This window comes from Desulfolithobacter sp. (assembly GCF_054025815.1).
Window position 1 is genome coordinate 229,149 of record NZ_JBPMMS010000034.1, and the last position, 57,671, is coordinate 286,819.

A 57,671-nucleotide genomic window follows, 5' to 3' on the forward strand; every position below is an offset into this window, starting at 1 on the left:
CCCGTGCGAGGACGGTTGTTTCAGGTCCTGGACAATGACAAAGGACAGGGCGATATTTTTCAGAGTATTGAAGCCAATCAGAGCCGTGGCCTGGCTCAGAGATTTGACCGGGCTGGTAAAACCGTAGAGGGCTGAGTTGGCAATCTTGAGAATACGGGCTGTGAGGGCGGGGTCGGCCGAGATAATCCGGGCCAGGTCTTCAAAGGAGTTCTCATCCTTGCGCACTGCCTCCAGGATTTTCATGGCAATGGCTGGCGGAGAGGGTAGTTTTATCTTCTGCGCAAAAAAGTCCTGCAGGGTTGTCATGGCGAAGATCGAAGATTGTAGAGTTTGCTGTTCCAGGAAGCCGCACCCTGCAAAGAGGAGGTCGGCCGCATAAGACTCGGACGGTAGTTTCGATGGTACTAAATAACATAATTATAAAACAAGATGTTTCAGGATAGCAGGTATTGCTGTTCCTGTAAATGATGATTCTGCCAGAACCCTTGTGCTGCAGACCAGGCGAGCACTCATCCTTGAGTTGCGATCCCTCTTTGACTTAGCCCTTCAATTCGTTATAGTGTCCGGTCCGGTACAGTTCACGATTTTTGCAGATACTTTTTTCCAGTATCAGAAGGTTATGATCCTGCAGCATGTGCAGAGTCAGGGCCGGCCTGCAGTGGGGGTAATTCGAGAATATCCATGAACCGATCCACATGGTAGCTTGCCTTAAGGTCCGGATTCTTGAAGGCGATAAGCTCCATGCCCACACTTTGGCAGTGATCCCGGTCCACGGTCGAGTCACCGATATAGATCGCTTCGTTCACCCGGACGTCAAATCGGTCAAGGATCATGCGCAGGCCGTCTGGTGCCGGCTTGGGTCGACCGGCGGTCAAGGCCGTGACCACCATGTCGAACCAGGGCCTGAGTTTGAAAATATCGAGAATCAGATCCATGGTGGTCGTCCGGTTGGTAGAGATGGCGGTATGATAGCGAGGTTTGATTATCCGGAGAAAATCCATCAGGTCCGGTTCCATGATCATGTACTGCAAAAAGGGATCATAGCTCAGCTGCACCCGATAGCGGTCAACCTCTTTCATGTCAACCTGGGGATGGTTGCGGAAGATATGGAGAACCGATTCAAACACGTTGTGAATGTGGACATAGTCTACCTCCTCCTCGCTCATGGGCGGACAGCCGAAATGGGCCAGCAGGTGATTGTAATAGTGACGGTTGGCCTCCCGGGACTCAAAGAGAACCCCGTCGCAGTCAAAGATAATCAGTTTCAGCATGGGTAGGTCGTCCTGGTCTGGAAGCAGTTTCGTTGCCATGGATCTCCCTGTTCAGTTCGTCAAAGAAGATTTCCATGAATTCGTGCCGGCGGTGGGCAAGACGGCGGCCCGGCTCGGTGAGCATCTGGTCGCGCACCCGGGACATTTTGACCTGAAACTCTCGGTAGGCCGTGTCTTCGGTGGTATAGGATTTTGTTTCTTCCGGGGTCAACTCGGGGTTGTGCAGCCTGGCGCCAATCTGGCCGGCAAAAAGAAAGGCGCGGCCGATACCGATGGCACCGATGGAATCGAGCTTGTCGGCGTCAAAAAGGATGGCGGCTTCCAGCGAAACGGGTTTTACCCGTCCCCGATAGCGATGGGCCCGTATGCAGTGAACGATTTTTTTGATATCGGTCTCGGAAAAACATAGTCCCCGGAGAACCGGGACCGCCATCTCTGCACCGATTTCCGCATGACATATGGCTCCCCTGCTCTCTGATTCCCGGCGTCGGCCGATATCATGCAGCAGGGCAGCGGCCCCGAGAATATCCAGCCGGGCCGAGAGTTCCTGTCCAAGGTTCATGGCCATGCGAAAGACCCGTTCGCTGTGGTCAGGTCCGTGGGGGCCTCCTTCTTCCATGCAGTAACCGGCACTTATTTCACGAAGGATTTTCAGCCGGTCGGCATCAAGGATCGAACTCATCTATTCGCCGAAAAACTCCTGTTTGAGCCAGCGGATACCTAAAAGCAGCAACTGTTCGTCGTCACCGGCCAACCCCTTTAGTTCACCTGGTGACAGAGGTCTTTTCATGGTAATTCGTCCGTCGCTCAGTTCCTGACGGAACATGTCCAAATTGTAGAGGGCGAGGATAAAAAGATCAAGCTGGGCTCTGGTTGGCCTGAATCCCAGCCGGACCTGTTCATGCTGCAGCAGGCCGGCCACCTCGTCGTTGTAGCGGTTGTAGAGGGTCAGGCCCTGGTCTTTGAAATATTCAAGCGGAGTCTGTTCTCCGGCTTCGGCAAAGCCCTGACAATGATTTTCGCGCACCAGGACAAACTGTTCCTGGATGGTGCCGTCTGGTCCGCGGGAGACTCCGCGTCCCACCGGATAGGCCCGGCAGGCTCCGGGTCGGTCAGGATAGACCGAGCAGCCACACCTGGTGACAAAGACACAGCTGGCCCGCCCATCATCCACCATGGTCAGATAACATTGCGGAAAGACCATACCCTCTTCCCATTCGATGAGGACAAACTGTTCGAGAAAGTTTCCTGAATGCAGTTTACGGTTGTTTTTCAGCCGCAGTACATCATAGGGGCTCAGGGCCAGGTCGAGTTGCCGACAGCACTCGGTGAAACAGGGAACCCCTGGATGGCAGGCAAAACGGAAACGCTCCGCCTGCGTGACGGGTTGAAAGGAACTGGTCTCTGTCACGAATCAGTGTTCCCGTGATTTGATGGTCAGCAGCGGGCTGGCGATGAAGATCGAGGAATAGGTCCCGACGATGACACCGGTGAGCAGGGCAAACGAGAAGTCATGGATCGCGGAGCCGCCGAAGAAAAAGAGTGAGGCCAGAACCAGGACCGTGGTCAGGGAAGTGACGATTGTCCGCCCAAGGACCTCGTTGATGCTGCGGTTGATGATCGTCCCGAAATCCGTGCCCTGGAGTTTGGCCATGTTTTCCCTTATCCGGTCAAAGACCACCACCGAGTCATTCAGCGAGTACCCGGCCAGGGTCAGGAGCGCGGTGACCAGAAGCAGCGTTATCTCTTTGTCGAGCAGCCAGCAGATACCGAGCACCACCAGGACATCGTGAAAGGTTGCTGCCGCCGCTGCCAGGCCGAAGCTGAAGTCGAAACGGATGGCCAGGTAGAGAAGTACGCCGATAAGCGATATGGCAATTGCCTCGATGGCCTTGTTGCGGAGCACCGTGGAAATGGAAGAACCGATTTCAGACTGTCTTTCGAGAAGAAAGTTTTTGTCCGCTTGCTCGGTGGTCAGGATCCGGGTTATCTGCTCGCCAAGGTGGCCCACCGTATCCTCGGATTTCTTGATCTTGATGATGAGCCGGTTTTCACCGGTAACCTGCTGCAGGTCGATATTGGTAAAACCATGTTTCTTGAACGCGGCTCGGACCTCGTCAAGCTGAAAGGGTTTTTCAGCCTTGTACTGGAGCAGGGAGCCACCGGCAAAGTCCACCCCGAGGTTTGCCTGGCCGCGAAGGATTTCGACAAAGGAGAAGAGGCCCATGATGACCAGGATCGCCGAAACCACGAAGGCGATTTTCTTGACCCGCATGAAATTGAAATCAGGTTTCTTGATAAAACGCATGAAGTTGAGCTGTTTAAGCCTGCGGGTGGTATAGAGCACATCGTAGATCAGCCGGGTACAGAACAGGACCGCAAAGAGGTTGAAGATGATACCCAGAGACAGGGTGACGGCAAAACCCTTGATAGGGCCGGTGCCGAACAAAAACAGAGCCAGAGCAGTGATCAGGGTGGTGACCTGGGAATCGACAATACTCCAGAATGCCTTGTTGAAACCGCCGTCGATGCCCGACTTTACCGATTTGCCCAGTTCCCATTCCTCTCGCATTCGTTCGAAAATAAGGACGTTGGCATCGACCGCCATGCCGATGGACAGAATGATACCAGCAATACCCGGCAGGGTCAGGGTGGCCCCGAGCATGGCCAGACCAACAAAGAGAAAGAGGATGTTAAGGAGCAGGGCGAAGTCGGCGATCACGCCGGAGAGCCGGTAGTATATCACCATGAATGTCAGGACCATGAGGGCGCCGAACAGGCCGGACATCAGTCCTTTGTTGATGGAGTCATGGCCGAGGCTGGCGCCGACGGTGAGGTTCTGGATGATTTCCACCGGGGCCGGCAGGGCTCCGACCCTGAGGACAATGGCCAGATCGGTGGCCTCCTCATGGGTGAAGTCGCCGGATATCTGGGCGCTGCCACCGAGGATTTTTTCCCGGATCACCGGCGCGGAACGGACCACTCCGTCCAGGACAATAGCCAGGCGTTTGCCGACATTTTTTTCAGTGATGTTGGCAAATATCTTGCCGCCACGGCCGGTGAGATCCAGGCTGACATAGGGTTCGTTGAACGACCCACCGATGCGGACCTGGGCGTTTTTGACCATTTCGCCAGTCATCACGACCTGGCTTTTGAGGAGAATCGGGACCTTTCTTTCCCGACCGGTCTGGGGGTCAACGATTCGCTGAAAATAGACCTCGGTATCCGGAGGAATTCGACCCTGAAGGGCCAGGTTAAGTTTTTTGCGGCTTTCTCCCTCTTTCCACAGACCGGCCTGTTTCACCTCATCGATGAGGCGGGGGAGATCGATCCCGGCGTCGTCGGCCACCAGTTTGAATTCCAGCTGGGCTGTCTGCCCGATCAGGCCCATGGCCCTTCCGGGATCCTTGACGCCGGGCAGCTGAACCACGATTTCGTTTTCCCCCTGGCGGATGATGACCGGCTCGGCGACACCGAACTGGTCGATCCGGTTGCGGATGATCTCCAGGGACTGGGCCACCGCATTTTTGCGGATGAACTCTATCTCATCCTTTTTCAACTGCAGGGTGATGCGGGGAAAGGAGCCCTCTTCGGCCGCCACCTGGATATCAAGGTTTGGAAAATCCTCCTCGATTATCTTGCGGACCGTATCAACGGCACCGGTGTTGGGCAAGGTGAAGACGACTTTGTGTGGATCTCCGGAATCCATTCGGACAGCGGTGATGCCTTTCTCCGCCAACCCTTCCCTGAGATCAGATGCCGCCAGGTCGAGGGAGTTTTCCAGGGCCTTCTCCAGATCCACCCGCAGGACCAGGTGCATGCCGCCCTGCAGGTCAAGGCCGAGTTTGAGACCAGTGGGCGCCAGGTATTTTTTCCACCAGTCCGGGGTGCCGGGGTAGAAGGAAGGCACCAGAACCATGATCGAAAAGAGGATCAGGGAAACGAGCAGGCCGATTTTGAGCTTCAAGGTCGTGTTCATAGGGGTTGTCCGTATGCTACAAGTCTTTATATGAAAGTCTTGTCCTTCCCTCCAGGGGGGCAACAACAGCTTTCATCTTTCGTTGAGCAGGCTGTGGGAGCCTGCATAGGTGTTCGTTTGCAGGGGCCATTTGTTTGTGTTTTTTCCGGGAGCCCCCCAGGGCCAGCAACGGTTGCGATAATATGTTGTGGAAAAAACATTCGATTATACGCCGGCAACCGGTTTCCTGCAATGGCGGGTCAGTATTTTTTCATGATTTATTTTTCACCGGTAGATCTCAGGCCCGGAGGCGGGTCGGCGCAGGGTAGATTTGGCATGAAGCGGCAATCTGTCCTGATTTGCGTTCTGCGGGTAAACATGGATGGACACCACGGCCCTGGAGGCAGGTGATGGATCATTCTACCCGATTCAGTTTCTGCAAAGATTGATGGCTGCGGCCATGCAGGCGGCTCCGAAGCCGTTGTCGATATTGACCACCGCCAGTCCCGGAGCGCAGCTGTTGAGCATGCCGAGCAGGGCGGAGAACCCTCCGGCTCCAGTACCGTATCCTATGGAGCTGGGCACGCCGATGACCGGTGCTCTGACCATGCCTGCCACCACCGTGGGCAGGGCACCCTCCATGCCTGCCACCACGATGATCACCGAGGCCGAGGCGAGCCGTTGCGTGTGAGCGAGGATGCGATGGAGTCCGGCGACACCGGCGTCCAGGACAGTGTGGGTCCGGTGCCCGAAATATTCCAGCGATATCCTGGCCTCTTCGGCCACCGGCAGGTCCGAGGTCCCTGCAGTGACGATCACCACCTCGCCTCTGGTCCTGGCATGGGGGATATACTCTTTGTTGCCGGTCAGCATCCGGCCTTGAGCATGGTAGTCGAGCTGCGGCAACCGGGCCTGGACGGAGGATGCTTTGTTCGGGCTTATCCGGGTGGCAAGGACTACCTGTTTTCGGGCAAGCATGGCGCCGAGGATTTCTACCAGCTGGTCCACGGTTTTGTTCTCGCCAAAGACCGCTTCGGGGATACCGGTGCGCAGGCTGCGATGGGTGTCTATCCGGGCCGATGGCAGGGTCTCTGTCGGCAGGTGGCGCAGCCGGTCAAGGGCGGAATCAGGGTCACGGGTGCCAGCGGCCACTTCCTGGAGAATGATGCGGATGATATCTTCATGCATGGCAAAAATCTACCATGACCAGTCCGACAGGTAAACCATTTACGCTGTCTGCCCGATCTGGTAAGATGCCGGTCCTGAGTCAGTCCGTTGCCTGGTTGGCAACCATTTTTTTGAACCCGAGCACAATTATCACTCATGAGCAAACAAACCATGCCCCCGTTTATCCACGTCCTGCAGAAGCCCGAAATCTATGACCACGAGGTCGATGGCGTCGAGTTGGTTCAGACCCATATCTCCTATGTTCTGCTGGCCGGCGATTTTGTCTATAAGTTCAAAAAACCGGTGGATTTTGGTTTTCTTGATTTTTCCACTCTCGATAAACGCAAGTATTGCTGCGAGCAGGAGTTGGTTCTCAATCGCCGTCTCTGTCCTGATATCTATCTGGGCCTGGTTACCGTTACCATGGAAAGGGATACTTTTTCTCTGAATGGTCCGGGCGAGGTGGTCGAGTACGGGGTGAAAATGAAGCGGATGCCCGAGGAGAGGATGATGGGCAATCTCATACGGACCGGTGAACTGAACGAAAAGGAAATGGACCGGATCGTCGAGGTCCTGGTTCCCTTTTACGACAAGGCCGAGTGCAGCGAAGTGATCGACACCTTTGGCCGCGCCGATGCGGTGGCCGTGAATGTCCTGGAGAATTTCGAACAGACCGAAGGCTTCATCGGTGGCGGGGCCCTGACCAGGCAGCAGTTCGAGACGATATCGACCTATGCCCGTTCCATTCTGGCCCGGGAGGAACTCTTTCAGGCGCGGATCGATGCCGGCCGGATCCGCGACTGCCATGGCGATCTTTATTCCGCCAATATCTGCCTGGCCGACAAGGTGTACATTTACGACTGTATCGAATTCAACCAGCGGTTTCGTTACTGCGATGTTGCCAGTGACGTGGCCTTCCTGGCCATGGACCTGGATTTTCACTCTCAGGAGGAGCTTTCGGATTATTTCATGACCCGCTTTCAGGAGGCATCCGGTGACCGTGGGATCACGGACATGCTGCGGTTCTATAAATGTTACCGCGCGTACGTGCGGGGCAAGATAGGGCTGTTCACGGCCAGCGATCCGGCCGTGGACGACGAGGTGAAAAAGGCCAACCTGGCCGCGGCCGCAGCCTATTTTGAGCTCGCCACCCGCTACGCTTCCTGACGGATTCCGGTCATGGGGCAGCAACAGAAAATATACGTCTTCTTCGGGTTGATCGCCTCGGGAAAGTCCACCCTGGCCAGGGCCTGGGCCGAGCAACACGGTTTTTTGTACCTGAACACCGATCGGGTCCGCAAGGAACTTGCCGGCCTGCAACCCACCGAGCGGAGGTCGGATGGCCTGGGGCAGGGAATCTATACCCGGGAATTTACCCGCAGGACCTATGACGCCATGCTGGCCCGGGCCGACGAGGCCCTTGGATCCGGTGCCGGCGGCGTGGTCCTTGACGGCTCCTATTCGAACCGGAAGGAACGAGACCTGGTGCGGGATCTGGCCCGGCGCCACGGGACCGAGGTTTTGTTTGTCCTGTGTTACTGCAGTGATGAAGAGGTGGCGCGCCGACTGGCTCTCAGGGCCCTGGATCCTGAGGCCGTGTCCGACGGTCGTTGGGAAATCTACCTGAAGCAGAAAGAATTTTTTGCCATGCCCGGGGAGCTGGGGTCCGGCGAACTTCTCCATCTGGACACGGAGGCGGATATCTCCACCCTGCTCACCCGTCTGGAGCAGGCTGCCGGGGCGGGTGATTGACAGGAGCAAGGCAAAGAAGCATATTTATCTGACACCTGAAAACAAAGGGATTTTTTATGTACACACGAATTTATTTTCTACGCTATCCCAAAGAAACATCGGATCAGCCCATCATCTATCAACTGGTGAAACGCTATGATGTGGAGTTCAATATTCTCAAGGCAGATATCCGGCCCCAGCGGGACGGGATCATGATCCTGGAACTCAAGGGCAACAAGGAGAATGTCCGCGATGCTCTGTCCTATCTGAAGAGTCTTGGCGTACAGGCCGAACGGCTGGCTGGAAAGATACGTCGTGACGATGAGAGATGTTTTCAGTGCGGGGCCTGTACCGGCATTTGTCCTGTGGGTGCGCTCTATATCCAGCGGCCGGAGATGGCGGTGCTCTTTGATCCGGAAAAATGCACCGGCTGTGGCCAGTGTGTGACCGGTTGTCCGGTCAGGGCCATGGAAGTATCTTTTGAGCAGCTTTCCGGAGAAGAGGTGCGGGCCTGAGATCCTGCCGTCCTGCAACCAGGTTCAGGCCGGTGGTTTACTTCCTCTCCCTGTTTTCTTCCTTATCCGTATCTTCCCCGTAGAGCAGCCAGTCGGGCATGTTGAAGTCGGGCAGCCATTTGGCGATACCCATTTCAGGAGGATTACCCTCTTCCAGGCGCTGGAGAAGTTTCCCGGCCTTTGGGGCGATGGCTGCGTCCGGATAGGTGGCCAGCAGGTATTTCAGCCGGTGAATGGCCTGGTCATATTTTTTGGTCCGGACATAGAAAGTGGCGACAAAATATTCATGGTTGACCAGGAATTCCCTGGCGGCCTTGATCCGGGCCCTTGCTTCCCTTGAATAGGGTGAGTCGGGATAGGCCCGCAGCAGCCTGGAAAACGACTGGATGGCATCCTGGGCCCCGGAGATATCCCGGTCGATCCGGTCGGTACGCTTGAAATCACACATGCCGATCTGGAACAGAACATAGGGGATGGCCTCGTTGGTGGGATGACGTTCCTCGAACTCCTTGTAAAGCAGTTTGGCCTCTTCATATTCACCCATGTAATAGTGGCAGTCCGCAGCCTTCAGCTCGGCCAGCAGGGCCTGGGGGCTGAAAGGGTAGCGGTCCATGATCTGCTCGAAGGTTTTGAGGGCAGAACTGTAGCGGCCGCGGTTGAACTCGTCCATGCCCTGGATGGCCATGCTTTCCGGTGTTATCTGTTCTTCTTCTCCGGTATCGAAAAAGTTGAACATATCGCTTAGGTTGTTGTCCGCGCAGCCGCTCAGCAGGGTGGTGGACAGAATAACGAGAAGGCAGAGGAGGATTTTGGCGCATCGGCGGGGATGCAGGGCAGTTGATGTCATTGATTGGTTCCAGTGGCTGACAGAGTCTGCAATGATGAGTATTGGTTTAGACGGAAAGCGCTCAATTCAGGTTTCATTCAAGCGAGGCCAGGTACTGCTCGGCGGAAAGCTCGGCCGTGGCGCCGTCTCCTGCTGCATTGATGATCTGGCGGAAGTTCTTGCTGCGTATATCGCCGGCGGCGAAGACTCCCGGAAGGTTGGTCAGCATCTCGGTATCTGTTGGGACAAAGCCCTGCTTGTCCAGGCGCAGCTGATCCCGGGGCAGCATTTCGTTATTGGGCACCACCCCGATGAGAATGAAGATGCCGCTGACTTCGAGAAACGAGCTTGATCCGTCGGCATGGGCGAGACGGAGACGCTCCACCCCGCTGTCACCGCCCTCGATGGCTTCCACTGTGGTGTTCCAGATAAAGTCAATTTTATCGCTGGCAAAGGCCTTTTCCTGGAGAATCCTGGTCGCCCGCAGTGTGTCGCGGCGGTGGATGACTGTTACCCGGGATGCGAATTTCGTTAGATGTATGGCCTCCTGGATCGCTGTGTTGCCGCCGCCCACCACGGCAATCTGCTGGTTGCGGTAAAAAGGGCCGTCACAGGTGGCGCAGTAGGACACCCCGCGGCCGGCAAATTCCTTTTCTCCCGGAACGCCCAGTTTGTTGGGCCGGGCACCGGTGCAGAGTATGACAGACAGGGATGTCAGGGTCGAGCCGTCTTCAAGGTGGAGGGTCTTCACAGTGTCCTTGAGGTCCATGGACTGGACGGTGCCCAGTTTTTTTTCCACGCCAAACCGGTCGGCATGGGCGGTCATCTTTTCAATGAGGTCAAAGCCGCTGAGTCCATCGACAAAGCCGGGATAGTTGTCGACCCAGTCTGTCAGCAGTACCTGACCGCCCACGGCTCCTTTCTCGAGCAGCAATGTCTTCAGTCGTCCGCGGGCAGCGTAGAGCCCGGCGGTCAGTCCGGCGGGACCGCCACCGACGATGATGAGCTTGTAATCGGTTTGTAGCATGGGGAAATAATCTGGAAATTAGTCGTTGGTGAAAAATCAGCCTTAAGCAGGGCGGCCGGGGCTGTCTTTTCCGGCAAGAGACAGAAGCAGCCCGGGCCGGTTCGTCGTGCTTGCCTGGCGGAGATTGTCAGCAGCATCTGTGTCTGGCCGGCTCGCTTCCCTGTTCATCAGGTTGCCATGTTGCGGGCTGCCGGCCAGGGAGACGGTCATGCAGGACAGGTCAGCTGGCTTTGCCCAGCAGGTCGATGAGCTGGGCCTTGCCAACTGCACCGGTAATCTGATCCACCACTTCGCCACCTTTGAACAGGATCAGGGTGGGGATGGCCCGGATGCCATATTTTCCCGGCGTGGCCGGGTTGTCATCCACGTTCATCTTGGCGATCTGCACCTGACCTTCATATTCTGCGGCGAGTTCATCTATAACCGGACCGATGGCTTTGCACGGGCCGCACCAGGGAGCCCAGAAGTCCACCAGGGTGGGCAATTCATTCTGCAGCACCTTGCTGTCAAATTCACCATCAGACACATGCACTACCTTGTCGCTTGCCATTGTCGATTCTCCTTCTTGGTTTTATGACAACCTGTGAATGTCGAGGAAAGGTTTGTCTTTTTGCTTAGTTAATAGTTTGATTGCTATAAATTATCAATATAGAAAAGCATTCTACCTTGCATGGGTATCAGTGACAAGAAAAAATTAGCATGGTTTTCGGACGTGTCGAGGATCGCTGTGCGGGCTGTCAGGCCCTGAAATAGCCGATTGATTATTTATATCTCTTCAGGTAAATAATGCTGCCATGGAGCGTGGAGTTGCCAGGGCAGGCCTTCGGTGAGCGGGGGCTTGTCCGATACTCACATTATATATGGAGGCAGATGGTTCTATGAAGACTGATCTTTCCGTTTCGCTGTTCGAAAAGGCCTGCCAGGTGATTCCCGGCGGAGTTAATTCGCCGGTTCGGGCCTGTAAGTCGGTGGGTTGTGATCCGCTCTTTGTCCGGAAGGCAGAGGGAGCGATGGTTGTCGATGTCGATGGCAACGAATTTATAGATTTTGTCGGTTCCTGGGGGCCGATGATCCTGGGACACGCTCATCCCGAGGTTGTCGAGGCCATAGAGAGAACCGCAAAAGACGGTACCAGCTTCGGTGCCCCGACCCCGCTGGAGGTGGAGCTGGCCGAGATGGTCTGCGATTCGGTACCGTCGCTTGAAAAAGTCCGGTTCGTCAATTCAGGTACCGAGGCCACCATGAGCGCGGTCCGGCTGGCCCGGGGCTATACCGGACGTAACGTGGTGGTCAAGTTCGACGGCTGCTACCACGGCCATGCGGATTCCTTTCTGGTCAAGGCCGGCTCCGGGGTAATCACCCTTGGTATTCCCGGCAGCCCCGGTGTGCCGGAGGATATTGTCAAGAACACTCTCTCCATTCCCTATAACAACGTCGAGACCCTGGAAGAGACCCTGCGGGACGAAAAACTCGACATCGCCTGTGTCATCGTCGAGCCGGTGGCCGGCAATATGGGAGTGGTGGTGCCGGAGATGGCCTTTTTGCGGAAACTGCGGGAGCTGACCGCCGAACTAGGGATAGTCCTCATTTTCGACGAGGTGATCACCGGCTTTCGGCTGGCCCTGGGTGGGGCCCAGGAGCGATTCGGAATCATGCCGGACCTGACCTGCCTTGGCAAGATCATCGGTGGCGGTTTGCCGGTGGGGGCCTATGGCGGCAAACGAGAGATTATGGACCGGATCGCGCCGGACGGGCCGGTGTATCAGGCCGGGACACTGTCGGGCAATCCCCTGGCCATGGCTGCGGGACTGGCCATGCTCAAGGTGGTTCGCCGGGATGGTTTCTACCGGGAGCTGGAGGAAAAGAGCGACTGGTTTGCCGGGGAGCTGGCCGCGATCGCCGCCGGTTCCGCTGTCCCGACCACCCTCAACCGGATTGGTTCCATGATGACCTGTTTTTTTACTCCGGATCCGGTGACAGACTTTGAATCGGCCATGAAGGCGGACAGCGAAATGTATGGCCGCCACTTTCGTCAGATGCTGGCCGGCGGGATATGGCTGGCTCCGTCGCAGTTTGAGGCGGCATTTATCTCTGGTGCACATGGGCGGTCTCACTTGGAAAAAGCGCTGGAGGTGACTGAATGGTCATTCAAAAAATTGGCAGAACAGTAAAAAAATCATTGCGTTTGCAGGAGCCTCATGCTACCAGTATCTTCCATATGAGAGTCCCGTCCTGAGGTTGACAGTCGGGAAGACTTTCATCTTGCGCCGCGCAGGGGCTGCTGTCCTGCAGGGTGTTCATTATTGTCTCGCGGGGCGTCGGACAGGGGGCTGTATGTCGGAAGATCGAAGGGAGATGTTCAGGCTGCTGGCTGTGTACAGTCATGTCGGTCTGACCTTTGTATTCTCCATATTCATCGGGCTCGGGATCGGCTGGTACCTTGACAACAGGGTATTTGACGGTAAGACCTCGCCGTATCTGACATTTATATTTCTGGGGTTTGGAATCGCCGCCGGCTTCAAGAATCTCTGGGAGCTGACCCGGCAGATTCCGAAAGACAAAGAATGAGTGAGCACGAAGAAACCGGGATCGACCGGAAGACCGTGGAGCCCGGGGTTCTCCTGCTGCGTTACATACAGTTTTTCAGCTGGCTGGTGCTGCTTGTGTTTGTCGCTGGCGGCTGGTATCTGTTCGGTTGGCCCTTTGCCCGCTCCGTGCTGGTTGGCGGGGTTCTGGCCAATGGCAGTTTTTTCCTGCTGAAAAAGGATATTGAGCAGCTGATCCACCGGGTCGCTATGGCTGGTGGTGATATGAAAGCGGTCAAGCGTATTGAGAAAATCCGATTCTTTCTCAAGTTTTACGCCCGTCTCATCCTCTTGGGTCTTCTTCTTTTCGTGCTGGCCACCAAGCTCAGTATCAATATGATCGGCCTGGTGCTTGGTCTGTCCACCATCATGCTCAGCGTCATCATTGTCGTCCTGAGCAAGGGCAGGATGATATATTCCGTACAAAGAGTTAAGGGAGCGTAGGCTATGGAACATCCAATTCTGTTTATTAACGTTATCCTTCAGTATCTGGGATTACCGGTTCCGCATACGGTAACAGGCCATACCCTGCTGGAAAAGCTGTGTACGCCGTACATGACCTATACCTGGCTGGTTATGGCGTTCTGGATCATCGTGCCCCGGCTGACCATGGGTAAACTGGAGATCATCCCCGGCAAGGGGCAGAATTTCTGGGAAGTGCTCATCGGCGGCTTGATGGATTTTTTCGAGGAAAACCTGGGCCGGGACGGTGCACGGATGCTCTATCCCATGATGGCCACGTTCTTCCTCTATATCGTGGTGGCCAACATGATCGGGCTGATCCCCGGTTTCATGTCCCCGACTTCCAACCTGAACATCACCCTGGCCATGACCCTTATTGTCTGGGTGACCCATCATGTTCTGGGGTTCCGGTACCATGGAATCAAATATTACAAACATTTCATGGGGCCCATGCCTGTCCTGGCTCCGTTCATGTTCCTTCTCGAGGTGATCAGTAACTTCGCAAGGCTCCTTTCACTCTCCATGCGTCTTTTCGGAAATATCCTGGCCAAGGAGATTCTCCTGGCAGTGTTGTTCATGCTGGCCGGGGCCTATTTTGCGCCGCTGCCGATTCTGTGTCTCGGTGTCCTGGTCTCTCTGATCCAGGCCGTGGTTTTTACCCTGCTTTCTGTACTCTACTGTGCCCAGGCCATGGAACACGCCCACTGATCGAAAAAAGTTTATCAAGTTTTTTACAGTTCCGTTCATCGCGGAGAAGAAGGCCATCTTTGTCAAACGTAGTTAGGAGGAATTGAACAATGGATAAGATTCATCTCGCCCTGGTATGTATTGCCGCTGCTCATGCTGTAGGATTCGCCGGCCTTGGCGCTGGTATCGGTATGGGTTCCGGTGTTGAGGGTGCCTGTCTCGGTGTTGCCCGTAACCCCGAAGCAAAAGGTGCCATCACCACCACCATGATTCTTGGTATGGCTCTGGTTGAGTCCATCGCCATTTACGGTCTGGTTATTTCCTTTATCCTGCTGTACGCCAACCCGTTCAAGGCGGCTCTCGGCCTGTAAGCCGACAGGAACAGGAGAAGACCCGATGGGGCTGCAGCTTGCTGCAGCCCCATTTTTTTTTGCAGTATGTTATAGATAAAGTCATGAACCTGAGAGATGTAAGACAAAAGCAGGGTAACGGCGAGGGGCCGACAACCAGGGTGGGAGATGAATGTGTCGTGAACCCTGAGCGGCGAAAGGGGGAGCCGGAGCTCCCGCCGAGCGGCATACTGGCTGTCAATCCAACCGATGGACGGACTCTGGAACAGCTGGCTGTACAATTTGGCCTCAAGCGACGTTTTCTTTTTAATTCCCGGCTTTACTCCGGCCGGGAAGCCGGTTTCTTCCTGGCCGGACCTGCGGTCGGCGCACCCATGGCGGTGCTGTGCCTGGAAAAGCTCATCGGCCTTGGAGCCAGGAATATTATCCTCTATGGCTGGTGCGGGTCCCTGGTCCGGGAGATAGGGGTCGGTGATATCGTTGTGCCCACAAGCCATCTCAGTGAAGAGGGGACAAGTGCCCACTATCCGATTTCAGGAGAGAGCGGTCCGGATCACGGGTTGCGCCTCCAGTTGACCTCTCTGCTTGACCGTTGCGACGAATCCTGGCATGCTGGCAGATGCTGGACCACCGATGCACCCTACCGGGAGACCCGGGCCAAGGTACGCCGATATGGAGCCGATGGTATCAAGGTGGTCGACATGGAATATTCGGCTCTCTGCCGGGTGGCCCTTTTCCGTGGCGTACGGCTGGCTGCAGTCTTTCTTGTCTCAGACCTGCTCTGGCAGGATCCCTGGAAGCCCGGTTTCGTCTCCAGTGATTTCAAAAAGCGTTCCGCTGGACTGCTGACCCTGCTGGCCTCAGGATTTGGCCGCGCTTCAACCAAACCTTGAAAGAGTATAAAGCATGAAAAAACTGCACCTGGTCAGCCTCGGCTGTCCCAAAAATCTGGTCGACTCCGAGGTGATGCTCGGTCTTCTTGAAAAAGAGGGATTTTCCGTGGTCGAGGATCCGGCCCGGGCCGAACTCCTGCTGGTTAATACCTGCGGTTTTATCCGTCCGGCCGTTGAAGAGGCTGTGGACGAGATCCTTGAGCTTGCCAGGTACAGGAAAGATAATCCGGAGAAACGGCTGGTAGTGACCGGTTGCCTGGTCCAGCGGTATGGAGAGGAACTGGAGCGCGAGCTGCCGGAAGTGGATCTGTTTGTCGGGACGGACGGGTTCCAGCGCATTGGTGAACTGGTGTGCGGACTTTTCGAGGAGGGTCGGGAAAGGGAAATGGAGCTGCGACACCCGCCGAAGTATCTCATGGATGCCAGGGTGGAGCGGCGTCTCTCCACACCGGCCTTTCGTGCCTGGCTGAAAATAACCGAAGGATGTGACAATCGCTGTACTTACTGCATGATTCCCTCCATACGCGGAGGGCTCCGCAGTCGGAGCATCGAGGATCTGGTTGAGGAGGCAATCCGTCTGCAGGCTGGTGGCGTGCAGGAATTGACTCTGATCGGCCAGGATCTGACTGCCTATGGCAACGATCTTTCCGGCAGGGAGAATCTGGAAATGCTCCTTGGCGAGTTGCTCCACAGGACCACTATTCCATGGCTGCGGCTGCTCTATCTCTATCCCTCGACCATCACCCGTTCCCTGCTTGAACTCATGGCCGCTGAACCCAGGGTCGTCCCCTACCTCGATGTGCCGTTTCAGCATGTCAGCGACCGCATCCTCCGGGCCATGAATCGGCACCACAGCCGGGAAGATCTGGAGAGGCTGATCAATAATATCCGCACCATAGTACCAGAGTGCGCCATCCGTACCACACTGCTGGTCGGGTTTCCAGGCGAGACCGAGGAGGATGTGGAACAGGTGGTAGAATGTCTTACCCGCTGGCAGCTGGACCATGTCGGAGTTTTTCAGTACCAGGATGAAGAGGGAAGCGCAGCCTGTCTGTTGCCGGACAAGGTGGAGGATGAGGTCAAGGAGGAACGCTACAATCGGGTGATGTCAGTGCAGGCGGATATCAGTGCCCGACGTCAGGCGCAGTATGTGGGCCGGACGGAACCGGTTCTGCTTGAGGGGGTAAGCCGGGAGAGTGATCTGCTGCTGGAGGGGAGAACGCGGTTCCAGGCGCCGGATATCGATGGCTGCGTCTATATTACCGATGGCATGGCCGAGCCGGGATCTATTGTCCCGGTACGCATCATCGAGGCTCATACCTATGATCTGGTCGGTATCATTGTCGACGACGACCAGTGTTGATTCATCAAGCCGGGCGGATTACTTGTTGCGGTTCTGGTTGACCTTTTCGCGAAGATCCTTGCCCACCTTGAAAAAAGGGAGTTTTTTCGGCGCGACCTTGATTCTCTCGCCGGTTTTGGGGTTGCGGCCGGTATAGGAGCCGTACTCCTTGACCACAAAGCTGCCAAATCCCCTGATTTCAATGGATTCACCCCGGGCCAGAGCCTCACTCATCGTTTCGATGATGGTGTTGGTGATGGATGCTGCCTCGCGGATCGGCAGATTGATTTCTTCGGCGAGCGCCTCAATCAGCTCCGACTTGTTCATCGTGTACTCCCTTTCGCATCTCGTGCAATGAGTGGTTTGTCCTGGCCGTCTGCCGGGCTGTTGTCACATGGACCAGAGGGACCTGGTTTCCTGCCCATATAATTATCGATTTGGAACTATGGGAATTTAAGCAGGTAGGTTTCTGATTGTAAAGGGAATTTTTCCGGAAAATATTTTTTTCAGGTCTTTGGTGCCCAGATACCGGTATTTTCCCACTGCCAGGGAGCCAAGTTTGAGGTCGCCATAGGCTGTCCGTCTGAGGTGGAGCACTGGATGACCGATGGCCTGGAACATTTTTCGCACCTGGTGTTTTCGCCCCTCGTGAATAATGATCTCAATGATGGTCCTGTCGTGTTTGCGGGCAAGAATTCTTGTCCTGGCCGGCCAGGTTTTCCGGCCCTCGATGAGCAGGCCCTGTTCCAGGCGGTGCAGTTTTTCCCGGCCAGGGACCCCCCGGACAGTGGCCTCGTAGGTCTTTTTCACCTCAAAGCGGGGATGGAGGATATGGTTGGCAAGCCGGCCGTCGTTGGTAAGCAGCAGGGCCCCCTCGGTCTCCAGATCGAGCCTCCCCACCGGAAAGAGTCGCTGGGAAACACCATGCAGGAGATCGGTGACAATGGGACGGCCCTGAGGATCGGAGAGGGTGGTCACATAACCGCGGGGTTTGTTGAGCAGGATGTAGGCCGGCTTTTCCTCTGCCACCGGCCTCCCGTCGAAGGTGATCCGCACCCGGACCGGATCGAATTTTCGGCCCAGCTCGGTGACGGTTTTTCCGTCAACCTGAATACGTCCCTGTCGGATCAGCTCTTCGGCTTTCCGCCGGGAGGCCACTCCGGCCCGGGCGAGAATTTTTTGTAACCGTTCTTCAGTCACTGGTCCTGGTCGTCTGCGGGGAGGCTGGAGCGCCATGGATGTTTAACGCCAGCGGGCCGGAATCATGGAACCGATCTTGGCGTCGACCCGGGCCCTGGTTTCCGGATCCACTTCCAGCACCTCGGTGTACCAGGGTTTCATCCGGCAGTCGAAAACCACCGGTGATTCGAGGCCCACGTGAAAACGGCGTATCGACTGGCCTGCTCCATGGATATCGGCCGCTGGTTCAAAACGGGTAAAAAAGGTCCAGAGAAATTCCTGCAGGCTGCATGTAGCTTCGTCGGTGGAATCCACCAGGACGATTACCTCCATCTGATCAACTCCTTCCCAGGCAGCCAGCTGGCGGCCCAGCTCGGGCCGTTTTTCGTAGGACAACCCCTGGACGACCAGGGTGCCGGGGAGAAAAACTTTTGGCCTGGAGCATCCTTCCGGCAGGGTTCCAGAAAAATCCTGCTGCAGTTCCCGCCTTTTTTCCTTTCCCAGGCCCATCATCATGGCCTTTGAACCCTTGTTGACCGACGGGCCTGTGTAGTCCAGGGTATCCTGGGAAACATTGGCAAAGACAAAAAGATCCTGATCCCATTGAATCCTCTCCAGGATATGGGTCCAGAGTTTTGGAAAATCAGCCACGTCCAGGTCCCCGTCCGTGACCAGGAGAAATTTGGTCAGAGAGAGCTGGCCCTCGCCAAGGACCCGGAGGCCGGCAGCAAAAGCCTCCCGTGGATAGCGGTTGGCTACCCGGGCCGCAGCCAGGCAGTGGAATCCGGTCTCGCCAAAGGTTTTGAGCTGGCGGACTCCGTTCATGACCAGGGGAAACAGGGGGGAGAGCAGGTCCTGGAGGAAGTCGCCGATGAAGTAGTCCTCCTGGCGCGGACGGCCAACGACAGTGGCCGGATAGATGGCGTTGTTGCGGTGATAGAGATGGGTGGTCTGGAAGACGGGATAGTCGTGCTGAAGAGAGTTGTAGCCGTAATGGTCGCCAAAGGGTCCTTCCGGACGCCGAATTTTCGGCGGCACCACACCCTTGACCGCGAATTCCACCTCGGTCACCAGCCGGTGACCTCCACGGGGATCCGGAGTCAGGCGCAGTTTGTCACCCTGGAGGAGCGAGGCGAGCATCAGCTCCGGGATGTCCTCGGGCAGCGGAGCGATGGCAGCCAGCATGAGTGCGGGAGGACCGCCGATAAAAAGCGTCATGGGCAAGGGTTGGTTGCGCTGTTCAGCTTCAAAATAATGATACCCGCCTCCCTTGTGGATCTGCCAGTGGACACCGGTGGTGGTGTCGTCGTAGCGCTGGATCCGGTACATGCCGAGATTGTGGCCCCGTCCTTCAGGGTGTTCGGTGTAGACCAGCGGCAGGGTGACAAAGGCCCCGCCGTCCGAATGCCAGGATGTCAGCATGGGCAGGCTGGTCAGCCGGGCAGGCTTCTGGCAGTTTTCGAGGATGGGGCCCGAGCGGCAGTTTTTGAGCCCGATCTTCAGGGTCTGGCTGAAAAGTGGCCGCGCCTCCCACAGGGTGGAGAGTCTGGGCGGCATCAGTTTTTCCACCAGTTCCACCATTTCCTGGACAAATTCCAGCGGTCGGGAACCAAAGGCCAGTTCCAGGCGGTGCCTGGTACCAAAAAGGTTGGTGACCACTGGAAAGTCCGAGTTCACCACGTTGGTGAACAGCAGGGCCGGTCCGCCACGGGCGATGACCCGGCGATGGATTTCCGCGATCTCCAGGTGGGGATCGACCTCGGTGTCAATGACCAGGAGTTCGGATTCACGTTTGAGAATGTCCAGGAACTGGCGCAGGTTTCGAATTGGTTTCATGGAAAACTCGTTATCAGGGAGATACCAGGGGTCCGCTTGCCCGGTCGGCCGCCGGCCGGGTACCGTGGCGGAGGTGTGGTGACCGGGAAAAGGCGGTGGTGTGGCTGATCAATGGTGGTGATGTTTGCTGTCCCCCAGGAAAAGCTCGTGGTACTCTGCTTCCCTGAGATGGGTGCGCATGAGATCGGTCAGGGTGGCTACCAGCCGGTGGATTTCCTCTTCGCTCAGTCGTGGAATCAGGGCCTCTAACAGCTGCGGTCGGGAAAAGAGCTTTAAAAATGCAGCCAGAGACTCTTCGTCTGTTTGCCGGTCAAGCCCAAAACATATATTGTAAGGGTCCATGTCAGCCTGCCAGGATTTTCCAGCGCACCTTCCGATTGCGGGGGCCGTCGAATTCACAGAAAAAGATACGCTGCCACGTGCCCAGCTGCAACCGGCCCCTGTCAATGATTACTGACACTGATGAACCGGTCAGGGTCGCCATCATGTGGGAGGGTGAATTTCCTTCCAGGTGGCGGTAGGGGTAGTCCAGCGGCACCATTTGGCGCAACACTCCGATGATGTCATGGCGAACCGCCGGGTCCGCTCCTTCATTGATGGTCAACCCGGCGGTGGTATGTGGATTGTAGACCAGGCAGATTCCATCCTTTGTTCCGCTCCTGTCCACAGCCTCCTGCAGCTCCCGGGTGATATCGACAAATTCCATGTGGGAGCTGGTGTTTATCGGGAAACTTCCTGTCGCCATGATGTTTTTTTCTGCCTGTCGGTTATTTCTGCAGCTGCCATTGCCCGTTTTCGTCCCTGCAGGCAATGGTGTATGTCTTTTCCCGTTTGCCGTCGATCAAGGCCTCGATTTCCGCCTGACGGCATACCCGCTGGGTTTTGGGATCGGTGTAGGCCGGTTTGGGTACGACCCGGTACTGGTTGCCTGTATCCGGGTTGACCCAGGAGGTGGGTTGGTTGGATACGCCGCGCTCGTACACGTGGTTGAGTTGTTCGCGGTCGTATTTGTCCATTTCGTTACCAATGATATAGCCGAGCATGGTGCCGACAGCGGCTCCTATAAGGGTGGCCTGGGTGTTGTGGCCTATGGCCTGGCCGACCAGGGCTCCGGCCACGGCCCCGCCGCCGGCGCCGATTTGGGCTTTGTTCTGCTGGGCGCAGGACGCGAGGAAAAAGGCACAAAGTATCATGAGAATGGAAAAATATTTCATGGTGACCTCCTGTGGATTGAAATATGAAATCGGTTATTCCTGGACGGATGGCGTGTCCGGGTCGGCATTGGCCTCCCGGATCAGCTCGTCCGGCAGGTTTCTGGCTGTCTGGACTCCCAGGTCGCGCAGGGCCTCGGTTCTCTGGACCAGGTTGCCCCGGCCGCTGGTCAGTCGCTTCCGGGCCAGATCCCAGGATTGTCTGGTCTGCTCCAGCCGCAGGCCGATTTCTTCAAAAGCGGTTACGAAACCGACAAATTTATCATAAAGACTCCCGGCCTGTTTTGCAATGAGTAAACCGTTGCGGTGTTGTTCTTCAACCCTCCACATATGGTGGATGGTCCGCAGGAGTGCCAGGAGGGTGGATGGGCTCGCCAGCATGACATTGCGGCGCATGGCTCCGGACAACAGTTCCTGATCACTGGTAACTGCGGCCTGAAAGGCGCCTTCCACCGGGATGAACAGGATGACGAAATCCAGGGTCCGGACTCCTTTTAACCGCTGATACTTCTTGGCTGACAGGGAGCTGATATGTTTCTTGACAGAGGCCAGGTGTTCTTTGAGGTGCGGGGCGGCCTGCGTGGAAGAGTCCGCACTGGCGTAGCGTTCATAGGCGGTGAGCGAGACCTTGGCGTCGATGATGATATCCCGCGAGCCGGGCAGGTGGAGGACTACGTCTGGCAGTTGCCGCCGGCCGGGCTCACTGGTCATACAGACCTGGGTGTCGAATTCATGCCCTGGTCTCAGGCCGGATTCCTCCAGGAGACGTTCGAGGATCATTTCGCCCCACTGACCTTGAGCCTTGGACTGGCCCTTGAGGGCGCGGGTCAGGTTCACCGCGTCCTGGCTGAGGCGCTCGTTGAGATGGCGCAACTGTTCCACCGCAGCGGTCAGCGAAACCCGGTCCCTGGATTCCCGTTCATAGACATCCTCGATCTTTTGGCGAAAGAAGTCCAGCTGCTGGCGGACCGGGGCCAGAAGGCCGGTCAGTTCGCGCTGGTGCAGAGAGGTGAGCTGGCTCCCTTTTTCGGTGAAGATCCGGTCTGCCAGGAGCTGGAACTCCTGCTGGAGTTGCTTTTTCGCCGCTTCCAGCAGGTCTTGGCCGGCCCGGGCCTGTTGTCTGGTCTGGGTCAGCTCGGTGGTCAGGGAGGCCACCTTTGCTGCCAGTTCACTGTTTTCCCGTTGCAGCCGGGTATTGTCCCGCCGCAGCTCGTCGATGGCCCGGCCGAGGTTTTGCTGCTCGCGCCGGGCCTGCTCCTCGAGAATGGAGAATCGCAGAAGCTGGCGCCTTTTGCGGTCAAGGAGCAACAGGCATACGACAAGCCCGGCCCCGAGAAGGAGCACCAGTACCGGCAACAGGCCGGGACCTGGATTCCAGTTCACCACCGGCCTTTTGTTCAGCGCCGGTGCAGGCGGCGCAGTTCCTCGAGCTCTTCGAGAAGATCGAGAACCAGGGCACAGCCGGGAAGGTTGATTCTCAGATCGTGCTGGAGGCGGAGCGTAATCTGGATTCGCCTGATTTCAGTACCGCCGAAACGCCATTGCAGGGGGGTGCGTCCCTCGGGGGTGATCACCCCTTCCTCGATCATGTCGTGGATGAACTCGGCGCTGACGTTGCAGATCCGGCAGAGGTCCCCCAGGCTGCAGCGTATGTCCTCGTCAAGAAGTGTTCCGGTAAGTACGGTCAAGTCCTCTGTCATATGCTACACCCCCAATTCTGCCCTGGGATTAAACGGCATCAGTTTGGCCATTTCTTTATAGAGTTCTTTCTGTTCATCGGTTTCCGGTATCGGGACCATGATCTTGAGGGTGACGATCTGGTCGCCCTTCCTGGTCGCGGTGCACAGTCCTTTGTCCTTGAGGCGCAGCCTCTTGCCGCTCTGAGATCCGGGCGGGATTTTCATCTGGACCTTGCCCCCCAGGGTCGGCACAGTGACCGTGGCACCCAGGGCAGCCTCCCACGGGGTGATGGGCAGGGTTATGTGGATATCCCGTTTTTCTGCCCGGAAAACCGGGTCGTCGGCAAAGGCGATCTCCAGGTAGAGGTCACCCGGGGGGCTGCCTCCGATTCCGGGCATGCCCTGGCCTTCGAGGCGGATGCGCTGTCCTTCGATGATGCCCTTGGGGATGGTGACGTGGAGGGTGTGTGGCCTGGTGACCACGTGTCCGTTTTCATCCACCTCCGGTTTCTGCAGGGTGATGGTCTGTCTGGAGCCGTTGTAGGCGTCGGCCAGGCGGATGACGATTTTCGCGTGTTGATCCTCGCCCTTCATCCGGAAGCTGCGCTGGCGGCCACCGCTGGATGTGCGTCCGGCAAAGTGGCTGCGGCCGAAAAGTTCTTCGAAGAAATCACTGAACCCTTCGGCCCCAGCCCCATCGGTGTAGCTGGCACCACTGAACTCAAAGCCCGCATCCCAGTTGGGCGGCGGTTCGAAATCCTGGCCGTGCTGCCAGTTGGCGCCGAACTTGTCATAGGCGGCCCGCTTTTCCGGGTCCTTGAGGACTTCGTAGGCTTCACCCACATCCTTGAATTTTTTTTCAGCGTCCGGTTCCTTGCTCACGTCAGGATGATATTTGCGGGCCAGCCTGCGGTAGGCCTGTTTTATCTCGTCCTGGGTCGCGTCCCTGGAGACACCGAGAATTTCATAATAATCTTTATATTCCATGGTATGTTGCGTGTCGCTCTTCTTCTGTTTTAGCTGTTTGGATAGATAATCTCTGGAACAGGTGCAGAAGATCGGGTTGGTCAGCCTTTTCTGTCTGGCCGATACTGTAAGTACAGTGGCTTGAAAAGCAAAGGAAAAAAGTGAAGTCTTCCTGGTGCGCTTGAACGGGCGGGGAATGGTTTTTTATGGTACATTGGCTTTGGTTGTTCATCAGGCAGACAGGTGTATCGCATCATGGAAAATGAAGAGAATATGGAAGAGCCGGGCCGGCACCAGGCAGGGGACGAGGAGTTGTCCGGGGTGCATGCGACTACCCGGTGGCCCCGGCGCATCGTGCTCACCGGTTTTCGCGGAACAGGCAAGACCTCGGTAGGCCGGCGGTTGGCCAGGATACTTGGCTATGACTTTCTGGACACCGATCAGGTACTGGAAGAGCGGCTGGGAAGCACCATTGCCGCCTTTGTTCAGGAAAACGGCTGGGATGCCTTTCGCCGCGCGGAACGGGAGCTGCTGGAAGAGCTGGCCCGGGTCCGGAGGGTGGTTGTCGCCACCGGCGGCGGGGCCATTTCCCATCGGGATGCCTGGGAGCGGTTGCGCCAGGGAGGTTTTGTCGTCTGGCTCCAGGCCGACGGTACGGTCATTGGTCGCAGGTTGGCCGCCGATCCGGTTTCCGCGGCCCAGCGACCACCTCTTTCTTCCGAAGATCCGGAGCGGGAGATAGAGGAGCAGCTCGCCCTGCGGACCCCGCTTTACGCCGCAGGTTCCGACCTGGCCGTGGACAGTGCCTGTCTGACACCGGAGGCGATAGTGACTTTAATCCATGAACAGCTCGCGGGCAGGTCTGCGCGCTGTTCCCAACCATAGATAGCAGGGAAACAACAGTTATGCCGGGAAACAGTTTTGGCCAGATGTTCAGGGTGACCACCTGGGGTGAATCACACGGTACCGCCCTGGGCGCGGTGATCGACGGCTGTCCGCCGGGTATCGAGCTGACAGCAGAAATAATCCAGCGGGAACTGGACCGCCGTCGTCCGGGCAGGGGCGGGGCGACCTCGCCGCGCAAGGAACCGGACCGGGTGGAGATCATGTCGGGCGTCTTTCGTCCGGAAGGCGAGGAACGGGAACTGACCACCGGGACGCCGATTTCGCTGGTCATTTTCAACAAGGATGCCCACTCCAAATCCTACAGCCATCTTCGGGACGTGTACCGGCCCGGGCACGGCGACATGACCTACGATGCCAAGTACGGGATCCGCGATCATCGGGGCGGAGGCCGGGCTTCGGCCAGGGAAACCGCGGCCCGGGTGGCGGCCGGCGCGGTTGCGGCCCAGCTGCTGCGACGCCATGATATCGAGGTCACCGCCTATACCGTGGCCCTGGGTGGTATACATGCGGACAGGCGGGATCTTTCCGTCATTGGCAACAACCGGCTCTTCTGTCCGGACAGCGATGCCGCGGCCCGCATGGAGGAGCGAATCGCCAGGGTACGGGCCGAGGGCGACACTCTGGGTGGTATTGTCGAGATCCGGGCGCTGTGTCCGCCGGGGCTGGGTGAGCCGGTTTTTGACAAACTCGACGGGGAACTGGCCCGGGCTCTGATGTCCATCGGCGCGGTCAAGGGGGTCGAGATAGGGGCTGGTTTCCGGGTTGCGGACATGCTTGGCTCGGAGAACAACGATCCCCTGTCGCCGTCCGGTTTTCAGAGCAACAACGCCGGTGGCATCCTGGCCGGGATATCCAGCGGCGAGCCACTCGTCATTCGGGTGGCGGTCAAGCCCATTCCATCCATCCACAAGGAACAGCAAACCGTTACGAGCCGCAACGAGCCGGTGACCATCAAGGTGGGCGGCCGGCACGACATATCCGCCATCCCGCGGATCGTCCCGGTGTGCGAGGCCATGGTCCGGCTGACCCTGGCCGATCACCTGCTCCGGCAGCTCGCTCTCAGAGCTGCGCGGGGCTGAGCGTTTCATGGGGTCGGAACGATGACAGAAAGCACGAAAGAAAAGAAGGAAAAGAGCAGGCGCAGGGACAAGGTGTGGCCTCGGACCGTCTGGATGGTCACCCGGGAATATGACGGCCTGGCCGGTGCCGGCGGGGTCAAGGATGTGTGCCGGCAGCTGGCCCGGACCCTGGCCGGTGAGGCCGGGGTTCAGGTGCGGGTTATTCTCCCCTGCTACGGGTTCATGAAGCCGGGCCGGCTTGGCTTCAAGCCTCTGGAGTTGCCCCGGCGCGATATTCTGCCCTGCCGCGGTTCTTTTCGCAACCTCCTGGAAGTCGATATAAACTATACTGCCGAGGAGCGGCGGGAGACCGTCTCCTTCTGGCATCGCGAGCTCGAAAGCGTCCAGATCTATCTTGTCGAGTCAGAGCGCTACCGGGAAAAACTCGGGGTCTATACCTATACAGCCGAAGAAGAGAAACAGAGCGGGTGGAAGAAGCAGGGCACGGGGCATTATGACTATTTTGCCATGAATATCCTTCTGCAGAAAAGCGCCCTGGCCCTGATGATCGTCCAGGGTGAAGCGCCCGATGTGATTCACTGCCACGACGGTCATGCCGCCACCCTGGCCGCCATGATGCGCGAGCTCGAAGGCGTCCGGCATTTTTTTCGCCACAGCGGCGTGGTGGTGACCATCCACAATGGCGGGCTTGGCTATCATCAGGAAGTGGATGACCTGCCCTTTGCCCGGGCCGTCACCGGGTTGCCCGAGCATGTGGTGCTTGCTTCCCGGCTCGGTTCCAGTTTCGATCCCTTTATGGCCGCGGCCGATTACGCAGTGCTCAATACTGTGAGCGAAAACTATGCCCGTGAGCTGCAGGAGACCAGTGAAGATGCGAGGACCGGCTGGCTCGGTCATCGGCTGCTCCAGCGGGGCGTTCGCCTGGCCGGGGTGACCAACGGTATCGACCCGGAAGCCTTTTCACCCCGTGATCCCGATAAGCTCGGGCTGGCCGCAGGCTTTGATCCCCTCACCGGTGATCTGGCCGGCAAGCGGGCCTGCAAGGAGTATATCCTGGAGAGGCTGGCTCGGATCAGGAAACATGGCCGTGTGGCCCAGCACGGAACCCTCAAGCGTGATCCCGATATGCCGCTTTTCACTTTCATCGGCCGCCTGACCGAGCAAAAAGGGGTGGACGTACTGCTGGCGGCCGTGGGACCGCTCATGGAAAAGGATCCATCTTTTCAGTTGCTGCTGCTTGGCAGTGGAGATCCGGTCCTGGAGGAGGAGTTGCGCCGCCACACCACCTCCCGGGCCCTGGCAGGACGCATCTGTTTTCTTGAAGGGTATGATCCCGGCCTGGCCAACAAGATTTATGCGGCAGGGGATTTTTTCCTGATTCCGTCCCTGTACGAGCCCTGCGGGCTGACCGATTATATTGCCCAGCTCCTTGGCAACCTGCCTATTGTTCACCACGTGGGTGGTTTGGTCAAGGTGGTGGACGGCAAGACCGGTTTTGCCTACAGTGAACACTCCGCCACCTCTCTGGCCCGGACCATGAGGCGGGCGCTGGAACTGTATCGCGATAATCCCAAAAAAATCCGTACCATGCAGAAAAGTGCAGTCAAACGGATTTATGCCCGCCATACCTGGAGCCAGGTGATCCGAAAGTATCGGACCCTGTACGTGGAGTCCATGAAGCTGGCCTGTCGTCATTGACCGGCAGGCCAACGCCCAGCCTTTGAGGCAGGTTGTGCCATGCAATATATTCCCTCGCAGATCCATGCTGAAAATTCCTCCCGGGACTGGTTCGAGCAGCGCCGAGATCATTTTGTCCGCCAGGTGGTGGACGGGTTCTTCCACGTTTTTATTTCATTTCAGGGTATTTATCAGGTTTATGTATCCAGGTGCGCCAATACTGCCTCCTGTGCTGACATGCGTGACAAGGAGGTCGAGACTGTCCGCCGGGACATGTGGGAGCGTTTGACAAGCCTGGTGGGCAGCGAAACGGAGAAAGGGCCTTTGTGGCAGTTAAAGGATCTCTGCCATCGGGTATGGCCCGAGACAGAGGAGCAGGATGTTTCCGGCAGCCTCCTGGACTGGCTTGTCGGCTCGGTGTTCCACGAGGCCATGAAGCTTAAGGAAAATATTTACTTGCTCAACTCATATGGACCGGCTGCTTTCCGCATGCAGGAGAATCCCGAGGCCCAGCGGGGGGTTATCCATCGTTTATCCGTGCTACCTCCGACCCGGCTCGCCACGGTGGTGGATGCCCGGCGGCTGGTGGGTCGGATCGTCTCCGACGTGGCCGGCCAGTTGGAACAGATAGGGTTTCTCTTTGGCCAGGCCAACTATATACTCCGGATGATGATGCCGTCACTGGGCTCCAATATGCTGGTGGTGCGGCTGCTCGTTGAACAGGAAGACATTGTGCGGCGGCTGTGGGGTGAAGATATCCGGCAGCTTCTGGCGGACATGTTCTCTGGCGATGCGGCGGAAGGTTTCTGCGCCGCCGGCCGGAGCTATCTTGCCGGCCAGTGGTACAGTCAGGCCCTGACCATGTACCAGCGAGCGCTGGAGGAAGATTCGGCCTGTGACGAAGCGTTGGCGAAAGTCGCGCAGCTTGGTGTCATCGTCCGCGACCACAGTCGTCTTCTCGGATTGTGAGACGGCTGCCGGGATATTGCTGCACCGGTAGGCACCACAGGGATTGACTTTGTGCGAAGCGGTGCTGCCTTGTGTCTATAATGAGAAGGGGCTTTGGATGCTCAATTCAGAAAAAAACCAGGGAGGATATCATGGCTGTAAAGATCGGAATCAACGGGTTTGGCCGCATTGGCAGGAATATATTCCGGGCCCTGTTCAGGGACGAAGCGTTCCGGGATATCGAAGTGGTCGGCATCAATGACCTGACCGATATAAGGACCATGGCCCATCTGCTCAAGTACGATTCCATTATGGGGGTTTTCGAGCAGGAGGTTGTTGCGGGCGAAAACCATATCGCGGTGGGAGACAGGACGATCCGCTACACCAGTCATCGCGCTCCGGTCGATATTCCCTGGGCTGAGCTCGGTGCCGAGTATGTGCTGGAGTGCACAGGGTTGTTTCGGGATATGGAGGCTGCCAAGGCCCATATCGATACCGGGGCTTCCAAGGTGATCATTTCCGCCCCGGCAAAGGGGGATGTCAAGACCATTGTCATGGGGGTCAACGAGGATGAATACGATCCCACTGTCCATCATGTCGTCTCCAATGCCTCCTGCACCACCAACTGCCTGGCCCCGGTGGCCAGGGTTATTCAGGATTCCTTTGGTATAAAACGGGGACTGATGACCACGGTTCATGCCTATACCGGTGACCAGCGGCTGCTGGATTTTCCCCACAACGACCTGCGCCGGGCCCGGGCCGCGGCCATGTCCATGATCCCCACCAGGACCGGCGCCGCTGCGGCCGTGGCCCTGGTGATCCCGGAACTGAAAAACAAGTTCGACGGCCTTGCGGTGCGGGTTCCGACCCCGGACGTATCACTGGTCGATGTGGTGATGGAGGTTGAGCGGGAAACCACGGTGGAAGAGGTGAACAACGCTCTTCGCGAAGCAGCCGGCCGTTACCTGCGCTATACCGAGGAACCGCTGGTGTCCATTGATTTCCAGGGCGACCCCCATTCTTCCATTGTCGATGGTCTCTGTACCCGGGCTCTGGGTACCACGGTAAAGATCATGGCGTGGTATGACAACGAGTGGGGATATTCCAACAGAATGCTGGATCTTGTGCTGCACATGGAACAAAATAAACCCTTGTAAAACAAAGTATTGAGTGGTTATATGGCGGTGGGTGAAAAAATGAGTGTTCATTCATTTTTTCAGGTAAGGCAATATTTCTGACAAGGAGGAGAAAAATGAGAAAAATGCTTTACAGTTCCGTCGCTGTTTCAGCGTTCATCTTTGCCGCAACCTCGGCCCTGGCTTCGCCTCATGGGAGCAAAGGGCACTGGGGATATTCAGGAGAGGTCGGTCCGGAGCACTGGGCCTCTCTTGAGCCGGCCTACGAGATGTGCGGCAAAGGGGTCAATCAGTCTCCCATAGACCTCACCGGTTTTATCGAGGCCGAGCTTGAGCCCATCAGGTTTGATTATCGTGGTCTGGCGACCGAAATTGTCAATAACGGCCATGCGATCCAGGCCAATTATGCCGCCGGGTCCACCATTACTGTCGCCGGGAGAACCTTTGAGCTCAAGCAGTTTCATTTTCATGCCCCCAGCGAAAACACCATCGACGGAAAGTATTTTGCCATGGAGTCCCATTTCGTCCATGCGGATGAAAACGGCAAGCTTGCCGTTATCGCGGTGATGTATGTTCCGGGTGAGGCCAACGAGGGTATGGCCAAACTGTGGAAGCAGATGCCCAAACACCCCGGCGACAAGGAGGCGATGGCCTCCCAGGTCAAGGCGGAAGACTTGCTGCCGACCAACCGTGAGTACTACCGGTTCAATGGTTCTCTGACCACTCCTCCCTGTACCGAGGGTGTTCTCTGGCTGGTGATGAAGAATCCGGTCACTGTCTCCAAAGAGCAGGTGAAACAGTTCTCGGACACCATGGGATTTCCAAATAATCGTCCTGTTCAGCCCGTGGGTGCCCGTCCAGTGCTGAAGTAAGAAGCCGGCCCGGGCCGCCTGGAAATCGGCCACGATCCATATGCGCCCCGAATCAGGTTTTTCGGCGGCCCGTGCCGTATTCATCCTTCCTTGCAGGGTCCTGTTTGCACAAGGGACCTGTCCTCTTCCCTGTTCCGGGTCATTTCTTCTCCCGCCGGGCCTATATATCTTTCCTGTTCGTCTCCCCTGTTATTGTTCAGTAGTTTTTCAGTGTTTTTTCAGTATTGATATGCCAGGGCCGGTCAAGCATTATAATAAAAACGTTGTATGTCATGGGTTGGTCGCGGTTTCCTGTAATGGACAGGTGCGGGGATAATGATTATTCTTTTTGAAGATAGATGGAGTCCGGGTGTTTTTTCTCGATTTTCCGGTGAGCTTTTTTGCAAGACATTTTCACCATGGAGCGGAAAAGAATCGTGCCGAACATGAGGCCGGATGATGAGTCCCGCGGGCCTGCCCGCCGGGCTGGCTTTTCCCTGTTCAACTCCGTCGAGCCAAGGTTGGTCAGGCTGGCAGACAAGGTTGTCATGCCGGCTGAAATCAGCCGTCAGCACCTGATTCAGCTTCTGGCGCTGAGCTGTGACTGTATCTACGCCAGGGACCGGGCAGGACGATGGCTGCTGGCCAACCCCGCCTGTTGCGAGCTTCTTGGTCTTGAGCCTGGCAGCATTCTTGGCCGGGCGGATCTGGACCGGATCATTGCCCGCCGCGGTGATCTCCGGGTGGCCCAGGCTCTGCGTCTGGCCGATGAAAAGGCCTGGCAGGCCAAGAAACTCTGTCTTGAACAGCAGCGTTTTGTCCTTGAACAGGGCCGGGAAATTTCTTTTGATGTCGTGCGTCTGCCTGTATTCGACGAACAGGGCCGGGCTGTGCTTATCCTGGTCGTAGCCAGGGCAACAGGTGGTGGTTCAGCATCCGGGGCCGGGGAAGAGGTTGCCGGGTGCCGTTGTGCAGAACTCAGGCAGCTCCTGGGGCGGAGAGAGGAAGAGCTCGACCGCCAAAGTGACGCCCTTGATCTGATCCTGCAGCGGATCGAGAAGATAAAAAAAGAATTCGAGGGCCGGATGATGGATGAGCTCAGGGAGCGGATAACCCCGCTGGTCAATCGGCTGCGGCCCGTGCTGCCCCCCGGCGAGCAGGTTGTTCTTGAGCAGATTCTCGCCCAGCTCGAGGTGTCGAGAGTGCATTTGCCTTCCAGGATCCGCGCTGATCAGCTTGGTCTCACCCCACGGGAAATGGAGTTGGCAGAATTTGTGGTCCAGGGTCTGAGAAACAAGGAAATCGCCGAGCGGCTCGGTATCTCCCTGCGTTCGGTCGAGTCGCACCGCTACAATCTGCGCCGAAAGCTCGGCCTGATTCACAGCCGCAAAAATCTCCGCGCCTTCCTGCTCTCTGTCCTTTCCTCATGATATACCCTGGCCCGTTTCCCTCGGAGGACAGTAGTTTGCCGGTATTATTCCAGCATTGATCTGTCCAATGATATTTCGTATCGTGTCACAGTAAATATCGCATTGTAAGCCCACAAGATCGTTGTCTCCGGTTGGTTGGTTTCCCAAAGCCCTCTTCACTGGCTCCAGGTTTTTAATCTTTGGTCCTGCATGCGGTTCTGTTTTCCAACGGGTCTGGCCCGGGATCCAGGGCGGTTGAGTCCTGGTCAGTGGGATTGGTCTGCCCCGACGGAATGTTTTACGAAAAAAGGAGAACAAGATGGGAAACATCAAACTTGCCCATAAACTTGGGCTGGCGTTTTTGCTGCTGATTCTGGTCATGCTGGTTCAGGCGCTTGTCAGCGGGCGTTCCATGGGTGATCTGGAAAAGAATGCCATTAAGCAGAAACAGATGTATATCGCCATGGTGGCCGGTCTGAAAGAGATGCTGGCCGATTTCTCCATGGCTCGCACCTCCGGCTCTGGCAGCGGGACCAGTTCGGTCAACCAGGCCGGGGACCTGCTGGCTGAGGTCAAAGCAGGTGTAGCCGCTTTAAGAGACCTGGCCGGTAAGTATCCGGAGCTTGCCGGGATGGAGGAAGGATTGCAGGAGCTTGCGGACCGGGTGGCAAGGTACCTGTCTCTGTCCATGGCCAGGCCCGGTCAGGCCGATCCGGCCCTGGCCGGGAAGCTCGAAAAGGAGGCCGCCGCTGTCATCGACCAGGGGGACAGGTTGGCGGACTAGGCCATGGAGCTTTTGCAGGCCAAGGCCCAATCGAGTATCCTGGTTGCGGCCCGGGCCAAACGTCTGTTGGTCTTTACATCGGTTGCCGGGATGTTGCTGGCGATTGGGCTGGGGGTGGTTCTTACCCGCGACATCAAGAATCCGATCATCCGCTGCGCCGGATTTGCCGATAAGATGGCCGGGGGCGATTTCAGCCGTCAGCTTGATATCGAGCGCCGGGACGAGGCTGGTCAGCTTGCACTGTCCATGAACAGAATAGTCCGCAACACCGGGCAGATGATCCGGCAGATCGCCACAGGCATGGACACCCTGGCCTCGTCCTCCACCGAGTTGTCTGCCATCTCCGAGCAGGTTGCCTCGGGCGCGGCCCAGACCAGCAGCAGGGCCGAGACCGTGGCTGCCGCGGCCGAGGAAATGAGCGCAAACATGAATAATGTGGCGGCTGCGGTTGAGCAGGCAACCACCAATGTCTCAATAGTTGCCACTGCCACAGGTGAGTTGACCAAGGCCGTGGACGAGATCGCCCGGAGCACTGTCCGGGCCAGCGGCATTACTACTGCGGCGGTTGACGACGTGCGGACAGCCTCGGAAAAGGTCGGAGAACTTGGCAGCGCCGCGGACGAGATCGGCAAGGTGACCGAAACGATCACCGAGATATCGGACCAGACCAATCTGCTGGCACTGAACGCCACCATCGAGGCCGCCCGGGCCGGCGAGGCCGGCAAGGGTTTTGCCGTGGTTGCCAACGAAATCAAGGAACTGGCCAAGCAGACTGCCGAAGCCACAGGCGAAATCAGGGTCCGGATAGAGGGGATCCAGAGCTCCACCTCCGGGACCGTGGCCCAGATTCAGCAGATCTCTTCGGTGATCATGGAGGTCAACAATATCGTTGGCACCATTGCCGCCGCGGTGGAGCAGCAGTCCGCCACCTCAAGGGAGATTGCCGAGAACATGAACCAGGCCACCGAAGGATTGCAGGAGGTCGCCGAGAACACGGCCCAGAGCTCGGCAGTGGCCGGGGAAATAGCCCGGGATATCCTCACGGTCAACCAGTCATCCCTGGAAATGACCCAGGCCAGCGAGCAGGTGCGGGAGAGCGTGCTCGAGTTGTCTCGCCTGGCCGAAGACCTGCGGCTCCTGAGCTCGAAATTCCGGGTCTGACCAGACCTTGAGGATACAAGTTTTTGCTGGCTGAAGGCGATGGGTGATCAACAAAGGGTTCTGGTTTTCGGTTTTTGCTGTTTTTTGTTGTCTCTGGTTCTGTTTCTTTTTTGGAGCAGCAGTACGAAGAAACGGTTCGCCGCCGCGGAAAGACGCTCGGCAGAGGCCCTGGTTGATGCTGCCATGGAAACACTCGTTGGCCTGCCGGATTTTGATGTCAGGGGGCAGCTTGGGGCATTTCTCGAGCGCAGGCCGGAGGTCTCCGGGTTGCTCTCGGGTGGTGGGCGGGACCGGAGCGGAGCGTTTGACCGTGCAGTCCGTGAGGCCGGGCTTTTATCCATGGCCGGGGTTCGGGTTCACCTTTATGGGACCAGTGGGCGCCTTGTGGCCGGGAACGGCCCGAAAGCGCTGCCCAGGTCCCAGGTTGAACTTTTAGCCCGCCGTGACGGTCCTGTTTCCTGGTATGTCGTGGTCCCACATGGACTGGTGCATCGGATCCTGGTCCCGGTACAGGACAAGGGGCGATTTGTCGGCCTGCTGGGTGCTGAAAGGGCTGTTTTCGGGCCGGGCGCCCTTGCCGGGGGGGCGGGCCTGCAAACAGCGGCCCTGATTATCCGCTCTGATCTTGCCCGGATCCTGGACCCGGACATACCCCGGGCGGATCATGGTACTTATGCGCTGGTCGGCGATGCAGGACCACTTTTTGCCCGTTTGCCGTCCACGATTGCCCTTGACCGTGAGATTCCGGACCTGGAGATCGGTGATTATCCATACGCCCTCCATTCCCACCTTGTCTTTGCAGGATTCGATGGCCGCCCTGTGGCCGGTATCGTCCTGCTCCAGGATATGACCGAGATTGCAAGGCTTGAACAGGGGATTCTGGCCAGGTCAACACTGTTTTTCCTTGGGTGTGTCGCTCTCCTTGCCATCGGCCTGCTGGTCTGTAACAAGAGGATGTCCCGGTCGCTGTCCATCGAGACCGATGGCCGTCTCCAGGCCGAAGCCACCGCCAGGGCCGCGCGCAGGGAGTGGGCCGAGACCGTGGACGCGGTTCCGGAAATCATCATGATTCTTGATCCTTCCTACCGGGTGGTCAGGGCCAACAGGAGATTGCTGGAGACACTTTCCCTGCCAGAGGACAGGGTCTATGGATTGTTCTGCTATGATCTTCTCTGCGGAGCAGGCAAGGTGCCGTCCTGGTGCCCGGCCCGGCTGGCAAGGGAGGGGAGCGAGCTTGCGGTGCGGGAGGTCTATTATGAAAAGATCGACAGTTGTTTCGATGTGTCGATCACCATCATGCGGGACGAACAGGAAAGGATCAAGGGTATGGTTCTTGTGGCCCGGAGCATCCAGTTGCGCAAAAGGATGGAGCATCTGGCCCGCAGGAACAGGTTCTACCTGGAATCCGTCCTCGAAGGCTCGCTCAACACCGTCATCCTGGCCACAGACGAGTCGTTTCTGGTGGTCTATGCCAACCAGGAGGCCGCACGGCTGCTCGGGATTCCCTGGGATCAGATGGTTGGGTGTCATCTGAGAAAACTGCTCGCTCCGTTAGGTCCTGAGGCAGGAGAGATGTTTGACCAGGTTGCCGACGGCAGCCGGGATTTTTCCACCCTGACGCTTTCCGGTCTGGACAGAAGGATTGTGCTCGAGGGACAGTTTTCGGTTATGAAGGATCCCCTGAAAAATTTTTCCGGCATTCTGTTCATCGCCAGAGACGTGACCGCCCAGAGGGAGACCGAGGATAAGCTGCGTCGGGCCGAAAAACTGGAGGCCATGGGACTTCTTGCCGCCGGGGTGGCCCACGAGCTGAACAATATCCTGTCAGGCCTGGTTGTGTACCCGCAACTGCTCCGCAAGCAGCTCGCAGCCCTTGACTCAAGGTACAGGGATATGCTTGCCAGGATGGAAAGTGCAGGGGTGCGGGCGGCCAATGTGGTGTCAGACCTGCTGGCCATGTCCCGCGGGATACAGCTCGTCAGGGACAGGAAAGTCCTCAACGTACTGGTTGAAGAGTATCTGTCTTCTCCTGAATATATCGAGCTGAAAAACAGATTCCCTGGTTGTGCGGTCAAAACGGAGCTTGCGCCGGACTGTTGGCCTTGTCTGTGTTCGGAGACTCATATCGTCAAGGTTGTCACCAACCTGGTTGGTAACGCCATGGAGGCCATGGACGGCCGGGGAACAGTGTGGATAAGGACCTGGAATCATACCGGGCCTCCGCCGGAGGACGCTGAACGGGTCAGGGCCGATCGGCTGGTGGTTCTGGAGGTAAGGGATGACGGTCCTGGTATCGCAAAGGACAAACTGAACCATATCTTCGAGCCTTTTTTCTCAACCAAAAAGCTCGGCCGTTCCGGCTCGGGCCTGGGGTTGTTTGTGGTCTGGAATACGGTCCAGGAGCATGACGGAGTGGTGATCGTTGAAAGTGACCGCCGGGGGACAACTTTCAGGATTTATCTTCCGGCCGTGACAGCGGACCATCCCGATCCGGAGCGGCGGCCCGGGGAGGAGAGGTCTGCCCCTGCGGAGTCCAGGACGGAAAATGGCTCGGTTCTGGTGGTTGATGACATGGAAGATTTACGTTACCTGGCCACCAGTATCCTCTCCATGTCAGGCTATGAGGTCCTGGCGGTTCCTTCCGGAGAGGAAGCTGTGGAAAAGGTCAGGCAGGAGGAGTTTGATCTGATTGTGCTGGACATGGACCTGGGAGAGGGCATGAATGGCCGCGAGACCGGGCAGATGATACGCTCGATCCGTCCGGATCAGAAGATAGTCGTTGTGAGCGGCCTGGCCGGCAGCGCGGATATAGAACAGATGCTTGGCGAAGGTCTTTGCCTGTTTCTGCCCAAGCCATACACCCTGGACGATCTGGTCGAAGCTGTCGGCAAGCTGATGAGTGTTTCGTGAAAACCAGGCTGACTTGCGGCCTGTGAGCAGTTGGTTGACCGATGTATCTCTTCTGTCTCCTGCACGATTTCACCGGTTCATGGTCGCAAGGTGGCTGGTCGATAGATCTGTTGTCGGTCTGTTTGTGCCCATGTTTCCGGAAAAGATGCGGTACAGCTTCTTGACAGGCCCTGGTCAATATGTTTTTCTTATTTTGTACCAAACGGTTGGTAAAAAATGATCGAGAAACGAAAAGGCGAGGTTACTCGCGGGCATATTCTCAGACAGTGCAGGCAGCTTTTTACCCTGAACGGTTTTCGCAACACGAGCATCAATGCCGTCATAAAGGCCACAGGGGTCAAGAAGGGGAATCTCTATTACCATTTTTCCAGTAAGGAGGCCCTGGGGCTGGCGGTGCTCCTTGATGCGCGGGATGAGTTTTTTCAGATTCTGGAAGAATCCCTTCGGGGCGAAGATCCACACTCACGGGTGGTCAATTCCTGCAGGGTGATCATGGAGCTGATGCAGGAGGCGAATTTCGTCGGGGGCTGCCTGTTTGGCAATACGGCCCTGGAAATGGCGGATACGAACACTCGTTTCGCCGCCATAATCCGTGAGGTTTTTTCATTCTGGATCGCACTGCTGGAACAAGAAATAGAGCAGGCCTTAAGGGAGGGTCTTCCTGTCGGGTCGATGTCGCCCCGGTCCCTGGCCACTGCTGTGGTGGCCATCATGGAGGGGGGGATCATGATTTCCCGGGTTTATAAGAACCGGGCCGGACTGGAAGACTGTATCCACGCTGTCCGCGCCCTCCTGGGGCTTGAAATATGACTTGCCGCTGCCCGTTCATGGGTCCGGCGTAAAACAAATCCCGGAACGGGGTTTTGCAACGTACTGTATAGGAGTTTTTTTTATGAAACTGTATGTGATCCTTGCTGGGCTGGTTCTTGTATTCGCTGTGGCCGGCTGCGCCTCTGCACCGTCTTCGCAGGTGGTCGGGCTGTCCCTGCCCTCGGGCCAGCGTCTCAAAGACCTGGGCAATGGCGCCTGCGTCGATATCCGGAGCGGTAAAATGTGGCAGGTCGAAACAAGCAGAATCCTCGGGTCCCTGGAGCAGGCCCGGGATTATGTCGCGGGCCTGACCACGGCCGGTTACACGGACTGGCGCCTGCCCACAGTGACGGAGCTCTACGATCTTTACATGATTTTTGACCTGCACCAAAACGGCGATTGCGATTTCCAGGTTGACGGCACCTACTGGTCCGATGAGCCGGATATGGACGGTCGGGTGGGGACCTGGGAGCTGGATGATAACTGTGATCCGGAACGGCGTTATATTCCAAAGAAAAAAGGCCGGGTCCGGGCAATAAGGCCCTGAACAGTCCGGTCACGGATTGGATGCGGGCCTGAAGATGCGATTGCCCCGGAGGCGGAAAGTGTGATACACTTGGATAATTCGGCTGGCGTCTGTTTTTCTCCCTGCCTCCACATCCACGCTCAGGTTACGCATGAATACTCCGCTCGTTTCCGATCCCATAGAATCCGATGCCCTGAAGGCCAACCTGGCCGAAACCGCCGGTGAGGTCACCATTCGTCCGGAATACCAGGTCCTGCTCGACATTGTCGGCAGGTACCATGGAATATCGGGTAAGCTGGAAAATCTGCTTTACGAGATCAGCCATCCCTACCGTAACTGGACCCTGATCATCCCGGAACTGCGTGCCTTTGTCCTCAAAAACCTGGTCCATTACCAGAAACACGGGCAGGGGCCGCAGGCCTTTGCTCTCTTTACCTCCATCTTTCTCGAGGCCCTGGACGACAGCCGCCGCTACGGTACGCTGGCCGGGCAGATCATGGAGGCCATGCTCGCCTATACCGACAAACTGCTCGCCGCCATTGACCCGCCGGATCTGGCCCGTTACCAGGAAGAGCTCAACAGTTATTTTGAGAAACTGGAACAACTGGACCGGAGCCTGGGCACCGAGGTGATGATGTACATGGTCCAGGGACATCACCCGATGAAAAAGATGGCCCAGCGCCTGGTCTCGTTTGCCGGGCAGGAGGGCGTGGAATTTGACTATGAGCCCATGGCCCGGTTGATGAAAAAGGTGTTGCGGCTCAACTACCGCTATTGGCTCAGCGAAGAGGATCCGCAGCCATGGTTCATCAACCAGTGCGGCAGTTTCTGTGACAACTGGGAGGCGGGTTCCCTGCTGGAGGCCATATCCCACGACACCATGCGGTGCCATCTGGCCACCCTGGAAGAGATCGATGTCGGCTCTGATCCCCTGGCGGCCCTGCGGGCCATCCTCGAGCTGCCCAACCATATGGACATCGTCCGGCTCTACCGGGCCATTCCCGGGCGGCTGGCCGGCGAGCTGGTCGGTGATGAAAAAGGACGCGCCTTTATCGAGAATCGGAAACTGGTCTTTCTTTTTCGGATCATGGACACCGCCGGGCTCTACCTGATCCACGAGGAGACCCTGCGCGAGATAAACCGCTCCCTGGTCCAGCTCATCCGCAAGCAGTCGTTTGAGGAAATAGAACAGTTTTTTGTGACCACCTTTCAACTTCTCAAGGCCAATGTTCGCAGGTACCCGCACACCTCGCTCCAGTGCATCCAGGTTATCGGCGGCGAGGTCTTCAAACGCGGAAACTCGCGTCTGGTGGAGGCGTTTTTGTGGGAAGCGGTTCGTTTCGGGTTCCAGTATGCCAATGTCCGGGGAGTTGACGAGGACTGGCAGCCGATCACCAATCCGGCCCATCTGGCCAATATCCGGGTTTGGCTGAGCCTGATCATGCAGGAGCCCAAGTGGTGTTCCACCCTGTTTTCCGCCCTGATCATCAACATCAAGCTTTCCGGAACCTGCGTTAAGGATACCGATCTTTTCCAGCGTGATATCACGGAGCTGCTCAACCATCCAATCTCTCCCATTTACAACCTGGCCAAGCAGTTCGCCAAGCTGATGCCGGTATTTTTCAACGAGATCGGCGCCGAGGGGGAGTTGCGGGAGGTTTCCACCGAGCTCGACGAGGTTCACAAGCGGCGCGACCGGTTGATTCATTTTCTCCGCAAGCAGAGCCATGTGGAATCCTCCAACCTCATCGTCGACTTCATCAAGGCTATTTTCACCTTCTGGTCCACCCTGGACAAAAAAGTCCTGCGGCCTTTTCTGCCCGAAGAAGTACTTGGACAGGTGGAAACCAGCGGTCCTTTTGTCGATGACATGCACCGTCTGGCCCTGCGAATCCGCCGGGAGCTGCGCTTTGACTCCATGCAGGATATCCTTCTCTGGCAGGATCAGGAGCGGTGGGCGTGGCTGGAACAGCAGCAGGACATCGGAGCAATGGAGAGGCGCCGGTTTGAGCTTCTGGTCAGGATGTTCAAGCTCCTGCACCAGAAGTACAATCTTGGTATGCAGGAGCTGCGCAACCAGCTACGCCACGCCGCCCGTTCCGGTTTCCCCGAGATGGAGGATCTGCTGGAGACGCTGGACAACTGCGACGCCTACCATTGTCTCGACGCACTTTTGACCCAGCTGGAGAAGCTCAAGGAGATCATCCTCAGCCCGGAGCGGTTCGAGCCGCTTGAGGAGATATACTACAAACGTCATATCGCCGTGGACATCCCGTCGGTGTACGGCCGCTATTCCGAGCGCAAGTTCGATGCCATGGGGCTGACCTTCCGGCTGGAGAATCTGGCCAACATCTACCTGGAAAAACTGTCTCAAACCATCAACCTGGAGTTTATCACCCAGGCTACTTTCTTCCGCATTGTCCGCTGTCTGCGTCTCTATCTGCGGGCCCTCAAGGTGGATGGCATCACCAGCCGGAGGCTCGACACCTACGCCAGCCTTCTCTCGTCCTCCATAGGAATCAAACGGTTCACCTACACCCAGCATCTGGACATTGTCCGCGGTTTGTCCGAGGGGGTCAAGGACATCATCTACGCTTACTACACCAATGTTCACCAGAACAACCTCTCTATCGTCATCCCGCAGATAGGCAAGGAAAACCTCCTGACAAGGTACCGACCTCTGTGGGATGACGAGGATTTGGCCGCAAGCGTTCACCGGCTGTCCGAATCCTTTTTTCGCGATCTTATCGCCTCCACTTTCGGGCTCCAGCACCTGGACAATTTCATCCTTCGGATCATCCAGACCATGGAGGCCCAGAAGGATATCCTCGACGAGCAGTCCCTGGATCTGCTCATGACCTATAATCCGGAAAAAACCATCAGCTCGCTCTATAACGAAAACCTGCGGACCCATAACCTGATTCATCTTGGCAACAAGGGATTTAACCTGATGGTTCTGGCCAACGACCACAAACCGGTTCCGCCCGCCTTTATCATCACCACAGAAATTTTTCGCTGCTGGCCGGCGGTTCAGCGGTTTGGCCGGGCCCGGGACGAATTCATGCGCAGGGTACGTAACTCGATCAATGAACTCGAAGAACGTACAGGCAGGGTTTTCGGCGATCCCGATCAGCCCCTTCTGCTCTCGGTCCGTTCGGGTTCGGCCATGTCCATGCCCGGGATGATGACCACCATCCACAATGTGGGCTTCAACGAAGACCTGGTCGAAGAGTTTGTCAGTTTCCACCCTGACCAGGCTTATTTTATCTGGGATAATTACCGTCGTTTCGTCCAGTCATGGGGTATGGCCAAGGGGATGGGCCGGGATGTGTTTCAGGAGGTCATGAACGACCATAAACAAAAATACGGCGTCTTCCTGAAACGAGAGTTTACGGACGACCAGATGCGGGAGCTGGCTCTTTGCTACCGCGACCGGGTGGTGAGCAGCGGCTTTAAAGTTCCGGACGATCCCTGGCTGCAGCTTATCGAGGCCGTGGAGATGGTCCTGGACTCATGGAACACGGAAAAGGCCAGGGACTACCGGCGGATAATGGATGTGTCGGATGACTGGGGTACGGCGGTGATTGTCCAGACCATGGTTTATGGAAACCTGAGCCTCCAGGCGGGATCGGGAGTACTCTTTACCGCCCATCCGTACCGGAAAGTGCGGCGGGTGGCCCTGTGGGGTGATTATGCGCCAGGAGACCAGGGTGAGGATATTGTCTCCGGTCTGGTGACGAGCTATCCCGTGTCAGTGGAACAGGCCCGCCTGGACGGCCGCTCGGTGGGAAATTCCCTGGAGCGGCGTTTCCCCGAGATCTATGCCCGACTGCTGGAGATTGCCAGGGACCTGGTCTACACCAAGGAGTGGAATCCCCAGGAGATCGAGTTCACCTTTGAAAGTCCCTTGCCCGACGATCTCTATATTCTCCAGACCAGGGATATGATCACCCTCAAGAAAAAGGAACGGTTCAAGGTTTTCGAGGAGACGGAATCGCTGAAAAAGGCCCTGCTGGGAAAGGGAATCGGGGTTTCGGGATCAGCGCTTTCGGGGCGGGCGGTCTTTACCGAGGACAATATTCTCAAGCTTCGGGACCGGGACCCTCGAACCCCGCTCATTCTCATCCGCCAGGATACCGTTCCCGAGGATATCAGGGAGATTTCCCTGGCGGACGGGCTGCTCACGTCCCGCGGCGGTCAGACCTCTCATGCCTCGGTGGTGGCCACCCGGCTGGAAAAGACCTGTGTGGTCGGTTGTCGAGACCTCCAGGTCTATGAATCCAGGGAATATTGTGAGATCGGTGGCCACCGGATCAGTTTCGGCGATCCCATTTCCATCGACGGACGACAGGGACTGGTGATGGATGGAATGCATCCGGTGCGGGAAGAGGTTCATATCCTGCCAATTTAGGAAAATACCTGTTGAAAGGCCGGGAGCCAAGCCGATTATGGAACATATGGAAAAGACCAGGGAACCCGACATGCACCTGTTTTCAGTGGCAGACATGAGTTGCGACCACTGCAGGCAGGCCGTGGAAACAGCGGCAACGAGCGTGTCAGGTGTACGTAAGGCTGAGGTCGATCTGGAAAAAGGCACCCTCCTGGTCCTGGGCGGTGATCCGGAAGAGGTGGTCCGGGCCGTGGGTGAGGCCGGCTACGTGGCCCGTCTTCTGCAGGAAAAGGAGGCATCCGGGACCGGGAAGGATTCTCTCTCTGCTCCTTCTGGCCCTGCTGTCCGGGAATCAGAGGTTTTTGTTCCGGATATGACCTGTGCCTCCTGTGTGGCCAGGGTGGAGAAGGCGGTTCGCTCGATTCCGGGAGTTCGGGAGGTGGCGGTCAATCTGGTGGAAAAAAGGGTTTTTGTCAGGGGTGGTAAACTTGACGAGGTCCTCCAGGTCATTCGTGAACAGGGCTACAGAGCCGAACCGGACGGGGGAGAGCCGGATGAGGCCACCGCCGGGCGGGCAGGCCATGAAAGGAGCTATGAGATTGAGGTTTTGGATATAACCTGTGCCGCCTGCGTGGCCAAAGTGGAGGCGGCGGCCCGCTCGGTCCCCGGGGTGAGCGGGGCGAGCGCCAATCTGGTGGAAAAGCGGATCCGGGTAACCGGTGGTGATCCTGGTGCTGTGGTCCAGGCGATACGGGATCAGGGGTATGAGGCGACTCTGGTCGCCGGGTCCGGGCCAGGCTCGTTTCTTCTCCTTCCAGGAGATCCGGACCGGTTGGAGGCTGCCGGAAAACTGGTTAAGGACAATGATCCCGGGGCAGAAGTGGTGGTCGGCGAACAGGATCTTCAAGTTCGGACCGCCCTCCATCCGGCCGATCTTCTGATTCTGCTCGAGGACAATGGGATTCAGGCCACGATCGAGGAAGCGCTGGAAGATCCTTATCTTCGGGAGGCCAGGGAAACCCGGCTCGAGATCAGCCGTTCATGGCGGCGGGCCCTGGTGGCGGCGCTGGCAGGCTTTATTCTCATGGCCGGCAAGATGAGCGGGGTTTTTCCCCCGGTCAGGGAGAACAGGATGTTCTGGGCTGGCATGGCCCTGGTCTGCCTGGTCACCATGTATTTCAGTGGCCGCCGGTACTACGTGTCGGCCTGGAAACAGGCCCGCCACCGCAGTGCCAATATGGATACCCTGGTGGCCCTGGGTACTGCGGCAGCCTGGATCGCCTCTGTGATTGTCATTCTTAATCCGGATTTCATACCCGGCCGCGAAGGCCATCTTTATCTCGATGCCTCGGTGATGATACTGGCCTTTCTTCAGCTCGGGCATGCTCTGGAGATCCGGGCCAAGCGCACCACCAGCGAGACGATTCGTTCCCTGGTCGGCCTGCGGGCCAAAGATGCGGCCGTGGTCCGCGGTAAGCGGGAAAAGACCGTGCCTGTATCACTGCTCCGTCCAGGAGACCTGGTTCGGGTGCGGCCCGGAGAAAAGATACCCATTGACGGCGAGCTGGTGGAGGGGCGTTCTACGGTGGACGAGTCCATGCTTACCGGTGAGCCGCTGCCGGTCCAGAAGGGAGTCGGTGACCTGGTGACCGGCGGAACCATGAACAGGTCTGGTTCTTTTATCCTCCGGGTTACCCGGCCGGGAGATGAGACCACCCTGGCCCATATCATCGCCATGGTCCGGCGGGCGCAGATGTCCAAGCCGCCCATCGGCCGGCTGGCTGATCGCGTGTCGGCGGTGTTCGTGCCGGTGGTGATTGTTCTTGCGATCCTCACTTTCCTGACCTGGTTGTTCGTGGCCCCTGAATCCGGACTGGCCTATGCCCTGACTGCCGGGATCGCTGTACTGGTTATTGCCTGTCCCTGTGCTCTTGGTCTGGCCACGCCCATCGCCATCATGGTGGGAACCAGCCGGGCCGCCGAGCTGGGGGTGCTTATCCGCAACTCTGACGGGTTGCAGAGCGCAGCCACCCTGACCCACCTGGTGGTGGACAAGACCGGGACCCTGACCATGGGGAGGCCTGAGGTCACCGATGTTTTTCCAGGGCCCGGAGTAAGCAGGGAGACCATTCTGTCTCTGGCCGCCAGCCTGGAAAAGGGATCCGAACATCCTCTGGCCGAGGCGATTGTCCGGGCTGGAGAACGGGTGGAAAATGCGAATGTGATGGTGGAGGATTTTTCAGCTGTTGCCGGTCGGGGAGTGCGGGGCGAGATCAATGGAAAGCCCTGTCTTCTTGGTAATCATCTCTTCATGCGTGACCAGGGTCTTTCTCTGCCCGCAGATCTGGAGAAGATGGCCCGCAAAGAGGCTGCGGCAGGAGGGACCCCGGTATGGCTGGCCAAGAGCAATCGGGTTATTGGTCTGTTGATCCTGCGTGATCCTGTGCGGAAGGATTCAAGGGACGCTGTTCAGACGCTGCAGGAAAAGGGGGTCACTGTGGTGATGTGTACAGGAGACAACCGGGCCACTGCCGGGGCCGTCGCCCGGGAACTGGGGATTTCCGAGGTCCACAGCGAGGTGATGCCTGCTGATAAGCTGGCCGTGGTGGAGTCGCTCCAGAAACAGGGCTTCCGGGTGGGCATGGTGGGGGACGGGGTCAACGATGCCCCGGCACTGGCCCGGGCCGATACCGGGTTTGCCATCGGTTCTGGTACGGATGTGGCGATTGACAATGCCGACATAACCCTGGCCCGGGACTCCCTGGCCCAGGTATGGGTCGCCATCGCCATCTCCCGCGCCACCATTCGCAATATCAAGCAGAACCTTTTCGGGGCCTTTATCTACAACACCGTAGGAATTCCTCTGGCCGCCGGAGTCCTGTACCCTTACACCGGCTGGCTGCTCCAGCCCATGTTTGCCTCGGCCGCCATGGCCCTTTCTTCGGTGACCGTGGTTACCAATGCCAACCGTCTGCGGTTTTTCAGGCCTGAGCGGTAACAGTAAAAAGCCTGTCCGCTTTCCGGTCGGGTCGGGATCCGCTTATCCGTGTCCCCAGGAAACCACACCGAAGAGAAGATCGTCGATCTGGTCCTGGTCGTATCCGAGGTCGCGCAGGGTTTGCCGGTAATCGATGAGCAGTTCTTTGGCCTTGAGCATGTCCTTGTTGTCGATATAGAGCCTGTAAAGCAGGGCGATGAGCCGGTCGTCCATGGGGTCGTGGGTCAGGATCCGGGTCAGAATAGAGATGGCCTTGCGGTTGCGGTGCATGGTATCAAGAGATGAGGCCCAGGTCCGGCCGATCCGGGTCAGAAGGTTGACCAGGCCGTCGTGGTAGTTGCGTGGCATGGTGGCGGCGAAACAGTCCGTGGTGGTCGGCCAGTGGTCAAGGGCCTGTTCAAAGGCATTGCCGGCCTGCCACCAGCTCTCCGTGGAGACGAGATTCAGGCCGGTGGAGGCCTGCTGCATGAATTCCTCGGCGTCTACCCTGCAGTTTTCCAGGCTGAGAATACCCTTTTGCATGCTCAGATAATGTTTTACCGGTACGGTGAGGCGGGCGCCCAGGGCCCGCCGCAACCGCATGAGCAGGGTGTCAAACTTGGACCTGGCCTTGTCTGGCGGGCTGTCGGGCCACAGGTCAAGTTGGATGTGTTCCTGGCTTAGCTGGCGATGCGGGCTGGCGAGCAGCATGCCCAGCAGGGTACGCTGGGCCGGCGTGAAGGACTGGGCCGTATAAAGCACCCGGCCATGCTGACGTATTGTAAGGGCGGTAAGTATGGAAAAATGAAGCAGGGGGATGGGGTTACCCTGACTGTCAAAGCTGATGTCAAGCCGCTCCCGGGCAAGATGGACGGCAAACTCCTTTTCCAGGTTGTGGCGGACAGCGAACCGGAGCAGTCTTTTCATTGTCCGGGGGGTCCAGGTCCAGAAACAGGTGTATCCGTGGCGGCGCATAAGGACCAGGGCCTCCTGCAGCAGGGTCATTGCGCTGTCTTCCTGCTCTTGCTCAAGATGGATCCAGGAGAGGTGCACAAGCGATATGGTTTTCAGGTAGGGTGAGGGGATGGTGTCTGCCAGGCGGCGGCCCTTTTCAAGCAGCTCTATTGCCTGGTCATACTTCTCCAGCCTGGCATGGGCGGCGCCAAGGACAAGAAAGTTGAGAGCCTCGTAGAACGGCCCACCTGCAGTTTGGCGCATTTTTATCGATTCCCTGGCATATTCACGGGCCTGGGAGCGCTTGCCGAGCAGGGCATGGAGATAGGCCAGCCACTGAAGAAACTGGCTGCGCATATGGGGAATCTGGGCCGCGTTTGAGGAGTCGAATCCGGAGAGCAGCAGCTCCAGAGCCCGGTCGTTTTCACCCTGGGCAATGAGATTGGCCGCGCCCCAGACGTGGAAATATGGGCCGGTGACTGTCTGTTCGACAATGGCCGCATCCACATCCTGGCGGATACGTTTCTGCAGACTGCAGAAACTGTTGAAATGGCCGTACTTGGTAAGAAAGTTGAGCTGCAGGACCAGCAGGGTCAGCTTGTTTGATCGGCTTACCAGGGGGTCGTAGAGCATGGGAAATGTGAGCTCTATCTCCCTGAGCTGCTGGTTCATGTTGCCGGTGAGGGATTCGGTGTAGCCGCATACGAAACGGGTGGAGACGATGTAGTTGCGTATATCGTGGCGGATGGCCAGGTTCCGGGCCATGATTGCGTATTCCCGGGCCTTTTCCATGTCTGAGTTGAAAAAAGAGTATCCTGCAGCGATGTTTCTCGCTACCATGATCCGGGCATGGACAGGAAGATGATTCCGGTGGCGCATGAAAAGCCTGGCTGTGCGCGCCAGGAGGTCGGATCCGGTGCGGTAGAGCCCGGAGACCACGAAATGATAGTAGAGCAGATGGGACAGGGTCAGCAGTTCGCCGATTTCGTCTTCCTGGCTGGTAAAATGGTTCCGGGCCGCTTTCAGCAGGGGAAGAATTTTTCCCGGATGAAAGTCGGCAAAGACCAGGCTGCCCAGTAGGGTAAGCCAGCCGTATTCAAACAGGTGCTTTTCGGGGATGGACTTGATCAGTGTCAGCAGGGTGACGGTGCGGTTTCTTGCCAGCAGGTGCAGCCCCTCCTGTTTGATGATCTCCTCCATGGCCTGATAGTCGCCGGCCTGCAGGTAGCTGCCGAGGGCTTTTTCCACCTGGTTGCAGGCCAGGTAGAAGTTGGCTGCCTCGTGGTAGGTCCTGTTGATCTCTTCCCGGGAGAGGATTTTGCGGGCCTGGTGCTGGAGAAATTCCTGGAAAAGATGGTGGAGGCGGAAGACCTGGTGGGTGTCGTCCAGGGGCAGGACAAAGAAATTATCGTGCATCATCCGGGTCAGAATGTCGCCTATATCGTGTCTGTCGGTGATCCGGGCGGCCAGCACCACCGGGATTTCTTCGAGAAAGGAGAGCCTGAGCAGGGGCAGGTGGATGTCTTTTGGGATGTTGACCAGGATCTCGTCACGGAAGTAATGAATCATCTGTTCGCTGGTCATGCCGACGGAGGGGTTTTCCTGCTTGTCGCTCCGTTTCCGGATACTGGATAGACCATGTCTGGGGTGAGCGGCCAGGAGAATGCCCATGATCCAGCCGCCGGTGAAATTATGGATATGGAGGGCTTCCTGGCGGGAAATTTCCTTTTTCAGAACACGGGTTATCAGTTGCTCCACCTCGGCTGGAGAAAGACTGAGGTCTTCGTTACGCAGGTAAAAGACATCGGTTCCGTAGCGGAGAATTCGCGACGACAGTACCGGTGGTCGGCGGCTCATGAGAATGAAGTGGAGATGGGGTGGCGAAGTGTCGATGAGATGATCGAGCAGGGTACAGGACAGGGATGAGTTTTCGATCAGGTGCAGGTCGTCGAATACCAGGTAAAATTCGCCGGCCAGGTATCGGTCCAGATCGGCGAGCAGGATATTGACACAGCTTTTTATGTCCAGGGGACCGATTTCGCCCTGGCGGATGATCTTCATCAGCTGGGGGGATTTGAAGCCTGGCAGGTGCCAGCTGATACCGGCACTCAGCGCGGTGAGCAGAAGAACTGGGTCTGAATCTTCGGGGCCGAGTTGGTACCAGGCAAAGGGCAGGTCAGCATGCTGGAGAAACTGGGCTACCAGGGTGGATTTGCCTTGTCCGGCCTGGGCCTCAATGAAGAGAACTTTTTTGTAATGTCCCAGCTGTTCGACGATATCCTTGAGCAGCTGGTCACGGAACAGGTTGTTGGCCGCGTCGAGTCGGGGAGGATAGAACTTGTTGGATGGGATTGCCTGCCGTAGGCCAATGAGTGGTTGCATAACGCCTAAGCGAGCTGATGGTTACGGCCCGGCCAGGCGGATATTAAGAGAGGATTGTCGGATCTGGCACGGCGGACCAAAACAGAAAATATAGCGGTCCAGGATGAAAATGTCAAAGAAAAAACCCCGGAAACCCACCGGGTTCCGGGGCGAAAGAGAGGGAGAGAAAAACCGGAATTAACAGCTTCGGCTTTCCGGAATGCCGAGTTTTTTAAGGATGATTGCCAGGGGGCAAAATTTTGTGAAGCCGAACTGGAAGAGATTGGCTCCTACAAAAGCGGTGAACCAGAGCCAGTATTTGCTCATAAAGAGCGGACTTGCTTCGACACCCAGTGCCAGGCTGAGGAGAATGAAAAAACCAGCGAATACGTGAACCCAGTCGTTGACTACCATTATATAGCTCCTTGAGTTTGTTGAAAGATTAAAAATTGCGGGTTGCCAGGTGCAGGTCAGAAACTGTACCGTACCCTGGCGTACATGTTTGAGTTGTCTCGAAACTGACCCCAGAACGTGTCGTCATGCTCGCCCCAGAAAAGGTTCAGGCCCCCTTCGACCAGCCACTGGTCGGTGAGTTTGTAGGTGGCCTTTGGCCGGGCATAGCCATCGTTGTCCGAGGGCGAGTAGTAGACAAAGAGGGACAGGATCAGGTTCTGGTTCATGAGCAGCCGGGTCAGGCGCATGGTCAGCAGGTGGCGGAATTCGTCACGGGCACGTGCCCCGGCCGGCAGGCTTTTGGTGTAGTTGTCGTAGTTGTCGATAACTTCCAGGTAATACTGGAAGCCGCCGGTCAACTCACGTGCCAGTTCCCGTTCAAAGCCGGCCAGAAAGCGGTACTCCGAGGGACGGACCAGAGGATTATGGCCGCCCTGGTCATGAACCGAGTCATAGTAACCCACCTCCAGGTTGCCGATCCCGCCCAAAAACGTCCCCCGCATCGATCCGCCCCAGACATTGAGACGCGGATAGAAGGCCTCATTGCTGAACGCGTCAAATCCTTCCGGCTCCTGCCAGAAACCAGAGTAGCCATACAGGGCCAGCTCAACGCCGGATATGTGTTGAGACAGTCTGGCGGCGATTTCTCCCTGGCCAAACCAGCTCTCCGGCTCGTTCACGGCCATGACCATGTCCCGGCCGACAATCCGCCCGGCCAGCGGGTTATAGTACGAAAGCCGCTGGCCGGAGATGAATTCCGATCCTTCCAGGAGCGGGGTAAACACCAGGTCCAGGTTGAAGGATTCGAAAAAAAAACTGGTTTTCAGGGCATTGGACGGCTTTTTAAGATATTCGTCGTCGCGGCCGATGAAAAAGGACAGCCAGTCCTTTGGAAACATGTCGTTTATGAAGATCAGGTCCCCGGTACCCCAGGTCAGTACCTGGCGGCCCAGCTTGACATCCATGATGTCCGCAGGGGAGAAGAGCATGCTGGCCTCGCGCAGCTTCAGCGATGTTTCCTCGCTGACCGCGTCTCCTGTCAGGTCACCCTTGACGGTGAAAAGGGTTTGTCCCATCTCACCGCTCAACTCGAGCTGCATCCGTACCTCACCGGCAGAACCGTCTTTCTCATCGGCCCCGTTGTCTGTGCGCAAGCCGACCAGGGCCTCCATGTAGCCCCTGGTTTCGATACCGAAACGGTCGTAGAGGCTTTCGGCCAGGCCGACGGTCTCGGTGGCCGTACCCTTTTCCGGTCCACTGGTCAGCAGGACCAGGGAGAACAGCAGGAACTGGATTTTGTTCTTCATGGTCTGTCAACGAACCTCCCGTGGCGGACGGCGCAGGTACCGCTCGGTGAAGATTCGATCCTTGAGGCCGATGTTGTATTTAATCCCGGTAAACTCGGCCACGGTTTCGCTGCCATTGACCAGGTCGGCGGCCCGGGAGCGTATGACCGTGGGATAGCCTTGAATGTCACGAATTTCCAGTGCTTCCACCAGCCGGTATTTCTGTCCGTTTTTATCCAGATACTCGCTTTTTACCGGCATGAATGTCTGTTTGTCGATCCAGACCGTGTACTCGGAAAACTCCACGCTGTCCGGATCCTTGGGGGTGTTTTTCACCAGGTAGAATCTGTCTGTGGTTTCAATCAGCTCGTGGACGTCCTCTTCCAGTCCCCGGCCCGAGACATCCTCGTAAAGGAAGTTGGAGCCGACAAACGAGGTCCGCTTGTCCGAAGCGGCGATCCGCTTGACCAGGTCCAGGGCCGGCAGATAGAGCCAGCGGTCATCATCGCGGCCGATGTGCTTGTGGACCATGAAAACCATCTTGCGCACATCGCTTGGTTTTTTGAAGTAGACATAAAAAAACTGTTCGCCACCGTCCTGTTTGTCTTTACGGAGGATAACGAATTGCCGCTTGCGGACCCGGCCCTGGGAATCGGTGATGGTCATGGTCACCTCGGCCCGACCGTCGTCGCCGGCATAATAGGCCGCGAGATTGGCCCGGTTGACGATTTTCTCCACATCAGTCAGGTCGTCTGCCATGGCTGTGTCGGCGGGGGGCACAAGCAGGCTGAAGGCGGTGAGCAGTATGAGAGCGTATTGCATGGTGTAATCCTTTTTATTTCGTTTGTTTTTCAACCGTTTCTCCTTGATTTCCAAATACCCGTCCCTGCAGGACGGTGAGCATGGCCGGCAGTATCCACATGGTGGCCAGGCCCGAATAGAACATGATGGAGGCCAGGAAAAAGCCCACTGTCTGATACGGGACCAGAGGCGCGAACAAAAGCGGCGTGAAGCCTATGGAAATGACGATGGTGTTTCTGCTGATGGCCCGGGCCGGTTCCTCAAACATCACTTTGACCGTCTGCTTCCAGTCATGCAGCCGGGCCATGGTCATCCGTGCCCGCTGGAGAAAGTGGATGGCGAAGTCCACCGCCAGTCCCAGGGTCAGGGACGAAAGAACCGCGACCGGCATGTCGTAATCCTTGCCGATGAGCCCGATGACCCCGTAGATGACCCCGATGGTAAAGGTCAGCGGAATCATGGCCAGCAGTCCCCAGATTGCGGAACGAAACAGTATGGCCATCATGATGAAGACCACGGCGAAACTCGACAGAAACGACTTGAGCATGCCGGTGACCATCTTGTCCTGCCAGACCACGTTGATATAGGTCAGGCCGGCCCAGTTATGTTCCAGTTCGATGGGCGGAGGGTTGTTTTTGAAGTAGTCTTCCACGTCCACCAGCACCTTTTCCATGTCCTTGTTGTCTCCGGAACGGAGCTGGATCCAGATGTTTGCCCGTCTGTAGTCCGGGGTCACCAGGTGCCAGAGATCGTCGGGCTTGTGGCTGTTCTGGAACGAGATCAGGGTCTGGGCCACCCCGTTGACCGTGTCGGGAACCGTGTAATGGCCCGGGTCCCCTTCGAAGAGCTCCTTGTGGACCTTCTTGACCACGTCGGTCACCGAGTTGGACTTGCCCACATTACCACGTTGTACCATGTACTCCTGCAACCCGGCGATATAGTTGAGGATATCTGGACGTTTGAATATCTGGTCCCGGTTGCGCAGGGCGTCCAGGCTGTCCAGAGCTGCGGACCAGGCATCGTAGGAGGCATCGTCGTCGACAACCACCTGTCCAAGCTCTTCTTCCCACAGGTCGCCGAGGCGCTCAGCCAGTTCAGCAGCGGTTTCCACCTCTCCCGCAATCCGGGCTATCTGTTCCAGGGCCCGGCCCTCGACGGTTGTGGTTTTGCTCAGCTTGGGACGGAGGTGGGCCGTGAGCCACGAGGCTGCCTGGGCAGGAGAAAGTTCCGTGTCCCTGCCGGAGAGCACCAGGTAGGCCTCGTAGGTACCGGCAAAATGGGAGTTAAGCACCTTGTCGGCCACCCTGATGTCATGGGTCTTCTTGAACCATTTAACCGGGTTGTCGTTGACCTGGATCATGGTGATGCCGATCACACCCACCAGCATGACCGCGATGTTGAAGCCGATGACCAGCCAGGGTTTGCCCGAGGAGATTCGGCCGATCCAGCGCAGGTGGCGGTTGATGAGCGACCGGTCGCTGGCCGGATTCACTGATTCGGTGACTCCGAAGTTCTCCAGGCTCTCTTCCTTCATCATCATCACGTAGGCCGGGATGAAGAGAATGGTCAGGAGCCAGGCCAGCATGATGCCGATGGCCACGAAGATACCAAAGGCCTGAACCGGTGGAATGGGGGTGAAGGCCAGGGAGGCGAAGCCGGCGGCTGAGGTCAGTGAGGTGTAGAGCATGGGCGAGAACAGGTGGTCCATGACATGCTCGATGGTTTTGCGCCTGTCCTTTCTGTTCTGGTATTCGTCGAAGAACTCGGAAAGGATATGGATGGAATCAACCACCGCAATGGGCATGATAAAGATCGGGATCATCGAGCTCATGATGTGCAGGGTGTTGCCGGTGCCTATCAGAAGCCCCATGGTGGAGATCACCGTGCACATGGCGATGATCATCGGGGAGACAATAAGCTGCAGCTTGCGGAAGAAGAAATACATGAGAAGGAAGATCATCACCATGGCCATTGGCGCGGAAATGGCCATCTGGATAAACATTTCCTTGCCAAAGGTGTCTTCGGCTACCGGCAGCCCCGTGATGTAGAACCGGTCGCCTCCCTGGTCCAGGGTGGCTATTTTTTTCAACAGCTCCCGGCGGACTTTGTGGGCGAAATCTTTCTGGGTGATGGGCAGGTAGAGAGCGATGGCCTTGCCGTCTTCCGAGACCAGGGTTCCCTTGAGAAGCGGATTGTCCAGGGCGGCGTCACGTATTTTGCGGGCTTCTTCCCGGGTGGACGGTGGCTTGGGCATCAGCCATTCGAAGCGTACCTGACCCAGTCCTGCCTGGACGATGTTGTCCACGTTGTCAGGGGCAATGATATCCCGGGCCACCACCCGTCGCTGAGGATTTTTCGGATCGGCCAGGGTGGCGGCAAACTTGCTCAGGGTATAGATCCTGGCCAGGCTGTCGGGATTGAAGACACCGTCCGGGTCTTTTTCATTGACTACTCCAAGGACAACCACGTCATAGAGATTGAACTCCTGTTTGGTGCGGTCATGGAAAATACGGACAAACTCGTCCTTGGAGAGCATGTTTTCCGGGTCAGTGTCCACGTGAACCCGGACAATGAGAGAACCGAGTATCAGGGTCATGAGTACCATGACGGCGGTGACCACCCGGGGCCTGTCCAGAGAAAACTGTATCATCCGTTTACCGATATGCATGGATCGCTGCTACCTTTTCTTTATTGTTTTGTCTTTGAAAAACACCCTGAATCCTGGTGATTTCATTACTGTCTTCCTGGTTGCCACTCCAATCTCAATACTGAACTGAGCGTTTCACCCATCCGGATCCTCCCTCTGGTCGCTTACCTGCAAATGAAAATCGCTTGGTTCAGGTCAGGTATTTTCGTCCCGGCTGTTACAGAACAGTTTCTGGAGGGTCTTGATCAGTTCCGTGACGCGCTCGTCTGAAATCTTGTTGTATATAAAATTGGCGTCCTTGCGATAGGATATCACGCCCTGATTGCGCAATATGTTGAGGTGCTGGGTTATATTGGCCCCGGATGTTTCCACCGCCTCCCGGATTTCACTGACGGTCAGCTCGCTGTCCTGGAGCATGCAGAGGATTTTGAGCCGGATGGGGTGGGATATGGATTTGAGAAGACGGGAAAGATCTTCAACCTGATCATAGACCATGATGTCTCCTGAATCGTCCGTGGTTAAGCTTTAAAGAATTTAATTAAACTCTTAGCAACTCGCTGTCAAGTTTTTTGTTTTCCCGGGTGACCGGGAGAGGGAGATGGGGAAAGGGGGCGACTGGTTGAGGGACGGCAGGTTATTTGCTCTCGGATGGCCGGAGTTTGTCACTGGCTGGAAACATTTTCCAGAGGAGAAAGATCGACAGTGCGATTATGGCCAGGTAAAGATAGAGGTCCGGGAAAATGCGGTTTTCGCTTCGCAGCAGGGCCAGGACGCCAAGCACTGCCATGAACTGGTATCCCTGGCGGTGGAAGCGGAGCAGTTCGCGCATGACATAGAAATTGATTGCCGGAACGATGAGATCGAGTAGGAGCAAAGGCGAGAACTGGTTGAGTTTAGCCGCCGCCAGGAGCAGCACGGCGATAAGATAGAGCTTTTGTACGGTCACGGTCAGAACCAGGGCCACCAGCAGGAAGTTGAGCCATCGTCCCTGGAGCCGTCGGGATTCCTGGGGCAGGTTGTTGAGAATATAAATCAGGTTATCCCGGTTTTCCGGAGTGGCCAGCCGGGCGAGGACGGTTTGCTTCTTCAGTCCTTTTCCCAGTTCTTCTCGTACCTGCTCTTCCAGCAAACATGCCATAATTCGGTCCTTTCTACCTTCGATGGTCTCTGTTTTACGATTTTTTTCAAGGTCTGGGCCTTTTTCATACCCCATGGGGAACTGCTCTGCAATCATTTCGGACCTGTCGCATTTATGCGACTTTTGCCACTTAGTGCTTGACAAATTGGTAGGATAATATTACGGCCAGTGTTGTTGAACTCATCGTATTGGGGCAAAAGGTTATCTGTCCTGCAACGTGGAACAAGTATAGAAGGAGAGCGTTATGAGTGGTAGCGAAGATAAAATCACCAGCCTGCTCAGCGAAGGTCGGGTGTTTGAGCCTCCGGAAGAAGGTCGGGATCAGGCCTGGATCAAGTCCATGGATCAGTATCGGGAACTCTATCAGCGGTCCATGGATGATCCGGAAGGATTCTGGGCTGAGCGCGCTGAAGAGCTGGTAACCTGGGAAAAGAAGTGGGACAGGGTTTTGGAGTGGGATTTCACCAAGCCGGAAATCAAGTGGTTTGATGGTGGCAAGCTCAATGTCTCCTACAACTGTCTCGATCGGCATCTGACCGATGGACGCCGTAACAAGGCGGCTATTATCTGGCAGGGTGAGCCCGAGGAAGATGTCAAGGTCTATACCTATCAGATGTTGCATACTGAAGTCTGCCGCTTTGCCAATGTTCTCAAGAAAAAAGGGGTCAGGAAAGGGGATCGGGTCTCGATCTATCTGCCCATGATACCTGAGCTGGCCATTGCTCTTCTGGCCTGCGCCCGTATCGGGGCCATGCACTCGGTGGTTTTTGCCGGTTTTTCCGCCGTGGCGCTTCAGAGCCGTATCCAGGACTGTAAGGCCAAGGTTCTTATAACCGCTGATGCCGTACTCCGGGCCGGAAAGACCATTCCGTTGAAACCCAACGCCGACAAGGCCCTTGAGGACGCGCCGTCGGTGGAGAGCTGCATTGTGGTGCAGCGGGCAGGCAATGAAGTCTCCATGCAGGAGGGCAGAGACAGCTGGTGGCATGATGAAGTCACCGCCGACGATATCTCCTCTGAGTGCGAGCCCGAAATAATGGATGCCGAGGACACCCTGTTCATCCTCTACACCTCCGGTTCCACCGGGAAGCCAAAGGGTGTTGTCCATACCACCGGCGGTTATCTGACTTATGCCATGCACACCTGCCAGTGGGTCTTTGACCTCAAGGACGACGATGTCTACTGGTGTACGGCCGATATCGGCTGGATCACCGGGCACTCCTATATCCTCTATGGTCCGCTCGGTCTTGGCGCCACTTCTCTCATGTTCGAGGGTGTGCCCTCCTATCCCGGACCCGACCGGTTCTGGAAGATCGTCGAGAAATTCCGGGTCAACATTTTCTATACCGCACCCACGGTTATCAGGGCACTGATGCGGGAAGGAGAGGAGCCCATCAAGCGCTGGGATCTTTCCAGTCTGCGGATTCTCGGATCGGTCGGTGAACCCATCAATCCCGAGGCCTGGATGTGGTATCATGTCAATATCGGCAAATCGAAACTGCCCATTGTTGATACCTGGTGGCAGACCGAGACCGGTGGAATCCTCATCTCGCCTCTGCCGTATGCCACCCCTCTCAAGCCCGGTTCGGCCACCTTTCCGCTTCCTGGAGTGGATGCGGCCATTTATACTGAAGAAGGTAAAGAGGCCGCTCCCAATGAAGGCGGTCATCTGGTTATCCGCAAACCATGGCCCGGAATGCTGCGCGGCGTGTTCGGTGATCCCGAGCGGTTCAAGAAGACCTATTTCAGCCGTTTCGAGAATATTTACGATCCTGAAGACGGAGCCCGTAGAGACGAGGATGGCTATTTCTGGATCATGGGTCGACTCGATGACGTCATCAATGTTTCCGGGCACCGGCTGGGAACCGCGGAGATCGAGTCTGCCCTGGTCTCCCATCCGGCTGTGGCCGAGGCAGCCGTTGTCGGCATGCCCCACCCGATCAAGGGGCAGGCCATCTATGCCTATGTGACGCTGACCGCTGCGGCCAGTGAGAGCGATGAGCTGCTGGCAGAACTTCGGCAGCACGTGCGCAAGGAGATCGGTCCGATTGCGACTCCCGAGGTCATCCAGTGGGCGCCGGGCCTGCCCAAAACCAGGTCTGGCAAGATCATGCGCCGGATTCTGCGTAAGATCGCAGCCAATGATTTCAGTGACTTCGGTGATACCTCAACCCTGGCCGATCCTTCGGTTGTCGATCATCTGGTGGAAGGTAAGAAAAAACTTGGCTGAGCCGATGACGCGGCACCAGGGAATTTTTCCAGGGGGGTGTTCCCCCTGCTTATGATTTGACACACACAGGCAGGGCTGGTCCCTGCCTGTTCTGTTTCAAGGAGAGGACAATGGCCCCGGTCTCCAGCGATGTTCATGCGGTGGCACCAGATGTGGTGGTGGAATTTTTCAAGAAAATTATGCCGTTCAAGGAACTTGACGAGTCGACGCTCGGCGATGTCGCCCGTCATGTCCGGGTCGATTTCTATCCTAAGGGGACCCGGCTGCTCACGGCCGGGGAAACCGAAATCACCCATCTCCTGCTCATTCAGAAAGGTGGGGTGAAGGCTTTTATCACCGATGACGAGGGCGAGGTTACCCTCAAGGATTATCGGGGCGAGGGGGCGTACATCGGCGCCCTGGGCATCATTCGCGGTACCAGGGCAAACCTTCATATCGAAACCGTTGAAGACACCTTCTGCTTCCTTCTGCCCCGGGATGTGTTTCTCGAACTCATCCACAGCCAGCCCGGGTTTGCCCAGTATTATCTCAAGAGCTTTTCCGAGAAAGTCG

At 57.0% G+C, this 57,671-nt stretch carries 51 protein-coding genes (2 of these 51 cut by a window edge); 26 read left to right on the forward strand and 25 right to left on the reverse strand.

Annotated features, from left to right (window positions below; genetic code table 11):
• The 6 genes from ACXJJY_RS09175 to larB all read right to left on the reverse strand — a co-directional run.
• Window positions 1-306: the 5' portion of a sensor domain-containing diguanylate cyclase gene (locus ACXJJY_RS09175; RefSeq protein ID WP_456387211.1), read on the reverse strand. It extends 1,221 nt beyond the left edge of the window; the window shows 306 of its 1,527 coding nt (coding positions 1-306); its start codon is at window positions 304-306; its stop codon lies beyond the left edge, outside the window.
• Between the two features lie 311 nt (window positions 307-617).
• Window positions 618-1,271, reverse strand: a complete 654-nt coding sequence (locus tag ACXJJY_RS09180) for an HAD family hydrolase (RefSeq protein ID WP_456387213.1) — start codon at window positions 1,269-1,271, stop codon at window positions 618-620.
• The gene (locus ACXJJY_RS09185; RefSeq protein WP_456387215.1) at window positions 1,249-1,953 is read right to left on the reverse strand and encodes an HD domain-containing protein; all 705 of its coding nucleotides are present in this window, start codon (window positions 1,951-1,953) and stop codon (window positions 1,249-1,251) included. Before ACXJJY_RS09185 ends, ACXJJY_RS09180 begins: the two co-directional genes overlap by 23 nt.
• Window positions 1,954-2,682, reverse strand: a complete 729-nt coding sequence (locus ACXJJY_RS09190) for a YkgJ family cysteine cluster protein (RefSeq protein WP_456387216.1) — start codon at window positions 2,680-2,682, stop codon at window positions 1,954-1,956.
• 3 nt (window positions 2,683-2,685) lie between these two features.
• The gene (secD, locus tag ACXJJY_RS09195; RefSeq protein WP_456387217.1) at window positions 2,686-5,250 is read right to left on the reverse strand and encodes a protein translocase subunit SecD; all 2,565 of its coding nucleotides are present in this window, start codon (window positions 5,248-5,250) and stop codon (window positions 2,686-2,688) included.
• A 408-nt stretch (window positions 5,251-5,658) separates the two neighbouring features.
• Window positions 5,659-6,417: a nickel pincer cofactor biosynthesis protein LarB gene (gene larB / locus ACXJJY_RS09200; protein WP_456387218.1), complete on the reverse strand. Its 759-nt coding sequence runs from the start codon at window positions 6,415-6,417 to the stop codon at window positions 5,659-5,661.
• Between the two features lie 150 nt (window positions 6,418-6,567).
• Here larB and ACXJJY_RS09205 point away from each other — a divergent pair, with 150 nt between their 5' ends.
• Genes ACXJJY_RS09205 through ACXJJY_RS09215 form a run of 3 tightly spaced genes read left to right on the forward strand, consistent with a single transcriptional unit; the run spans window position 6,568 to window position 8,642 of the window.
• Window positions 6,568-7,563, forward strand: coding sequence for a hypothetical protein (locus ACXJJY_RS09205; RefSeq protein ID WP_456387219.1), 996 nt, complete (start codon window positions 6,568-6,570; stop codon window positions 7,561-7,563).
• A gap of 12 nt (window positions 7,564-7,575) precedes the next feature.
• A complete protein-coding gene (locus ACXJJY_RS09210; RefSeq protein WP_456387220.1) occupies window positions 7,576-8,148 on the forward strand; it encodes a P-loop nucleotide/nucleoside kinase family protein in 573 nt (190 codons plus the stop codon).
• Between the two features lie 56 nt (window positions 8,149-8,204).
• On the forward strand, window positions 8,205-8,642 hold the full coding sequence (locus ACXJJY_RS09215; RefSeq protein ID WP_456387221.1) for an NIL domain-containing protein: 438 nt from the start codon (window positions 8,205-8,207) through the stop codon (window positions 8,640-8,642).
• A gap of 37 nt (window positions 8,643-8,679) precedes the next feature.
• Here ACXJJY_RS09215 and ACXJJY_RS09220 read toward each other — a convergent pair whose 3' ends face one another.
• The 3 genes from ACXJJY_RS09220 to trxA form a co-directional block, all read right to left on the reverse strand.
• On the reverse strand, window positions 8,680-9,489 hold the full coding sequence (locus ACXJJY_RS09220) for an outer membrane protein assembly factor BamD (protein WP_456387222.1): 810 nt from the start codon (window positions 9,487-9,489) through the stop codon (window positions 8,680-8,682).
• Window positions 9,490-9,562: 73 nt separating this feature from the next.
• Window positions 9,563-10,495, reverse strand: coding sequence for a thioredoxin-disulfide reductase (gene trxB, locus ACXJJY_RS09225; protein WP_456387223.1), 933 nt, complete (start codon window positions 10,493-10,495; stop codon window positions 9,563-9,565).
• Window positions 10,496-10,715: 220 nt separating this feature from the next.
• The gene (gene trxA / locus ACXJJY_RS09230) at window positions 10,716-11,045 is read right to left on the reverse strand and encodes a thioredoxin (RefSeq protein ID WP_456387224.1); all 330 of its coding nucleotides are present in this window, start codon (window positions 11,043-11,045) and stop codon (window positions 10,716-10,718) included.
• A gap of 328 nt (window positions 11,046-11,373) precedes the next feature.
• Here trxA and hemL point away from each other — a divergent pair, with 328 nt between their 5' ends.
• From hemL to rimO, 7 genes are all read left to right on the forward strand, one after another.
• The gene (gene hemL / locus ACXJJY_RS09235) at window positions 11,374-12,666 is read left to right on the forward strand and encodes a glutamate-1-semialdehyde 2,1-aminomutase (protein ID WP_456387225.1); all 1,293 of its coding nucleotides are present in this window, start codon (window positions 11,374-11,376) and stop codon (window positions 12,664-12,666) included.
• 163 nt (window positions 12,667-12,829) lie between these two features.
• Window positions 12,830-13,063 carry an AtpZ/AtpI family protein gene (locus tag ACXJJY_RS09240; protein ID WP_267926926.1) on the forward strand — a complete coding sequence of 78 codons (234 nt, stop codon included), beginning with the start codon at window positions 12,830-12,832 and terminating at the stop codon, window positions 13,061-13,063.
• Window positions 13,060-13,524, forward strand: coding sequence for an ATP synthase subunit I (locus tag ACXJJY_RS09245; RefSeq protein WP_456387226.1), 465 nt, complete (start codon window positions 13,060-13,062; stop codon window positions 13,522-13,524). Before ACXJJY_RS09240 ends, ACXJJY_RS09245 begins: the two co-directional genes overlap by 4 nt.
• 3 nt (window positions 13,525-13,527) lie before the next feature.
• Window positions 13,528-14,250: a F0F1 ATP synthase subunit A gene (gene atpB, locus ACXJJY_RS09250; RefSeq protein WP_456387227.1), complete on the forward strand. Its 723-nt coding sequence runs from the start codon at window positions 13,528-13,530 to the stop codon at window positions 14,248-14,250.
• Window positions 14,251-14,339: 89 nt separating this feature from the next.
• Entirely contained in the window at window positions 14,340-14,600 is a 261-nt protein-coding gene (gene atpE / locus ACXJJY_RS09255) for an ATP synthase F0 subunit C (RefSeq protein ID WP_456387228.1), read from the forward strand.
• Window positions 14,601-14,683: 83 nt separating this feature from the next.
• Window positions 14,684-15,472, forward strand: a complete 789-nt coding sequence (locus ACXJJY_RS09260; protein ID WP_456387229.1) for a nucleoside phosphorylase — start codon at window positions 14,684-14,686, stop codon at window positions 15,470-15,472.
• 13 nt (window positions 15,473-15,485) lie between these two features.
• On the forward strand, window positions 15,486-16,835 hold the full coding sequence (rimO, locus tag ACXJJY_RS09265) for a 30S ribosomal protein S12 methylthiotransferase RimO (protein ID WP_456387230.1): 1,350 nt from the start codon (window positions 15,486-15,488) through the stop codon (window positions 16,833-16,835).
• Between the two features lie 18 nt (window positions 16,836-16,853).
• On the opposite strand, the gene ACXJJY_RS09270 is transcribed toward rimO, so the two are convergent.
• The 9 genes from ACXJJY_RS09270 to ACXJJY_RS09310 form a co-directional block, all read right to left on the reverse strand.
• Window positions 16,854-17,141: an HU family DNA-binding protein gene (locus tag ACXJJY_RS09270; protein ID WP_456387231.1), complete on the reverse strand. Its 288-nt coding sequence runs from the start codon at window positions 17,139-17,141 to the stop codon at window positions 16,854-16,856.
• A gap of 126 nt (window positions 17,142-17,267) precedes the next feature.
• Window positions 17,268-18,014: a pseudouridine synthase gene (locus ACXJJY_RS09275; protein ID WP_456387232.1), complete on the reverse strand. Its 747-nt coding sequence runs from the start codon at window positions 18,012-18,014 to the stop codon at window positions 17,268-17,270.
• A gap of 42 nt (window positions 18,015-18,056) precedes the next feature.
• Complete coding sequence (locus tag ACXJJY_RS09280; RefSeq protein ID WP_456387233.1) at window positions 18,057-19,829, reverse strand: UbiD family decarboxylase; 1,773 nt, start codon at window positions 19,827-19,829, stop codon at window positions 18,057-18,059.
• 108 nt (window positions 19,830-19,937) lie between these two features.
• On the reverse strand, window positions 19,938-20,171 hold the full coding sequence (locus ACXJJY_RS09285; protein ID WP_456387234.1) for a hypothetical protein: 234 nt from the start codon (window positions 20,169-20,171) through the stop codon (window positions 19,938-19,940).
• 1 nt (window position 20,172) lies between these two features.
• The gene (locus ACXJJY_RS09290; protein ID WP_456387235.1) at window positions 20,173-20,574 is read right to left on the reverse strand and encodes a secondary thiamine-phosphate synthase enzyme YjbQ; all 402 of its coding nucleotides are present in this window, start codon (window positions 20,572-20,574) and stop codon (window positions 20,173-20,175) included.
• 22 nt (window positions 20,575-20,596) lie between these two features.
• On the reverse strand, window positions 20,597-21,043 hold the full coding sequence (locus ACXJJY_RS09295; RefSeq protein ID WP_456387236.1) for an RT0821/Lpp0805 family surface protein: 447 nt from the start codon (window positions 21,041-21,043) through the stop codon (window positions 20,597-20,599).
• Window positions 21,044-21,076: 33 nt separating this feature from the next.
• Entirely contained in the window at window positions 21,077-22,423 is a 1,347-nt protein-coding gene (gene rmuC / locus ACXJJY_RS09300; RefSeq protein WP_456387237.1) for a DNA recombination protein RmuC, read from the reverse strand.
• A gap of 14 nt (window positions 22,424-22,437) precedes the next feature.
• Window positions 22,438-22,740: a chaperone modulator CbpM gene (locus ACXJJY_RS09305; protein WP_456387238.1), complete on the reverse strand. Its 303-nt coding sequence runs from the start codon at window positions 22,738-22,740 to the stop codon at window positions 22,438-22,440.
• A 3-nt stretch (window positions 22,741-22,743) separates the two neighbouring features.
• Window positions 22,744-23,706 carry a DnaJ C-terminal domain-containing protein gene (locus ACXJJY_RS09310; RefSeq protein ID WP_456387239.1) on the reverse strand — a complete coding sequence of 321 codons (963 nt, stop codon included), beginning with the start codon at window positions 23,704-23,706 and terminating at the stop codon, window positions 22,744-22,746.
• Window positions 23,707-23,940: 234 nt separating this feature from the next.
• On the opposite strand from ACXJJY_RS09310, the gene ACXJJY_RS09315 reads away from it, so the two are divergent.
• The 14 genes from ACXJJY_RS09315 (at window position 23,941) to ACXJJY_RS09380 (ending at window position 45,270) form a co-directional block, all read left to right on the forward strand.
• A complete protein-coding gene (locus tag ACXJJY_RS09315; RefSeq protein WP_456387240.1) occupies window positions 23,941-24,570 on the forward strand; it encodes a shikimate kinase in 630 nt (209 codons plus the stop codon).
• A gap of 20 nt (window positions 24,571-24,590) precedes the next feature.
• Complete coding sequence (gene aroC, locus ACXJJY_RS09320) at window positions 24,591-25,670, forward strand: chorismate synthase (protein ID WP_456387241.1); 1,080 nt, start codon at window positions 24,591-24,593, stop codon at window positions 25,668-25,670.
• 21 nt (window positions 25,671-25,691) lie between these two features.
• On the forward strand, window positions 25,692-27,368 hold the full coding sequence (locus ACXJJY_RS09325; protein ID WP_456387242.1) for a glycogen synthase: 1,677 nt from the start codon (window positions 25,692-25,694) through the stop codon (window positions 27,366-27,368).
• A 39-nt stretch (window positions 27,369-27,407) separates the two neighbouring features.
• Window positions 27,408-28,316 carry a hypothetical protein gene (locus ACXJJY_RS09330; protein ID WP_456387243.1) on the forward strand — a complete coding sequence of 303 codons (909 nt, stop codon included), beginning with the start codon at window positions 27,408-27,410 and terminating at the stop codon, window positions 28,314-28,316.
• Window positions 28,317-28,447: 131 nt separating this feature from the next.
• A complete protein-coding gene (gap, locus tag ACXJJY_RS09335) occupies window positions 28,448-29,452 on the forward strand; it encodes a type I glyceraldehyde-3-phosphate dehydrogenase (protein ID WP_456387244.1) in 1,005 nt (334 codons plus the stop codon).
• Between the two features lie 95 nt (window positions 29,453-29,547).
• Window positions 29,548-30,303, forward strand: coding sequence for a carbonic anhydrase (locus ACXJJY_RS09340; RefSeq protein ID WP_456387245.1), 756 nt, complete (start codon window positions 29,548-29,550; stop codon window positions 30,301-30,303).
• 425 nt (window positions 30,304-30,728) lie between these two features.
• On the forward strand, window positions 30,729-31,712 hold the full coding sequence (locus tag ACXJJY_RS09345) for a LuxR C-terminal-related transcriptional regulator (RefSeq protein ID WP_456387366.1): 984 nt from the start codon (window positions 30,729-30,731) through the stop codon (window positions 31,710-31,712).
• Window positions 31,713-32,010: 298 nt separating this feature from the next.
• The gene (locus tag ACXJJY_RS09350; RefSeq protein WP_456387246.1) at window positions 32,011-32,475 is read left to right on the forward strand and encodes a hypothetical protein; all 465 of its coding nucleotides are present in this window, start codon (window positions 32,011-32,013) and stop codon (window positions 32,473-32,475) included.
• 3 nt (window positions 32,476-32,478) lie between these two features.
• Window positions 32,479-33,636 (forward strand): methyl-accepting chemotaxis protein, encoded by a 1,158-nt coding sequence (locus tag ACXJJY_RS09355; RefSeq protein ID WP_456387247.1) that lies wholly within the window; start codon window positions 32,479-32,481, stop codon window positions 33,634-33,636.
• A 183-nt stretch (window positions 33,637-33,819) separates the two neighbouring features.
• Window positions 33,820-36,546, forward strand: a complete 2,727-nt coding sequence (locus tag ACXJJY_RS09360; RefSeq protein WP_456387248.1) for a hybrid sensor histidine kinase/response regulator — start codon at window positions 33,820-33,822, stop codon at window positions 36,544-36,546.
• A 216-nt stretch (window positions 36,547-36,762) separates the two neighbouring features.
• Window positions 36,763-37,356 carry a TetR/AcrR family transcriptional regulator gene (locus ACXJJY_RS09365; RefSeq protein ID WP_456387249.1) on the forward strand — a complete coding sequence of 198 codons (594 nt, stop codon included), beginning with the start codon at window positions 36,763-36,765 and terminating at the stop codon, window positions 37,354-37,356.
• An 82-nt stretch (window positions 37,357-37,438) separates the two neighbouring features.
• Window positions 37,439-37,903 carry an Lcl domain-containing protein gene (locus tag ACXJJY_RS09370; protein WP_456387250.1) on the forward strand — a complete coding sequence of 155 codons (465 nt, stop codon included), beginning with the start codon at window positions 37,439-37,441 and terminating at the stop codon, window positions 37,901-37,903.
• Window positions 37,904-38,033: 130 nt separating this feature from the next.
• Window positions 38,034-42,293, forward strand: coding sequence for a PEP/pyruvate-binding domain-containing protein (locus ACXJJY_RS09375; RefSeq protein ID WP_456387251.1), 4,260 nt, complete (start codon window positions 38,034-38,036; stop codon window positions 42,291-42,293).
• A 37-nt stretch (window positions 42,294-42,330) separates the two neighbouring features.
• A complete protein-coding gene (locus ACXJJY_RS09380) occupies window positions 42,331-45,270 on the forward strand; it encodes a heavy metal translocating P-type ATPase (protein ID WP_456387252.1) in 2,940 nt (979 codons plus the stop codon).
• A 42-nt stretch (window positions 45,271-45,312) separates the two neighbouring features.
• On the opposite strand, the gene ACXJJY_RS09385 is transcribed toward ACXJJY_RS09380, so the two are convergent.
• The 7 genes from ACXJJY_RS09385 to ACXJJY_RS09415 all read right to left on the reverse strand — a co-directional run bounded on the left by ACXJJY_RS09385 (window position 45,313) and on the right by ACXJJY_RS09415 (window position 54,889).
• Window positions 45,313-48,585, reverse strand: a complete 3,273-nt coding sequence (locus ACXJJY_RS09385; protein WP_456387253.1) for an AfsR/SARP family transcriptional regulator — start codon at window positions 48,583-48,585, stop codon at window positions 45,313-45,315.
• Between the two features lie 177 nt (window positions 48,586-48,762).
• On the reverse strand, window positions 48,763-48,978 hold the full coding sequence (locus tag ACXJJY_RS09390) for a YgaP family membrane protein (protein ID WP_456387254.1): 216 nt from the start codon (window positions 48,976-48,978) through the stop codon (window positions 48,763-48,765).
• A 56-nt stretch (window positions 48,979-49,034) separates the two neighbouring features.
• Window positions 49,035-50,324 carry a hypothetical protein gene (locus ACXJJY_RS09395; RefSeq protein WP_456387255.1) on the reverse strand — a complete coding sequence of 430 codons (1,290 nt, stop codon included), beginning with the start codon at window positions 50,322-50,324 and terminating at the stop codon, window positions 49,035-49,037.
• Window positions 50,325-50,330: 6 nt separating this feature from the next.
• The gene (locus tag ACXJJY_RS09400) at window positions 50,331-51,125 is read right to left on the reverse strand and encodes an outer membrane lipoprotein-sorting protein (protein WP_456387367.1); all 795 of its coding nucleotides are present in this window, start codon (window positions 51,123-51,125) and stop codon (window positions 50,331-50,333) included.
• A 13-nt stretch (window positions 51,126-51,138) separates the two neighbouring features.
• The gene (locus ACXJJY_RS09405) at window positions 51,139-53,772 is read right to left on the reverse strand and encodes an efflux RND transporter permease subunit (protein WP_456387256.1); all 2,634 of its coding nucleotides are present in this window, start codon (window positions 53,770-53,772) and stop codon (window positions 51,139-51,141) included.
• Window positions 53,773-53,946: 174 nt separating this feature from the next.
• On the reverse strand, window positions 53,947-54,246 hold the full coding sequence (locus ACXJJY_RS09410; RefSeq protein ID WP_456387257.1) for an ArsR/SmtB family transcription factor: 300 nt from the start codon (window positions 54,244-54,246) through the stop codon (window positions 53,947-53,949).
• Between the two features lie 139 nt (window positions 54,247-54,385).
• Window positions 54,386-54,889, reverse strand: a complete 504-nt coding sequence (locus ACXJJY_RS09415; RefSeq protein WP_456387258.1) for a hypothetical protein — start codon at window positions 54,887-54,889, stop codon at window positions 54,386-54,388.
• A 244-nt stretch (window positions 54,890-55,133) separates the two neighbouring features.
• Here ACXJJY_RS09415 and acs point away from each other — a divergent pair, with 244 nt between their 5' ends.
• Both acs and ACXJJY_RS09425 read left to right on the forward strand, forming a co-directional pair.
• Entirely contained in the window at window positions 55,134-57,119 is a 1,986-nt protein-coding gene (gene acs, locus ACXJJY_RS09420) for an acetate--CoA ligase (RefSeq protein ID WP_456387259.1), read from the forward strand.
• 110 nt (window positions 57,120-57,229) lie between these two features.
• Window positions 57,230-57,671: the beginning of a DUF294 nucleotidyltransferase-like domain-containing protein gene (locus ACXJJY_RS09425; RefSeq protein ID WP_456387260.1), read on the forward strand. Its footprint extends 1,493 nt past the window's final position; 442 of the gene's 1,935 nt are visible here — the first part of the coding sequence; it begins with the start codon at window positions 57,230-57,232; the stop codon falls past the right edge of the window.

Coding starts and splice junctions, on each gene's coding strand:
- secD (WP_456387217.1), bottom strand. CDS start 5,250: ATGAACACGACCTTGAAGCTCAAAATCGGCCTGCTCGTTTCCCTGATC.
- ACXJJY_RS09350 (WP_456387246.1), top strand. CDS start 32,011: ATGGGAAACATCAAACTTGCCCATAAACTTGGGCTGGCGTTTTTGCTG.
- ACXJJY_RS09260 (WP_456387229.1), top strand. CDS start 14,684: ATGAACCTGAGAGATGTAAGACAAAAGCAGGGTAACGGCGAGGGGCCG.
- ACXJJY_RS09340 (WP_456387245.1), top strand. CDS start 29,548: ATGAGAAAAATGCTTTACAGTTCCGTCGCTGTTTCAGCGTTCATCTTT.
- ACXJJY_RS09210 (WP_456387220.1), top strand. CDS start 7,576: ATGGGGCAGCAACAGAAAATATACGTCTTCTTCGGGTTGATCGCCTCG.
- ACXJJY_RS09415 (WP_456387258.1), bottom strand. CDS start 54,889: ATGGCATGTTTGCTGGAAGAGCAGGTACGAGAAGAACTGGGAAAAGGA.
- ACXJJY_RS09185 (WP_456387215.1), bottom strand. CDS start 1,953: ATGAGTTCGATCCTTGATGCCGACCGGCTGAAAATCCTTCGTGAAATA.
- ACXJJY_RS09270 (WP_456387231.1), bottom strand. CDS start 17,141: ATGAACAAGTCGGAGCTGATTGAGGCGCTCGCCGAAGAAATCAATCTG.
- ACXJJY_RS09205 (WP_456387219.1), top strand. CDS start 6,568: ATGCCCCCGTTTATCCACGTCCTGCAGAAGCCCGAAATCTATGACCAC.
- ACXJJY_RS09360 (WP_456387248.1), top strand. CDS start 33,820: ATGGAAACACTCGTTGGCCTGCCGGATTTTGATGTCAGGGGGCAGCTT.
- ACXJJY_RS09370 (WP_456387250.1), top strand. CDS start 37,439: ATGAAACTGTATGTGATCCTTGCTGGGCTGGTTCTTGTATTCGCTGTG.
- ACXJJY_RS09405 (WP_456387256.1), bottom strand. CDS start 53,772: ATGCATATCGGTAAACGGATGATACAGTTTTCTCTGGACAGGCCCCGG.
- ACXJJY_RS09380 (WP_456387252.1), top strand. CDS start 42,331: ATGGAACATATGGAAAAGACCAGGGAACCCGACATGCACCTGTTTTCA.
- trxA (WP_456387224.1), bottom strand. CDS start 11,045: ATGGCAAGCGACAAGGTAGTGCATGTGTCTGATGGTGAATTTGACAGC.
- ACXJJY_RS09240 (WP_267926926.1), top strand. CDS start 12,830: ATGTCGGAAGATCGAAGGGAGATGTTCAGGCTGCTGGCTGTGTACAGT.
- ACXJJY_RS09395 (WP_456387255.1), bottom strand. CDS start 50,324: ATGAAGAACAAAATCCAGTTCCTGCTGTTCTCCCTGGTCCTGCTGACC.
- ACXJJY_RS09325 (WP_456387242.1), top strand. CDS start 25,692: ATGACAGAAAGCACGAAAGAAAAGAAGGAAAAGAGCAGGCGCAGGGAC.
- ACXJJY_RS09410 (WP_456387257.1), bottom strand. CDS start 54,246: ATGGTCTATGATCAGGTTGAAGATCTTTCCCGTCTTCTCAAATCCATA.
- trxB (WP_456387223.1), bottom strand. CDS start 10,495: ATGCTACAAACCGATTACAAGCTCATCATCGTCGGTGGCGGTCCCGCC.
- hemL (WP_456387225.1), top strand. CDS start 11,374: ATGAAGACTGATCTTTCCGTTTCGCTGTTCGAAAAGGCCTGCCAGGTG.
- ACXJJY_RS09385 (WP_456387253.1), bottom strand. CDS start 48,585: ATGCAACCACTCATTGGCCTACGGCAGGCAATCCCATCCAACAAGTTC.
- ACXJJY_RS09330 (WP_456387243.1), top strand. CDS start 27,408: ATGCAATATATTCCCTCGCAGATCCATGCTGAAAATTCCTCCCGGGAC.
- atpB (WP_456387227.1), top strand. CDS start 13,528: ATGGAACATCCAATTCTGTTTATTAACGTTATCCTTCAGTATCTGGGA.
- acs (WP_456387259.1), top strand. CDS start 55,134: ATGAGTGGTAGCGAAGATAAAATCACCAGCCTGCTCAGCGAAGGTCGG.
- ACXJJY_RS09400 (WP_456387367.1), bottom strand. CDS start 51,125: ATGCAATACGCTCTCATACTGCTCACCGCCTTCAGCCTGCTTGTGCCC.
- ACXJJY_RS09290 (WP_456387235.1), bottom strand. CDS start 20,574: ATGGCGACAGGAAGTTTCCCGATAAACACCAGCTCCCACATGGAATTT.
- ACXJJY_RS09390 (WP_456387254.1), bottom strand. CDS start 48,978: ATGGTAGTCAACGACTGGGTTCACGTATTCGCTGGTTTTTTCATTCTC.
- ACXJJY_RS09245 (WP_456387226.1), top strand. CDS start 13,060: ATGAGTGAGCACGAAGAAACCGGGATCGACCGGAAGACCGTGGAGCCC.
- atpE (WP_456387228.1), top strand. CDS start 14,340: ATGGATAAGATTCATCTCGCCCTGGTATGTATTGCCGCTGCTCATGCT.
- ACXJJY_RS09220 (WP_456387222.1), bottom strand. CDS start 9,489: ATGACATCAACTGCCCTGCATCCCCGCCGATGCGCCAAAATCCTCCTC.
- ACXJJY_RS09315 (WP_456387240.1), top strand. CDS start 23,941: ATGGAAAATGAAGAGAATATGGAAGAGCCGGGCCGGCACCAGGCAGGG.
- ACXJJY_RS09355 (WP_456387247.1), top strand. CDS start 32,479: ATGGAGCTTTTGCAGGCCAAGGCCCAATCGAGTATCCTGGTTGCGGCC.
- ACXJJY_RS09305 (WP_456387238.1), bottom strand. CDS start 22,740: ATGACAGAGGACTTGACCGTACTTACCGGAACACTTCTTGACGAGGAC.
- ACXJJY_RS09285 (WP_456387234.1), bottom strand. CDS start 20,171: ATGGACCCTTACAATATATGTTTTGGGCTTGACCGGCAAACAGACGAA.
- gap (WP_456387244.1), top strand. CDS start 28,448: ATGGCTGTAAAGATCGGAATCAACGGGTTTGGCCGCATTGGCAGGAAT.
- aroC (WP_456387241.1), top strand. CDS start 24,591: ATGCCGGGAAACAGTTTTGGCCAGATGTTCAGGGTGACCACCTGGGGT.
- rimO (WP_456387230.1), top strand. CDS start 15,486: ATGAAAAAACTGCACCTGGTCAGCCTCGGCTGTCCCAAAAATCTGGTC.
- ACXJJY_RS09310 (WP_456387239.1), bottom strand. CDS start 23,706: ATGGAATATAAAGATTATTATGAAATTCTCGGTGTCTCCAGGGACGCG.
- larB (WP_456387218.1), bottom strand. CDS start 6,417: ATGCATGAAGATATCATCCGCATCATTCTCCAGGAAGTGGCCGCTGGC.
- ACXJJY_RS09280 (WP_456387233.1), bottom strand. CDS start 19,829: ATGAAACCAATTCGAAACCTGCGCCAGTTCCTGGACATTCTCAAACGT.
- ACXJJY_RS09375 (WP_456387251.1), top strand. CDS start 38,034: ATGAATACTCCGCTCGTTTCCGATCCCATAGAATCCGATGCCCTGAAG.
- ACXJJY_RS09345 (WP_456387366.1), top strand. CDS start 30,729: ATGAGGCCGGATGATGAGTCCCGCGGGCCTGCCCGCCGGGCTGGCTTT.
- ACXJJY_RS09215 (WP_456387221.1), top strand. CDS start 8,205: ATGTACACACGAATTTATTTTCTACGCTATCCCAAAGAAACATCGGAT.
- ACXJJY_RS09180 (WP_456387213.1), bottom strand. CDS start 1,271: ATGCTGAAACTGATTATCTTTGACTGCGACGGGGTTCTCTTTGAGTCC.
- ACXJJY_RS09295 (WP_456387236.1), bottom strand. CDS start 21,043: ATGAAATATTTTTCCATTCTCATGATACTTTGTGCCTTTTTCCTCGCG.
- ACXJJY_RS09365 (WP_456387249.1), top strand. CDS start 36,763: ATGATCGAGAAACGAAAAGGCGAGGTTACTCGCGGGCATATTCTCAGA.